Below are 57,671 nucleotides of genomic sequence, written 5' to 3'. Positions count from 1 at the left end.
CGAGGGAGCGGAGCGATGCGGATCGACGCGCGGCGGGCCCGCTGGGCCGACGAGCAGCCCCGAACCCGGTGGGTCGACCAGTCGGCCTTCCACAGCCGCCGCCCCGACCTGCGCCTCGGCACCCGAACCCACCGGCTCGACCGGGCCGGCTCCGGCGCCGCCGACCGGATCAGCGTCCAGCACACCGTGCGGACCTCCACCGCCGAGTACACCCTGCTGCTCAACGCCCCCGACTGGCTCGGCCGCCGGGTCGTCGGGGCGGCACTGCGCGACGCGGTCGCCGAACTGCGGGCCATCGACCTGACGTACGGGCCGAACCGCCCCGACAGCCTGGTCTCGATGCTGCGCCGGGGCGAGATCAGCCCCGAGTCGTACCCCCCGCTGGCCGACCTGGTGGACCGCTGCGCCGCCATGCGGGCGGCGACCGACGGGTGGTTCGACGCCTGGGCGGTGCCCGGCGGTTTCGACCCGGGCGGCCTGCTCGGCGGCTGGGCCGTGGAGCGGGCGGCGGACCGGCTGCGCGCCGCCGGAGTGCACGACTACGCCGTGCTCAGCGGCGCCGACCTGACCGTACGCGGGCACGCCGCGCACGGCGGACCGTGGCGGGTCGCCGTGCACCACCCGACGGACTCGCAGCGCACCCCGCTGGTGCTGGAGATGACGGCCGGCGCGGTGGGCACCTCCGGAGTGAGCGGGCGCCGGGGACATGTGGTGGACCCGCACACCGGCGAACCGGCCGACCAACTCGTCGCCGCCACCGTGGTGGGACCGGACCTCGCGGTGGCCGACGCCTACGCCACCGCCCTGTTCGCGGCCGGGCCGGCAGGGCTGGCCTGGTTCCGCAACGGCTCGGACTACCGGGCGCTCTTCGCGCACCGCCGGCGCTGACCGTCGCCTCTGGACACTCCCCCTGCGTCGCGGGCGTCGTCCGCCATATCGGCAACGGCTGCCGGGACAGCGGCCCGCGATCGGCCCCCACGGTCTCGGCAACGACCGTGGGGGCCGGTCAGCGACGAGTGCGCGTGGCTCGCGCAATCGAGGGGTGCGGGCCGGTGGGCCGGGACTGCGACCGCGTCACCCGAAGACGGGCCGGAGTTTCGACTCAGCCAGTGACCGCACCGGTACGCTAGCGAATCGACGCAACTCGACGCAAGAGTCTCCACAGCGGACCGTCCCCGCACCCGGGCCGGTCAACGCCCGGTCGAACCGGGGCGGGGCAGGGGTGACGGCGGCGGAGCGGGATGGCACGCTGTCCGCCGTGAGTTTCGATCTGAGCGTGTGGGCCCTGCCGTCCGGGGCCACGCCCGACGACGTACGGGCAGCGGTGCGGCGGTGCCGCGAAGGGCGGCACGTCGACCACCACCCCGACCCCAGGGTGGTCGGCTTCTACCGGGCGATCACCGCGGCGTACCCGGACCGGCCGGCCGGCCCCGGCACCCCGTGGGAGGTCGCCCCGCTGCACGCGGCCGCCGACCACGTGGCCATGAGCCTCTTCCCCACCTGCGAGGACCAGGTGCTGCTCGACATCGAGCGGCTGGCCGGCGAGCACGACCTGATGCTCTTCGACGTCCAGGACGGCTCGGTGTACCCGCCGCCGGCCCGCGTCCGCAGCTGAGCAGCGCGGACGACGAGGGGCCCGGCCGTCCGGCCGGGCCCCCGATCCGTGCTGCCCGCGACCACTCGTCACGCAGGTCGCCGCCGCGGCCCACGACCACACGCCGCGCAGGTCGGCGGCGCTGCCCGCGACCACTCGTCGCGCAGGTCGGCGGCGCCGGCCGCGACTACTCGTCGCGCAGGTCGGCGGCGCTGGCCGCGACGGCGCCGATCGAGTCGGCGGCCGAGCTGAGCAGGTCCGCGCCGAGCGCCTGGTCGACGGTGAGGGTCATCAGCGTCTCGCCACCGGCCTCCCGGCGGGCGACCTGCATGGCGGCGATGTTCACGCCGGCCGCGCCGAGCAGGGTGCCGACCGTGCCGACCACGCCCGGCCGGTCCGCGTAACGCAGGAAGACCAGGATGCCCTCAGCGCCGATCTCCACGTCGAAGCCGTCCACCTCGGTCAGCTTGATGACGTCCCGGCTGCCGGTGTGCGCCACCGTGCCGGAGACGCTGACCGTCCGGCCGTCCGGCAGCGCGCCGCGTACGGTCACCAGGTTGGGGTGGTCGACGGTCTCGGCCTGGGTGGCCAGCGTGACCTCGACGCCACGCTCGGCGGCCAGGTGCGGGGCGTTGACGTAGGTGACCTGCTCCTCCACCACCGAGCTGAACAGCCCCTTGGTGGCCGCGAGCTTGAGCACCGAGACGTCGTGGGCGACGACCTCGCCGCGTACCTCGACGTTGACGCTGGCGGCGATCCCGCCGGCCACCGCGGTGAAGGCCCGGCCGAGCTTCTCGGCCAGCGGCAGCAACGGCCGCACGTCCTCGGCGACCACGCCACCGGCCTGCACGTTCACCGCGTCCGGGACGAACTCGCCCTGCAACGCCAGCTTGACGCTCTTCGCCACGGCCAGGCCCGCCTTGTCCTGCGCCTCGTGGGTGGAGGCGCCCAGGTGCGGGGTGGCCACCACGTTGTCGAAGGCGAACAGCGGTGAGGAGGTGCAGGGCTCCTTGGCGTACACGTCGACGCCGGCACCGGCGACCCGGCCCTCGGCGATCGCGTCCGCGAGGGCCTGCTCGTCGACCAGGCCACCCCGGGCGGCGTTGACGATCCGGACGCCGGGCTTGACGATCGCCAGCTCCTTCTCGCCGATCAGGCCCACCGTCTCCGGCGTCTTCGGCAGGTGGATCGAGATGAAGTCGCTCTCCCGCAGCAGCTCCTCCAGCCCCACCAGGCGGACGCCGAGCTGGGCGGCCCGAGCCGGCTGGATGTAGGGGTCGTACGCGATCAGCCGGGTGCCGAACGCCGCGATCCGCTGGGCGAAGAGCACGCCGATGCGACCGAGACCGACCACGCCCACCGTCTTGCCCTGCAACTCCACGCCGGTGTACTTGGACCGCTTCCACTCCCCCGCCTTGAGCGCGGCGCTGGCGCTGGCGGTGTTGCGGGCCACGGCCAGCAGCAGCGCGACCGCCTGCTCGGCCGCCGAGACGATGTTCGAGGTGGGCGCGTTGACGACCATGACACCGCGCGCCGTGGCGGCCGGCACCTCGACGTTGTCCAGGCCCACACCGGCCCGGGCGACCACCTTGAGCCGCGGCGCGGCGGCGATGGCCTCGGCGTCGATCTGGGTGGCGCTGCGTACGATCACCGCGTCGGCCTCGGAGAGCGCGGAGAGCAGGGCCGGGCGGTCGGTGCCGTCGACGTGCCGCACGTCGAAGTCGTGCGCGAGCACCTCGATGGCGGCAGGAGCGAGTTCTTCGGCGATCAGTACGACAGGATTCATCGGTCCTCGTAGACGCTCGGTTTCGGTCGGCCTGGGGCGGCGGGACGCCGCGCTGCGCCCTGCGCCGATCTGTGCCATGGCCGTCAGGTGCCGGCTGACGCACCTAGTAGGGATCGTAGGGGGCGGCTCGCCGGCCGTGTCCCGTACCTCGGGGTGAGCGCCCTCACACAGCCCCTTCGCACGCTCGACATCCGCCGTTCACGCACGCCAGCCCGCCCGAGGCGTCCATCACCCCCTCCCACCAGGCGGACCCACCCCCGCCCCGCCGACGGCGGACGCACCCAGGACAGGCCGCCGCGCACGCCGGCCCAGCCCACCCCGGGCCGACCCACAGCGGGCCGACCCACGCCGGGCCAGCCCACGCCGGGGCGGCCCACGCCGGGGCGGCCCACAGCGGGCCGACCCACGGAATGCGGAATATCGGTGCCTCCTTCGCTAGGGAAGGCCCGACCTGCCGCAATCGGGTGCCGGCGCGCAATGCGGGCAGGGCACCGAACCGGGGCCCGGCACGTCGGGGTCGGTGGGGGCGGGGCCACCGGGGACGGGGCGGGTGCGGAATGACCGCGGCCCGCGATCTGACGCCGGGGAGAGCGTCGGGTCGCGGGCCGCGGGGCCCCCGTGCGGGGAAGGCTGTCAGGCGGTCTCGGTGATGGGCCGGTCGACCCAGCTCATCATGGCCCGCAGCTTCTGCCCGGTCTCCTCGATCGGGTGCGCGGCGCCCTCGGCCCGCCACTTGGCGAAGTTCGGCCGGCCGGCCTCGTCCTCGGCGACCCACTCGCGGGCGAACTCGCCGGACTGGATCTCACCGAGGATCTTGCGCATCTCCTCCTTGACCCGGGCGTCGATGACGCGGGGGCCGCGGGAGAGGTCGCCGTACTCGGCGGTGTCGGAGATGCTGTAGCGCATCCGGGCGATGCCGCCCTCGTACATGAGGTCGACGATGAGCTTCAGCTCGTGCAGGCACTCGAAGTAGGCCACCTCGGGGGCGTATCCGGCCTCGGTGAGCACCTCGAAGCCGGTCTGCACCAGCGCGGCCGCGCCGCCGCAGAGCACCGCCTGCTCGCCGAAGAGGTCGGTCTCGGTCTCCTCGGTGAAGGTGGTCCGGATCGCCCCGGCCCGGGTGCCGCCGATCGCCTTGGCGTACGCCAGGGCCAGGCCGAACGCGTTGCCGCTGGCGTCCTGCTCGACGGCGACCAGGCAGGGCACACCCTTGCCGTCGACGTACTGGCGGCGGACCAGGTGACCGGGGCCCTTCGGGGCGACCATCGCCACGTCCACCTCGGCCGGGGGCTTGATCAGCCCGTACCGGATGTTGAAGCCGTGGCCGAAGAAGATCGCCTTGCCGGGGGCGAGGTTGGGAGCGATCGCCTCGGCGTAGAGGCCCCGCTGGGCGGTGTCCGGCGCCAGGATCATGATCACGTCGGCCTCGGCGGCCGCCTCGGCCGGCGTCAGCACCCGCAGGCCCTGCTCCTCGGCCTTCGGCCGGCTCTTCGAGCCGGCGGGCAGGCCGATCACCACGTCGACGCCGGAGTCGCGCAGCGACAACGCGTGGGCGTGGCCCTGGCTGCCGTAGCCGATCACGGCGACCTTGCGGCCCTGGATCAGGCCCAGGTCGGCGTCGTCGTCGTAGAACACCTCAACGCTCATTGACTTCCCTTTCCTACGGCGGTGCCCGTCGGCCCGTCGAAAATCTGGTGGGTGCGAATCAGGCGGCGCGCAGCGCCGGGCCGGCGGTGATCGAGCGGGAACCGCGTCCGATCGCCACCGTGCCGGACTGGACCATCTCCTTGATGCCGAACGGCTCCAGGTCACGCAGCAGCGCGTCGAGCTTGTCGGGGGTGCCGGTGGCCTCGATGGTCAGCGTGTCCGGCGCGACGTCGACCACCCGGGCGCGGAACAGGGCGACCGTCTCGAGCACCTGGCCCCGGGCGCTGCGGTCCGCCCGGACCTTGACCAGCAGCAGCTCCCGGGCCACCGAGACCTGCGGGTCCAGCTCCACGATCTTGAGTACGTTGACCAGCTTGTTGAGCTGCTTGGTGACCTGCTCCAAGGGGGACGACTCGGCGTTGACCACGATGGTGATCCGGGAGACGTCCGGGTTCTCGGTCTCGCCCACGGCGAGGCTGTCGATGTTGAACCCGCGCCGGGAGAACAGCCCGGAGACCCGGGCCAGGACACCCGGCTTGTTCTCCACCAGCACGGACAGCGTGTGCATCGTCATTAGAGTTCGTCCTCGTCGAACGCGGGGCGGACGCCCCGGGCGAACATGATCTCGTCGTTGCTGGTGCCGGCGGCCACCATCGGCCAGACCATCGCGTCCTTGCCGACCACGAAGTCGATGACCACGGGCGCGTCGTTGATCGCCATGGCCGCCTCGATGGTCTTGTCGACGTCGGCGGCGTTCTCGCAGCGCAGCCCGACGCAGCCGAGCGCCTCGGCGAGCTTCACGAAGTCCGGGATGCGGTGCTTGTGGGTGCCCAGCTCGGTGTTGGAGTAGCGCTCCCCGTAGAACAGGGTCTGCCACTGCCGGACCATCCCCAGGTTGCCGTTGTTGATCACGGCGACCTTGATCGGGATGCCTTCCAGGGCGCAGGTGGCCAGCTCCTGGTTGGTCATCTGGAAGCAGCCGTCGCCGTCCACCGCCCAGACCGTGGTCTCCGGCTTGCCGACCTTGGCGCCCATCGCCGCCGGGACGGCGTAGCCCATGGTGCCGAGGCCACCGGAGTTCAACCAGGTGTAGGGCTTCTCGTACGAGATGAACTGGCTGGCCCACATCTGGTGCTGGCCGACGCCCGCCACGTAGATGGTGTCCGGGCCGGCGATCTCGCCCAGCCGCTTGATCACGTACTGCGGGGAGAGGGTGCCGTCGGCCGGCTCCTCGTACCCGAGCGGGTACCGCTGGCGCAGGTCGTCGAGCTGGTGCCACCAGTCGCCGAGGTCGGTGGCCGGCCGGGCCGAGCGCTCGGCCGTGACGGCGGCGATCAGCTCGTCGATCACGTGCCGGGCGTCGCCAACGATCGGCACGTCGGCGTGCCGGTTCTTCCCGATCTCGGCGGGATCGATGTCGGCGTGCACGACCGCGGCGTCCGGGGCGAACGAGTCGAGCCGGCCGGTGACCCGGTCGTCGAAGCGGGCGCCCAGCGCCACGATCAGGTCGGCCTTCTGCAGGCCGTAGACGGCGGCGACGGTGCCGTGCATGCCGGGCATGCCCAGGTGCTGGCGGTGCGAGTCGGGGAACGCGCCGAGCGCCATCAGGGTGGTCACCACCGGGATGCCGGTCAGCTCGGCGAGCTTGCGCAGCCCGTCGGTGGCGCCGGCCTTGAGCACGCCACCGCCGACGTAGAGCACCGGGCGGCGGGCCGTGCTCATCAGCCGGGCCGCCTCCCGGATCTGCTTGCCGTGCGGGTGCAGGGTCGGCCGGTAGCCGGGCAGGTCCAGGGTGGGCGGCCAGGAGAAGGTGGTCGGCGCCTGGAGCACGTCCTTGGGGATGTCCACCAGGACCGGGCCGGGCCGGCCGGTGGCCGCCAGGTGGAACGCCTCGGCGAGCACCTGCGGGATCTCCTCGGCGGTCTGCACCAGGAAGTTGTGCTTGGTGATCGGCAGGGTGATGCCCTGGATGTCCGCCTCCTGGAAGGCGTCCGTGCCGATCGACGGGCGGGCCACCTGGCCGGTGATCGCGACCAGCGGCACCGAGTCCATGTACGCGTCGGCGATCGGGGTGACCAGGTTGGTCGCGCCCGGCCCGGAGGTGGCCATGCAGACGCCGACCTTGCCGGTCGCCTGGGCGTAGCCGGTGGCGGCGTGCCCGGCGCCCTGCTCGTGGCGGACCAGGATGTGCCGGACGGTGGAGTCGTAGAGCGGGTCGTACGCCGGCAGGATCGCCCCGCCGGGAATGCCGAAGACGACGTCGACACCGAGGGCCTCGAGCGAGCGGACCAGCGAGCCGGCGCCGGAGACCTGTGCCGGCGTGGACTGCCGTTCGGTCGCGGTGCGGGCGTCCGTGCCCCGGGGCGGTACGGCCGGGGCGGCCGGCGTGGCGCCGGGGCGGGGGGCGGGGGCGTGCTCGGGGTCACCGGCCGGCTCGGTGGCCGGGCGGGCTCGCCGGACGGAGTGGGCGAGGGTCTCTGGCGTGGGTCTCGTCATGGCGGTTCAGGCCTTCGGCTGGAGTGGGTGATGCGCTTCTCAGGAGGGACGCGGGCGTCCCGGCGATGGTCTGACGGCAACAAAAAAGCCCTCGTGCAGGATGCACGGGGCCAGCGCACTCTCGGTCAGGGAGAGTGCGCTCAGGTAAGTACTCGCAGCGACCGGATCGACGACATGTGGCTAAGCCTGACGCATCTCACGCGATGAGTCAACTGATCCCACATTTTGGTTCACGGACGTGGGCGTGTCGGCTCCCGGCACGCTCTCGCCACCCCTCGTCACCTGGGCTGATCCCTCGATCGGGGGACGCGGCGCGGGGGGATTCGACCGGAGCCGGGGCAGCAGCGGAGACGGCCCGGGGCGGACCGGCGGGGGCGGCGGGACCGGCGGCAGCGTGGCGGGCCGGGCGCCGGGCGAGGTGGCCGCCTCCAGCATCGCCTCCAGGTGCTCGGCCGGCACGCCCCACCCGAAGAGGGCGCCCTGCCCGAACCGGCAGCCGGCGGCGACCACCGCGGCCAGTTCGGTGGGGTTGGTGACGCCCTCGGCGATCACCTCCAGCCCGAAGTGGTGCCCGAGCCGCATCACGATGTCCACCATCGGGGCGAACGCCGGGCCGTCCCGGCCGACCGGCCGGACCGGCTCGTGCTCGGCCACCAGACCGTGGTCGATCTTGAGAATGTCGATCGGCAGCCGGCGCAGCTGCCCGAGCGAGGAGTAGCCGGCGCCGAAGTCGTCCAGCGCGATCCGTACCCCGGTCAGCCGCAGCGCGCTGAGCCGCCGGATCAGCTCGTCCAGGTCGGTGGCGACGGCGTGCTCGGTGACCTCCAGCACCAGCCGCTGCGGCGGCACGTGGTGCGCGCGCAGCGCGTCGGCGACCTGGACGACGTACTCGGGCGCGTGCAGCTCGCGCGGGGAGACGTTCACCGACACCCAGACGTCGTGGCCGTCGGCGAGCCAGCGGGAGAGCTGGTAGCAGGCCTGGTGCAGCACCCAGGCGCCCAGCTTGGAGATCATCCCGCACTCCTCGGCGAGCGGGATGAACTCGTCCGGGCGGACGTTGCCCAGCTCCGGGTGGTGCCAGCGGAGCAGCGCCTCCGCGCCCACCGGGCGCACCGACGGCAGCGAGGCCACCGGCTGGAAGGCCAGCCGCAGCTCGTCGCGTTCGATCGCGCCGCGCAGCTCGTGCTCGAGCCTGGTGCGCCGGCGCAGCAGCTGGTCGTACGTGGCGTCGTAGCGCTCGATCCGGTTCTTGCCGCGCTGCTTGGCGTAGCGCAGTGCCAGGTCGGCGTTGCGCAGCAGCAGCTCGACCTCGGTCTCCCCGCAGGTGCCGGCCACCCCGATGCTGACCGACAGGAAGATCGGCCCGTCGCCCTCGTGGTACGGGCGGCCGAGCACCCCGAGCAGCCGTTCGGCGACCGGGCCGGGGTCGTCGACACCGTGCATGAGCACCGCGAACTCGTCCCCGCCGAGCCGGGCGGCCAGGTCACCGGGGCGCAGGTTGCCGCGCAGCCGCCGGCCCACCTCGGCCAGCACCGCGTCGCCGACGTCGTGCCCGCGCATGTCGTTGACGTTCTTGAAGCCGTCCAGGTCCAGCCCGACCAGCACGCAGGGCACGCCCGCCTCGGCGCAGCGGTGCAGCGCCCGCAGCAGCCCGCGCCGGTTGGCCAGCCCGGTGAGCGGGTCGGTGTGCGCCAGCTCGCGGAAGTGGGCCTCCCGCTCGGCCAGCCGGCCGGCGTAGCCGCGGACGTCGTTGAGGGCGAGGTACTGCCGGGCGACCAGGGCGAAGCCCTCGACGCTGCCGGCGACGATGCCGAAGGCGTCGAACCGGCCGCCCTGGGCCAGGTGGTACATCGCCGAGGCGGCCATCGCGAACATCGGCACGAAGGCGTACTCGCCGTCGCGGCGGATCAGGTCGACGTCGAACTGCCCCGGCAGGTCCACCCGGTGCACCGCCAGCGCGACGGCCAGCAGGCCCCCGGCCAGCACCACGGCGCCGGTCAGCGCCATGCCCGGCCCGCCCTGGCAGAGCCCGGCGCTGACGCCCAGGCCGCCGACGCTCACCCCGGTCACCCCGGTGCCGAGCAGCAGCAGCCGGCCGCCGGGCGGGGCGGCCCGCAGCACCATGATCAGGGTCAGCCCGGCGGTGATCGCCGCGCTCACCGTGGCCAGCACGATCGGCCGGCAGGCCATCGGGGTGGCCGCGCCGAGCAGCCGGGTCGGCGCGCTGAACAGCACCCAGCCGACGAACCAGAGCGCGCTGCCCATGATCACGCCGTCGAGCAGCAGCCGGGCGGTGGCCGCCCGGGTGGCCGCCGCGCCGGGCAGGCGCAGCAGGGCGGCGCCCAGGGCCAGCGCGCTGACCGCGCTGCCGATCGAGACCATGGTCGCCCAGTGCGTGCGGTGCCCCTGCTCGTGCGCCCAGTGCGGCACGGCGAGCAGGACGACGGTGACCCCGACGAGCAGGCTGAGCAGCGCCGTCCCGGCGGCCACGGCGAGCAGCAGGTGGGCCTGCCGGTGCGGCCCCACCCGGCGGTGGGCCGACCCGGCCAGCAGCGCGACGGCGCCGGCGGCGGCCAGCCCGCTCAGCGCCGCGACGGCGACCAGACCCGGGGAGGGATGCACGACCTCAACTGTGCCGGATGGGCGCACCCCGTGGGGCATCGGGTGCGCAACTGTTGGGACACGGACCCCGCGCCGCTGGGTGGGCACGCCGGGCGGTGCAAGACTGGTAGCCATGCCTGAGCTGCGGTCGAGGACCTCCACCCACGGTCGGACGATGGCCGGCGCCCGGGCCCTGTGGCGGGCCACCGGGATGACCGACGACGACTTCGGCAAGCCGATCGTCGCCATCGCCAACAGTTTCACCCAGTTCGTCCCCGGCCACGCACACCTCAAGGACCTTGGCGGCCTGGTCGCCGACGCGGTCGCGGAGGCCGGCGGGGTGGGCCGGGAGTTCAACACCATCGCGGTCGACGACGGCATCGCGATGGGCCACGGCGGCATGCTCTACTCGCTGCCCAGCCGGGAGTTGATCGCCGACGCGGTGGAGTACATGGTCAACGCGCACTGCGCGGACGCCCTGGTCTGCATCTCCAACTGCGACAAGATCACCCCGGGCATGCTGCTGGCCGCGCTGCGGCTCAACATCCCGACCGTCTTCGTCTCCGGCGGCCCGATGGAGGCCGGCAAGACGGTGGCGATCGAGGGCGTCGTCCACTCCAAGATCGACCTGATCGACGCGATGATCGCCTCGTCGAACGAGGCGGTCACCGAGGACCAGCTCGGCGAGATCGAGCGCTCGGCGTGCCCGACCTGCGGCTCCTGCTCGGGCATGTTCACCGCCAACTCGATGAACTGCCTGACCGAGGCGATCGGCCTGGCGCTGCCCGGCAACGGGTCGACGCTCGCCACCCACGCCGCGCGCCGGTCGCTCTTCGTCGAGGCCGGCCGCACCGTCGTCGAGATCGCCAAGCGCTGGTACGAGAAGGACGACGCCTCGGTGCTGCCCCGCGCGATCGCCGGCCGGGCGGCGTTCGAGAACGCGGTCGCCCTCGACGTGGCCATGGGCGGCTCGACCAACACGGTGCTGCACCTGCTGGCCGCCGCCCGCGAGGCGGAGCTGGACTTCTCGGTGGCGGACATCGACGCGATCTCCCGCCAGGTGCCCTGCCTGGCCAAGGTCGCGCCGAACTCGCCGCAGTACCACATGGAGGACGTGCACCGGGCCGGCGGCATCCCGGCCATCCTCGGCGAGCTGGACCGCGCCGGGCTGCTGCACCGCGACGTGCGCGCGGTGCACTCGCCCAGCCTCGACCGCTGGCTGGCCGACTGGGACGTGCGGGGCGGCTCGGCCACGCCGGCGGCGGTCGAGCTGTTCCACGCCGCCCCGGGCGGGGTACGCACCACCGAGCCGTTCTCCACCGCCAACCGCTGGTCGTCGCTGGACACCGACGCGGCCGGCGGCTGCATCCGGGACCGCGAGCACGCGTACAGCGCGGACGGCGGGCTGGCCATCCTGCACGGCAACCTGGCGCCGGCCGGCTGCGTGGTGAAGACCGCCGGCGTGCCCGAGGAGTGCCTGACGTTCCGCGGCCCGGCCAAGGTCTACGAGTCGCAGGACGACGCGGTGACCGCGATCCTCGCCAAGGAGATCGTCGCCGGGGACGTGGTGGTGATCCGGTACGAGGGCCCGAAGGGCGGCCCCGGCATGCAGGAGATGCTCTACCCGACCTCGTTCCTCAAGGGCCGTGGGCTGGGCCGTTCCTGCGCGCTGCTCACCGACGGCCGGTTCTCCGGCGGCACCTCGGGGCTGTCCATCGGGCACGTCTCCCCGGAGGCGGCCTCCGGCGGGCTGATCGCGCTGGTGCGCGAGGGCGACGAGATCGTCATCGACATCCCGGGCCGGTCGATCGAGCTCAACGTGCCCGCCGACGAGTTGGAGGCGCGCCGGGTGGCCGAGGAGAAGCGGGATCGCCCGTACACCCCGGTCGACCGGCAGCGCCCGGTGTCGGCGGCGCTGCGGGCGTACGCGTCGATGGCCACCTCGGCCAGCGACGGCGCCTACCGGCGCGTGCCGGAGTAAGCGGAACGGAAGGGGCCCCGACGCCGCCGGCGGGCTGGTCAGGGCCCCCTTCCCGCGCCGATTCCCGGTAGGGTCCGCCGTCGTGGAAACGACGGTGAGTTACGCGCGACTGATCCGACCGGTCATCGACCGGGTCTACGTGGGCGCCCGCTGGGCGGCCCGGGCCCGGATGGAGGCGTTCTACGCCGAGCGCGGCTGCGCCCTCGGCGCCGAGAACAGCTTCTTCTCCGGCGTGCTGGCCCGGCCGATACCCGCCGAGGCGCTGGCCGACGGCCTGATCTACACCTCGGGGAGCATGGACGAGGAGTTGGAGCAGGGCATCGTCGTCCGGGACGCCGAGGGCGCGTGGCACCTCACCGACCTGGGCCGCGAGCTGGCGCTGTTCGCGCAGCGGGCCAGCGGGGAGGCCGCCGAGGAACTGTGGGGCAGGCTGCCCGGGATGCTGCCCGGCCTGAGCATCGTGCCTCGCCTCGTCGACCTGGTCGGCCGGGTGCTGACGCACGCGCAGGCCACCGGCGGGCCGGCCTTCCGGGCCATGTCCCCGCCGTACGAGCCGGAGGGCGCCTCCCCGGCGGTGCTGCTGATCACCCGGCTCGGCTCGCTGCGCCACCACCGCGCCGACGCGCACCGGGCGGCGTGGCGGGCCGCCGGGTTGACCGCCGACGAGATCCGGGCGCTGCCGGACGGGCCGGACCGCGCGGCGATCGAGGCGGACACCGACCGCCGCGACGAGCCGGCGTACGCGGCGCTCACCGAGGCCGAGCGATGGGAGCTGCTGGCCGGCCTCGCCGCCCTGCCCAACTAGCCGCTCGGTGGAACGGCATGGCTGTCTCCGGCCCCGGTTGACAGCCATGGCGTTCCACTCACCACGGGCCACGGGCGGGACCCGCTCGACGCGTCCGCGTTGGTGCGGGCCTGCCCGCGCCGGCCGGCGCCAGCCCGCTCGACGCGGTGGCGGCCGGTCTCGAGCGGGCGTCCAGCGCGATGGGTTCGATGAACCGCGACCTCGCACCCCGCCTGAAGGCGGCGATCGCCGCCAGCGAGGAGCTTCAGCAGCGGGACGCCCTGAAAGGCGTCAGCCTGGCGACCGCGATGACCGCCGCCCTGGTCGCCCGGGGCGTGCCCGACCCGATCGCGGCCCTCGCCGGCGAACTGGGCGTGCTGGCGTTCAAGCGCGGCTACGCCGACTGGTCCGAGAGCGAGGACACCGGGGACGAGCTGGCGCCCTACGCCCTGGCCGCCCTGGACGAACTGCGGGCGGCCACGACGTCACTGAGCTGACGCCGCCGGCCCACGCCGGCCGGTGCGGTTCAGGCGCGCGGCCGGTGCCGCTCGGGGCCGACGAAGAGGGGAGCGGGCGCTCGGGGTGGCGGGAGCTAGGCCGCTCTCGCGGCGAGGACGACGCCCCGGGCGTACCGGATGGCGGCCGGGGTGTCCGGGAAGACCAGGCCGTCGCGGCGCAGCTCGGCGGCGACGCCGAGGGTGCTGAGCACCTGGTCGTGGCCGGGGGTGATGCCGGAGAGCAGCACGGTGATCCCCCGGCCGCGCAGCCGGTCGATGGCGTCGCCGAGGACCTGCGCGCCGGTGGCGTCGACGGTGGACACCCGGGACATCCGCAGGATCACCACCCGCACGTCGGCGACCTCGGTCAACTCCAGCAGGAAGGTGTGCGCGGCGGCGAAGAAGAGCGGCCCGTCCAGCCGGTACGCGACGATGTGCTCGGCGAGCAGCGCGTGCTCCTCGGCGCTGTGCTCGCCCTGGTCGAGCGGCACCTGCTCCAGCCGCGCGCTGCGGGCCACCGCGCGCAGGGCCAGCACCACCGCCACGGCGAGCCCGACCGCCACCGCGGTGACCAGGTCCCACATCACCGTGACCGCGAAGGTGAGCACCAGCACCAGCGCGTCGGCCCGGGTGGCGCGCAGCAGCGCCCGGAGGGAGGCTGCCTCCACCATCCGGACGGTGGTGGCGAGCAGCACCCCGGCCAGGGCGGCGAGCGGGATCCGGCCGACCAGCGGCGCGGCGGCGAGCACGATGGCGGCCAGCGCGACGGCGTGGGTGAGCGCGGCGAGCTTCGAGGAGGCCCCGGCGCGCACGTTCACGGCGGTACGGGCGATGGCGGCGGTGGCCGGGATGCCGCCGAAGAGCGGTGCCGCCAGGTTCGCCAGGCCCTGGCCGAAGAGTTCCCGGTCCGGGTCGTGCCGCTGCCCGACGGTCATCCCGTCCGCCACGGTCGCGGAGAGCAGGCTCTCCAGCGCGGCGAGCGCGGCGACCGCGACCGCGCTGGGCAGCAGCGTGCCGAGCGCGCCGAGGTCGAGGAAGGCCAGCGACGGCGCGGGCAGCGCCTGCGGCAGGTGGCCGATCCGGACCAGGTCGACCGGGGCCAGCTCGGCGAGGACCGTGGCGGCGGCCACCCCGAGCAGGGAGAACGGCAGGCCGGGTCGCCACCGGGCGCCGAGCAGCATCAGCGCGGCCACCCCGAGCGCCACGGCGACCGGCACCGGCCGCGGCTGGGCGGCGAACCGGGCGGCCGCGTCGGCGGCCACCGCCCAGACCTTCTCGCCGTGTGCGCCGGTGACGCCGAGCGCCGCCGGCACCTGTTGCAGGGCGATGACCACGGCGATGCCGGCGGTGAAGCCCTCGATCACCGGGGCCGGCAGGTAGCGGACGTACCGGCCGAGGCGGGCCAGGGCGAGGCCGATCAGCAGCAGCCCCGCCAGCGCGCCGACCATCAGCACGCCGCCGGCCCCGAAGCGCTGCACCACCGGTACCAGCACCACGGTCATCGCCCCGGTGGGGCCGGACACCTGCAGGTTGGAGCCGCCGAAGATCGCGGCGACGGCACCGGCGACCACGGCGGTGACCAGGCCGGCCTCGGCGCCGAGGCCGGAGGTGACGCCGAAGGCGAGGGCGAGGGGCAGCGCCACCACGGCGACGGTGAGACCGGCGAGCAGGTCCCGTCGGGGCGAGCGGCGTGCGGCCAGCAGGTCGGCCCGGCCGGGCAGCAGGCCGCCGACGCGCTCCCCGATCAGGCGTCCGGCCTGTCGCAGGCCGGCCCCGGCGCCGCCCCGGCGGCCCGGCCGGGGAACGCCGCCGTCGGGGCCGTGGCTGTCGGCGGCGTCGGCCGGGGTCGCCGGGCCGGCGGGTGCGGTGGTGTTCACCGGTCCGTCCCGGAGGCGCGCAGCTCGTCCAGGAGCGCGTCCCGGTCGGTGAGCACCGCGCCGAGGATCCGCCGGCCGGCGGCGAGCAGGTCGGCCACGTCGGGGGTGCTGAGCGCGTACATGACCAGCGGGCCCTCCCGGTAGGAGGTGACCATGCCGGCCCGGCGCAGCACGGCGAGCTGCTGGGAGAGGTTGGACGGCTCGACGTCGATGGCGGCCAGCAGGTCGCGGACCGGCTTCGGCCCGTCCTGGAGCAGTTCGAGCGCCCGGATCCGGACCGGGTGCCCGAGGGTGCGGAACAGCTCCGCCTTCGCCTGGTACAGCGGTACCGACATGAAACATCCCTCCCCGAGACCCTGAAGACTTTAGCACTTGCAAAATTCTTCAACTCGGGTGCGGGGCCGGGCCCCGCCGGTCACCTGTCGTTGACGCAGCGCAGCACCGGGCGGCGGGTCAGCGCCACCGGATCGAGCGGGGCGTCCGCGCGTACCGTGAACGTCGCCGACTCTCCCGGCAGCAGGGTGACCAGGGCCTGGTCCACCTGCGCCGACGGGTCGAGCCGGTCCGGGTACACGGTCAGGTCGCGCAGCACCGTCCGGGCGGTGACCCGGACCCGCTGGCCGTCGCCGGCCGGCTCGACCGTGGCGTCCAACCCCGCCGCCGGCCACTGGACCTCCCGGTCCTCGGCGAAGAACCACAGCGCCCGCTCCGCGGTGTCGCCGGCCTCCGCGACCAGCAGCTCGCGCCGGGCCTCGTCCGGCCGCGTCAGCTCCGCCGGCAGCGCCAGCACCACCGAGGAGTACGCCGGCACGTCCAGCTCCACCGAGGTCTTCGCCCGCGGCTCCCCGTCCAGCACCAGCCGGGTGACCGTGGCCGGCGCGCGCCACACCCCGGCGGTCTCGTTCACCGCGACCAGCGCCAGCCCGCCGCCGCGCGGCTGCACGGTCAACAGCCGGTCGGCGTACGCGCGGCGCAGCGCGTACCAGAGTGGTTTGCGCCGGCCGTCGCCGTCCACCGCCGACCAGGAGGTGACCGGCCAGCAGTCGTTGAGCTGCCAGACGATGGTGCCCATACAGACCGGCCGGAGCGACCGGAAGTGCTCGACGCCGACCTGGATGGCGCGGGCCTGGTTGAGCTGGGTGTAGTAGTGCCAGTCGTCGAAGTCGGCCGGGGCCGGCAGGTGCGCGTCCAGCCCGCGCTGGAGCTTCCGGTCGCCGTCGATCGCCTTCTGGTGGTGGGCCATCCCCGGCGAGTCGGCCGCCAGCGGCCGGTCGGAGATCGACCGGCGCAGGGTCGCGTACGCCGGCGGTGCCTGGTAGCCGAACTCGGCGACGAATCGCGGCCGGTACTCCCGGTACTTCAGGTAGTCGTCGGTGTTCCAGACGTCCCAGATGTGCATGGTGCCGTGCGCCGGGTCGTTGGGGTGGATCTCCTCGCGGCCCGACCAGGGGCTGCCCGGCCAGTACGGCCGGGTCGGGTCCAGCTCACCGACGATCCGGGGCAGCAGGTCCAGGTAGTAGCCCCGCCCCCAGGTGCGGCCGGCGAGCGGCTCCTGCCAGTCCCAGTCGTGCCAGCCCCAGATGTTCTCGTTGTTGCCCGTCCAGAGCACCAGCGAGGGGTGCGCGGCGAGTTGGGTGACCTGTTCCCGGGCCTCCGCCTCGACCTCGGTGCGGAACGGCTCCTCCTCCGGGTACGCGGCGCAGGCGAAGAGGAAGTCCTGCTGCACCAGCAGGCCCAGCTCGTCGGCCAACCGGTAGAAGTCCGCCGACTCGTACCGGCCGCCGCCCCAGACCCGGAGCAGGTTCACGTTCGCCCCGAGCGCCTGGCCGAACCGCTCGGCCAGCCGGGACCGGGTGACCCGGTTCGGGAACGCGTCGTCCGGGATCCAGTTGACGCCCCGGACGAACACCGGCACCTCGTTGACGTGCAGGGTGAACGCCGAGCCGTGCGCGTCCGGGGCGGTGTCCAGGCGTACCGAGCGGAAACCGATCCGGCGGGACCAGGCGTCCAGCGTCCGGCCGTCCGCCGCGCGCAGGGCCACCTCAAGGTCGTACAGCGGCTGCTCGCCGTACCCCGCGGGCCACCACAGCTCGGGGTCCGCGACGGTGAGTGTCGCCACGGCCGCGCGCTCCCCCGCCGGCACGGTGACCTCGACGGCCACGCCGGCCACCGCGGCGTGCACGGTCAGCGGCCCCTCGGCCGCCCGCTCGACCTCGACGTGCACCGCCACCCGGCCGGTGCCCCCGGCGACGGTGACCAGCGGGCGGACCGTCGCCAGCCGGGCGGTCGACCAGGAGTGCAGGCCGATCTCCTGCCAGATGCCGGCGGTGACCACGGTGGGTCCCCAGTCCCAGCCGAAGTTGCAGGCCGTCTTGCGGATGAAGGCGAACGGCTCCGGGTAGGCGTTCGGCCGGTCGCCGAGCCGGTCCCGGTGCGCCTCGGCGTAGCGGTAGGCCGAGTCGAAGCGGACGGTCAGCGTGTTCGCGCCGGGGCGCAGCAGCGCACCGACCGGGAACCGGTAGCCGCGGTGCTGGTTCTCGGTGCGGCCGACCTCGACGCCGTTCACAGCGACCGTGGCGACCGTGTCCAGCCCGGCGCAGACCAGGTCGACCCGGTCGTGGTCGCCCGGCTGCCAGGCGAAGGTGGTCTCGTAGCGCCAGTCGGTCCGGCCGATCCAGCCGAGCCGGTTCTCGTTGTCGTCCAGGTACGGGTCGGCGATGAGGCCGGCGGCCAGCAGGTCGGTGTGCACACAGCCGGGCACGGTGGCCGGTACCGCCTGCCCGGCGACCTCCGGCGGCACCTGCGGACCCGGTACGGCCCGCAGCACCCAACCCTCGGTCAACTCCTGCCACGTCACGACTTCACCGCGCCTTCCATGATTCCGCGGACGATCTGACGTCCACCGATGAACAGCATGACCAGCAGGGGGGCGGTGGCGATGAGCGCGCCGGCCAGCACCCGCCGGTAGATCACATAATTGCCGCTGGCCAGGTCGGAGACCGCCACCATCGAGGTCGGGAAGTCGGTGCCGCCCAACGTGATCAGCGGCCACTGGAAGTCGTTCCAGGTGGCCACGAAGGTGAGCAGGCCGAGCACCGCGAGGGCCGGGCGGATCGCGGGCAGCACGATGGTGCCGTACACCCGCATGGTGGTGGCGCCGTCCACCCGGGCCGACTCGACCAGCTCGTCCGGGACGGTGTTCAGGATGAACTGCCGCATGTAGAACACGCCGAACGCGGTGACCAGGCCGGGGGCGATGACCGCGAGCAGCGTGCCGTTCCAGCCGAGCTTGCCCATCACGATGTAGAGCGCCACGATGCCGAGCTGGTTCGGCACGGTCAGGGTCAGCACCACGAAGAGCATGAGCGCACGGCTGCCCCGGAACCGCAGCTTGGCGAAGGCGAACCCGGCCAGCGAACAGAAGAAGAGCACCGAGGCGGTCACCACGGTCGAGACGATGACGCTGTTGACCAGCGAGGCGGCGAAGTAGACGTCCTGGAGGGAGAAGACCTCCTCGACGTTGGTCAGGAACCGGTCGCCCGGGACGATCGCCGGCGGCAGCTTGGCGAGCGCCTCGTCGTCGCTGGTGGCGATGACGAACATCCAGTACAGCGGGAACGCCGCGAACAGCATCGTCACGGCGAGGAACAGGTAGCTCCAGAACCCGGCCGCGGTGTCCTGCGGGGCCCGGCCCATCAGCCGGGGCCGGCGGCGGGCCGGTGCGGCGGTACGCGGGGGTGCCACGGCGGTCATCAGAGCCTCCTTTCGTTCGCGACTGCGGTACTCCGCTGCGCTGCGTTCCTCGCGCTCACCGGTTGCCTCCTCCGGACAGGCGGTTCGTCAGCAGATAGTTGATGCCGGCGACGATCAGGATGATCAGGAAGAGCGCCCAGGACATCGCCGCGGCGTAGCCGAGGTTGAGGTCCTTCCAGCCGACCTTGTAGATGAGCTGGGCGATGGTCTGCCACTCGCCGTTCGGCCCACCGGTGGCGGCCTGCGCGTTCGGGTCGAAGAGCATCGGCTCGGTGAAGAGCTGGAGCCCGCCGATCGTGGAGAGGATCACGGTGAAGAGCACGACCGGCTGGATCATCGGCACGGTGATCCGCCAGAGCTGCTTCCAGGGCCCGGCGCCGTCGATCGCGGCCGCCTCGTAGACGTCCCGCGGGATGGACTGCATGGCCGCCAGGTAGAGCAGGGCGTTGTAGCCGATCCACTTCCAGTTGACCATCGTGGCGACGGCGATCCAGGCGTGCAGCTTGTCGGCCCGCCAGTCGATCGGGTCGTCCGGGCCGCCGAGGCCGACCAGGCCGAGCACCCAGTTGGCCATGCCGAAGTCGCGGGAGAAGAAGACGCTGAACACCATCGTGGAGGCGACGATCGGCGTCACGTACGGCAGCAGCACCCCGACCCGCCACCAGGTCTGCGCCCGCAGCCGACGGTTGAGCAGCGCGGCGACCACCAGCGCGAGCAGCAGTTGCGGCACCGAGGAGAGCAGGAAGATGCCGAAGGTGTTGTAGAGGGCGTTCCAGAAGTCCTCGTCACCGACGAGCTTGCCGAAGTTCTCGAACCCGGCCCAGTACGGCAGCGTCGGGTCGTCGAGCCGGTAGTTGCGCAGCGAGACCACGCCGTTGTAGAGCAGCGGGAAGAGCCCGAACACGATGAACAGCAGGAAGAACGGCGCGACCATCAGGTACGGCAGGTAGCGCAGGTCGAAGCGGTACAGCCGGTCGCGCCAGGTCAGCCGCCGGTGGTCGGCGCCGGAGCGGCCGCGCCTCGGCGCGGAACCAGGGCTCGACGGCGCGGGCGCGGCACGGGTGGTGGACATCGGAACACTCCAGGGCCGGGATCGGGTGACGGGTGAGGCGGTGGCGGAGCGGGCCACCGCCCGCCCCGCCACCGGTGCTGCGTCAGGAGTTGGCGGCCTTCTCGGCCTGCTTGACCGCCTCGCCCCAGGCGGCGTCCGGCTTCAGGCTCTTGTTCTGCACCCGGGTGATGACGTTCTCCACGGCGACCCGGGTCGGGCCGTTCTTCTTGCCGAGGTACTGCGGGGTCAGGCCCTGGGCCATCTTCGGGAAGATCTGCCCGACCGGCGCGTTGTTGAAGAACGGGTTCTTGAAGTCGGCGATCGCCGGGTCGGCGTAGAGCGCCGGCTGCGAGGGCAGGTTGCCGACCTTCTTGAAGATCTCGATCTGCTGCTCGGGCGCGACCAGCCACTTCAGTAGCTGGTACGCCTCGTCGACGTGCTTGCCCTGCTTGGGAATGGTCAGGAACGAGCCGCCCCAGTTGCCGCCGCCGCCAGGGACCGCGGCGATGTCCCACTTGCCCTCGGTGCCGGGGGCGGTGTCCTTGATGTGGCCGAGCATCCACGCCGGGCAGGCGAGCACCGCGAAGGAGCCGCTGGTGAAGCCCTTGTCCCAGTCGGCCTGGAAGCTGGCCAGGTTGGCCGACAGACCGGCCTGGACCGCCTTGACGGTGTAGTCGAAGGCGACCTTCGGGCCGCCGTCCATCTGGAGCTGGTCCTGCTCGTTGAAGAAACCGACCGGCTGCTGGCCGAGGATCGGGTTGAACAGGTTGGTGCCGGAGTCGATGAACTTCTTCTTGGTCTTGCCGGTGTACTCCTGGCCGACCTCGATGAACTTGTCCCAGGTGGGCCAGAGCGCGGAGACCTGGTCGCGCTCTGTGGGCAGGCCGGCGGCCTTGAACAGGTCGGTCCGGTAGCACATCGCCAGGCCGCCGACGTCGGTGCCGAGGCCGATCTGGGTCTTGCCGTCGGCCGACAGGGACTGCTTCCACTTCCAGGGCAGGTACTTGCTCTCGTACTCCCCGGCGCCCTTGTCCAGCAGGTTGACGAACTTGTCGGACTGGCTGCGGAACTGGACCATGAAGCCCTCGTCGATGGCCGCGATGTCCGGTGCGCCGTTGCCGGCGACCAGCTTCTTCTGCAGGTCCTCGTGCTGGGCGTTGTACTCGCCGGAGTTCAGCTGGATCTTGATGTTCGGGTGGTCGGCCTCGTACCGGGTCTTCAGGTCCTGGAGCCCGAAGTCGCCCCAGAAGTTGATTTTCAAGGTGACCTGGCCACCCGCCGAGTCACCGCCGCCGGTGGTGCTCTTGCCGCTGCACGCCGCGACCATGACCAGGCTTACTGCACCCACGGCGGCCACCCGGGCCCAGTGCGTCCAGGACCGTCTCATGTCATCCTCCGCGCCAAATGGGAACGCTCCCGAGATAGAGGAACGTTGACTGAACCGGATAAGTGAGCACACCGTACGGTCCGCCCTCTGGGCTGTCAACGGGCGGTTAACGGCGCGGTCCGTCGATGACCTTCTCGGCGCTCTGAGAGCGCAATGTTGACTGGTGGAGCGCTTTCTGGCGCACGATCGGGAGCGGAGGGGTGGCGACGCTCCCCCGGTCGACCCGTACGCTTAACCGCGCAAGTGACCGGCCCTCCGGTCCGGTTCCGAAGCTCCGCCAGGGCGACGGGCCGGTCGGCCCGGTGCAGTAGCGTGGCAGCCGCCGGTCGAACCGGCGGCGGACGGACCGCCCCGACGGGGCCCGAGAAGTGGAGGAGCGCGCCGGTGAAGCGGCCGACCATCGCCGATGTCGCCCGGCGCGCCGGGGTCTCCAAGGGCGCGGTCTCCTACGCGCTGAACGGGCAGCCCGGCGTCTCCGAGGCGACCCGCCAGCGCATCCTGGCGATCGCCGCCGAGATCGGCTTCAGCCCGAGCAGCGCGGCCCGGGCGCTCTCCGGCGCCACCGCCAAGGCGGTCGGTCTGGCCCTGTGCCGGCCGGCCCGGATACTGGGCATCGAGCCCTTCTTCATGGAGCTGATCAGCGGCGTCGAGGCCGAACTCTCCGCCCGCTCGTACGCGCTGACCCTCCAGGTGGTCGCCGACCACGAGGCGGAGATCGCGGTCTACCGGCGGTGGTGGGCCGAGCGCCGGGTGGACGGCGTCTTCGTCTGCGACCTGCGCACCGACGACCGGCGGGTGCCGGCGCTGGAGGAACTGCAACTGCCCGCCGTGGTGATCGGCGGCCCCGGCCACACCGGCAGCCTGGCCAGCGTCTGGTCCGACGACGCGGCGGCGCTGGTGGAGACCGTGGAATACCTGGTCGCGCTCGGGCACCGGCGGATCGCCCGGGTCGGCGGGCTGCCCTCACTGCTGCACACCGAGATCCGCACCGAGGCGTTCGCCGAGGTGTGCCGGCGGCTGGGGCTCGCCGACGCCGCCACGGTCTGGTCCGACTACACCGGCGAGGAGGGGGCGCGGGCCACCCGCCGGCTGCTCAGCTCCGCCCAGCGGCCGACCGCGGTGATCTACGACAACGACGTGATGGCCATCGCCGGGCTCTCGGTCGCCCAGGAGATGGGGCTCGCCGTGCCCGGCGACCTGTCCATCGTGGCCTGGGACGACTCCCCACTCTGTCAGCTCGTGCACCCGCCGCTGACCGCGCTCGGCCGGGACATCCCGGCGTACGGCGCGCACGCCGCCCGGCAACTGCTCGCCGTGATCGCCGGCGAGCCGGTCAGCGGGCTGCAGGACGAGACGGCGCACCTCACCCCGCGCGGCAGCACCGCCCCGCCGCAGAGTCGGTGAACCGGTCCAGTCCGGCCCGGAACGGTGCCTGCCCCCGGCGAGCGGCCCGGCCCGGTCGTCGGCAGCTCAGCGGGTCGAGGGGAACTCCTCGAACCACGCCTCGACCCGCTCCGCGGTCGCCGGCCGGGCGAGCGCGAAACCCTGCCCGTACCGGCAGCCGGCACGGCGCGCCCCGGCCACCTGGGCGTCCGACTCCAACCCCTCCACCACCACCTCCACGCCCAGCCGGTCGCCCAGGGCGGCCACCACGTCGATCAGCGGGCGCTGCCCGTCCGGCACCGGCCCGACCAGGTGCGGGCCGACCTTGAGCAGGTCGATCGGCAGCCGCCGGAGCTGGGCCAGGGAGGCGTGCTCGGCCCGGAAGTCGTCCAGCGCGGTACGCACCCCGAGGGAGCGGAGACCGGCGAACCGGGCCACCACGGTGGGCAGCTCGGCGGCCACCACCGGCTCGGCCACCTCCACCACCAGCCGCTCGGGCGGCACGTCGTACGCGGCCAGCGCGGTCGCGGTGCGGGCCACGAAGTCGGGCGCGGACAGCTCGCGGGGCGTCACGTTGACCGCCATCCACAGCTCCCGGCCCCCGTCCGACCAGTTGGCGAGCTGCCGGCAGGCCCGGTCCAGCACCCAGCGCCCCACCTCCCCGGCGAGGTCCAGATCCGCCGCCACCGGCAGCACCTCGTCCGGCAGCACCGTGCCCAGCACCGGGCTGCGCCAGCGCAGCAGCGCCTCGGTGCCCACCGGCAGCCGGTCGGCCAGCGCCAGCACCGGCTGGTAGACCAGGTCCAGCTCGCCCCGGGCGACCGCGCCGGGCAGCTCCCGCTCCAGGTCCAGCCGGCGGACGAGCTGCTCCTCCAGGTACGCGTCGTACCACTCGACCCGGTCCCGGCCGAGCTGCACCGCGCGCCGCCGGGCGAGTTCCGCCTGCCGCAGCACGTCCTCCGGGTCGCCGCCGGTGGTCTCGGCCAGCCCGACGCTGACCCGCAGCCGGGCCGCCCCGGCGGGCTGCGGGAACGGCTCGGTCAGCGCCGCCAGCAGCCGGTCGCCCAGGCCGTAGGCGAGCACCGGCCCGACGTCGGTGAGCACCGCGAACTCGGTGCCGGAGAGGCGGGCCACCAGGTCACCCGGACCGCGACCGGCCTGTAGCCGGCGGGCCACCTGGGCGAGCAGCGGGGCGACCGGCGCGTCGTCCGCCGCGTGCAGGTCCACCACGAGCAGCGCGCCGCCCTCCCGCCCGGCGAGCCGGCGCAGCAGCTCGCGCCGGTCGGCCAGGGTCGCGAGCGGGTCGGCGGCCGGCCCATCCAGGGCCGGCCGGCCGGCGCCGGCCAGCACGCCCAGCCGGGCCTCCCGGGCGGCCAGCCGTTCGGCGCGCCGCCGCTGGTCCGCCGCGGCGAGCACCTCCCGCAGCACCATGGGCGGGATGACGGTCAGCCCGAGCACCATCTCCGCGCCGGAGAACTCCCCCACCAGCCACAGGTGGGCGCCGGCGGCGAGCGCGGCGATGCCGGCCGGCCCGGTCAACGCCGGCCAGGCCGCCGGCGGCCCACCCGGCGCGGGCCGCTCGCCGGCCGCCACGCGCCGGGCGCCCGCAGCGGTGAGCAGGGCCCCGAGCAGCAGCGGCGGCGCGACCAGGAGCACCGCCCGCTCCGGCGCCTCGTAGGCGAGCAGCACCACGAGCACGGTGAGCCCGCCCAGGGTGGCCGCCGCGCCGCCGAAGCAGCGGGCCGCGCCCGGCCGGCGCCGCCGCTCGGCCAGCGCCGCGGCGAGCAGCACCGCCAGCCCGAACGCGCCGGCGGCGGTGACCGGACGCGCGACCGGCGGCCCGGCCCCCGGCGGCAGCAGCACACAGCCGGCGAAGGCCAGGCTGACCCCGAGGCCGACGACATCGACGGTGCGGCGCATCCGCGCCGCCCGGGAGAGCCGGGACCGGCCGGGCAGCCGGAGCAGGGCCACCGCGTACAGGGGCAGGCTGACGGCCAGGCCGATCAGGGCGACCACCAGCCGGTGTGGCGCCCCGGTCAGCGGCAGCACGGCCACACTGAGCCCGGCGACCAGCACCGCGGCGTCCAGGAGCGCCGCGACGCGCCGCGACAGCGCGATCCGGCGGGCCTGCCGGCCGGTCGGCGTCCCGCCGGGCGTCGGCGCGTTCCCGGCGCCCCGGGACGCTTCGGAACCCGGCAGCGTCCCGGGAGCGGGCGGGGCGGCGGGAGGGGGCGGGCCGGGTGCGCGGGTGGCGGCCGGGCTGCCGGCCAGCCAGGCGAGCCGGACGCAGGCCAGGGCGCAGCCGGCGGCGACGGCGAGCGCCACGGCCGAGTGGGCCGGGACCAGGCCGACGGCCCCGGCCAGGACGAGCAGGGTGCCGGCCAGCGACACGTGGAGGTCGGCCAGCGGTGGACGGCGACGGGGTGGGCGGCGACGGGGTGGGGTGGCGGGGTGAGTGACGAGCACGGCGATCGCCTTCGTGAGGGGGCACGGGGCGGTGCGGTTGCGGTGCGGCGTGCGGGGTGGTGCGGTCGGGGGTGACGGTCGCGGACGACGCCGGGTGGGCCGGCGCGGCCACGCCTAGAAACGATCCTCGATACGAGACGTTACGCGGTTACACAGTGACCTTCGTCACAGCGCTTTCGAAGGTGCCGGTAGTCCCGCCCGCCGGGATCCCCGCCAGCCCGGGGTGCGATCATCGGAGGGTGAGCCGCGCCGAGACCGTCCACTTCCGCCGCAACCAGGCGATCCTGGTCGCCGCGATCGTCGCGCTCATCGGCGCGCTGCCGCTGGCCAGCGCCCGCTGGTGGCTGTCCTGGGTACTGCTCCTGCCCCTCGCCGTGGCGATCTGGGCCTGGCGCTCCGGCACCGACGCCGACGCCCGCGAGCTGCGGTTGCGCGCGCTCCTCGGGCAACGGCGGATCCCCTGGCAGCGGGTGGCCGAGCTGACCGCCGACGATCGCGGGCGGGCCCTCGTCCGGCTCGACGACGGCGAGGTGCTGGTGCTCCCGGCGGTACGCGCCGGCGACCTGCCCCGGCTGGTCGCCGCCACCGGGCAGGAGCTCACCGAGGGCGCCGGCTGAGCGACGGGCGCTCAGTACCCGTCCACCACCCGGTGCACCAGCGGCTCCCCCGCCACGAAGCGGCGCAGTTGCGCCCCCACCAGCCGGTACGCCCGCGGCAGCAGGCCGCGTACCGAGCCGGCCACGTGCGGGGTGAGCAGCACGTTCGGCAGCTCCCACAGGGGATGGTCGGCGGGTAGCGGCTCTGGATCGGTGACGTCCAGCGCGGCCCGCAGCCGGCCGGAGGCCAGCTCGGCGACCAGCGCCGACGTCCGGGCCACCGGGCCCCGGGCGGCGTTGACCAGCAGCGCCCCGTCCGGCATGGCGGCCAGGAACTTCTCGTCGACCAGCCCTCGGGTCTGCTCGGTGAGCGGCACCAGCAGCACCACCACGTCCGCCTCGGGCAGCAGCCCGGGCAGCTCGTCCACCCCGTACACCCGCTCGGCGGGGCGCGGCGTGCGGGCGACCAGGGTGAAGTCGACCTCGAACGGGGCCAGCCGGGCCTGGACCGCGGCGCCGATCGAGCCCGCGCCGACGATCAGCACCCGCTTGCCGGCCAGCTCGTCGGTCGGCGCCACCTCGTCGTACGCCCACTCCCGGCGGGCCTGCGCCCGGGCCAGTGGCCCGAAGCCGCGCAGCGCGGACAGGATCGCCGCGACCACCCACTCGGCGGTCGCCGAGTCGTGCACGCCCCGGGCGTCGCAGAGCGTCACCCCGGAGGGGACCCGGCCCACCCAGGCGTCCGCGCCGGCGGAGAGCAGTTGCACCACCTCGACGTCAGGCAGTTCGGCGAGGAGCGCCCCGGCGGCCGGGCCGGAGAGGAAGGGCGGCACCCAGAACCGCACCCCGGACGGGGACGACGGGAGCCGGGCCGGGTCCTCCAGCAGCTCCACCGTGACACCGGGCGGCAGCTCGCCGAGCAGCTCCCGGCCGGACCGATGCGGGATCCATACCTTCACGACCGCCGACGATAGCCGGGCGACCCCCTGCCGCCGCAGCCGGACGGGTGGACCGAACGGCGGACCCGACCGGCGACGACGGGCAGGTCGAGCTGGTCGGGCGGCACCGACCGCCCGGACGCCGGCGGGCCCGGATTCACGCTCATCCGGCTAGGCTGGGCCGGGTGAGCGCGCGTCCCCCGTACCACCGCCCCCGCCGCCTCCGGGCGGCGCTCGCGGCGTCCTGCGCGGCGCTGCTGCTGGGCACCGCCGGCTGCGCTTTCGGCGAGCCCGAACCGGACCCGGCCGGCGAGCCGCCGAACCTGCCGACCCCCTCCGCGTCGGCGAGCCCGGGCGGCGCCGGCCAGCAGGTGGTCGCCACCGTGCTGGCCAAGGGGCTCACCGTGCCGTGGGCGATCGCCTTCCTGCCGGACGGCGCCGCGCTGGTCACCGAGCGCAACAGCGGCCGGATCCTCCGGGTCGGTCCGGGATCCGGGCCGGAGGGCCTGACCGTCACCGTGGCGCAGACCGTGCCCGACGTGGCGGCCGGCGGCGAGGCCGGGCTGCTCGGCATCGCGGTCTCCCCGGCCTATGCGCGGGACCGCACGGTCTTCATCTACTACACCGCCGAGCAGGACAACCGGATCGCCAAGCTGGAGCTGGGCAAGCCACCCACCCCGATCCTCACCGGCATTCCCAAGGCCGGCAACCACGACGGTGGCGGCCTGGGCTTCGGCCCCGACGGCTTCCTCTACGCCAGTACCGGCGACGCCGGCCGGTCCGCCGCCGCGCAGGACCCGAAGAGCCTCGGCGGCAAGATCCTGCGGATCACCCGGGACGGCAAGGCCGCCCCCGGCAATCCCACCCCCGGCTCCCCGGTCTGGTCGCTCGGGCACCGGAACGTGCAGGGCTTCGCCTGGACGCCGGAGAAGCGGATGTACGCCGTCGAGTTCGGCCAGAACACCTGGGACGAGATCAACCAGATCGACAAGGGCCGCAACTACGGCTGGCCGCAGGTGGAGGGGCGCGCCGACGACAAGCGCTACGTCAACCCGATCACCCAGTGGCGGACCGCCGACGCGTCCTGCTCGGGGCTGGCCGCCGTGCAGCGGCTGCTGGTCACCGCCTGCCTGCGCGGCGAGCGGCTCTGGCTGGTCGAACTGACCGGCAACGGCACCGTGCTCGGGCAGCCACGGGCCCTGCTCACCGGCAAGTACGGCCGGCTGCGGGCCGCCGCGGCGGCCCCGGACGGCTCGATCTGGGTGACCACCTCCAACCGGGACGGGCGGGGCAAGCCGGCGCCGGAGGACGACCGGATCCTGCGGCTGGTCTTCGCGGACGGCGGCGCCGGCCGAAGTTGACCGCCCCGCCCCTCGGTCGCCGCGCGGCGCCAGACGCGCCGAACTGGAGTTGTCGGACGTGAGAAGCTCGACGCTTCCCGCGGTTTCCCAAGATCCGTCGACGGGCAGGACAGAATCTCAGCATGGACGGCCAGGAGAACGAGCAGCGCAGCACCGGGGACGAGGCGGCCCCGGCCACCGGGCGCGCCCGCCGCTGGGCGTCGCGACCGCGGCGGAACGGACGGCCGCCGGGCTGGCTGCGCCGGCTCGGCACGGTGCTGGCCCTGCTCGTGGTCACGCTGGCCGGAGTCGTCGGCGGCACGTACGCCGGCGGGCATGTCAGCACCGACATCGGGCCGTTCCGGGCGCAGCTCAACCTCAGCCCCTCGCTGAGCGGCGGGACGACCGTGGACGTACCGCCGCTGGGCGCACTGCTGCTCGACAGCCACGACGGGCCGGCCTACCTGACCGTCGAGCTGGGTGCGCTCGACCAGCGGCGTACCGAGGCGCTGATCGACGACCCGGCGAGCATCAGCCGGGCCAGCCAGTCCGCCGTCGAGGACGTCCGCTCCGGGGTGATGCGCCTCGGGCTGCGGACGCTCGCCTCAGTGGTGCTGGCCACCGTGCTGCTGGCCGGGCTGGTCTTCCGGGACGTCCGCCGGATGGCCTGGGCCGGCGGGCTCGCGCTCGTGGTCGGTGCCGGCAGCCTCGGGCTGGCCGCCGCCACCGTCCGCCCGCAGGCCATCGAGGAGCCCCGTTACGAAGGGCTGCTGGTCAACGCCCCGGCCATCGTGGGTGACGCGCGGCGCATCGCCAACGACTACACCCGCTACGCCGAGCAGCTCCAGCGGCTGGTGGGCAACGTCAGCAAGCTCTACACCACGGTCTCTTCCCTGCCGCTGGTCCAGCCGTCGCCGGGGACCACCCGGGTGCTGCACGTCTCCGACATGCACCTCAACCCGACGGGCTGGCAGCTGATCCGCACGGTGGTGGAGCAGTTCAACATCGACGTGGTGATCGACACCGGGGACATCACCGACTGGGGCAGCGAGCCGGAGGCGTCCTTCGTCGGCTCGATCGGCCTGCTGAAGAAGCCGTACGTCTACATCCGGGGCAACCACGACTCGGCGAAGACGGCGGCGGCGGTCGACCAGCAGCCCAACGCCATTGTGCTGGACAACTCCACCGTCACCGTGTCCGGGCTGACCATCGCCGGCATCGGCGACCCCCGGTTCACCCCGGACAAGGAGACCTCCCCGGCCGGCAGCGGGCTCACCAAGCAGGTCGCCGAGCAGGTGATCGGGGTCGGCGAGCAGCTCGCCACCACGGTCAACAAATCGCCCCGGAAGGTGGACATCGCCCTGGTGCACGATCCGGCCTCGGCCGGGCCGCTCTCCGGCACCTGCCCGCTCGTCCTCGCCGGGCACGCCCATGCCCGCCAGGTGTCGAAGCTGCCGCAGGTGCCGGGCAAGCAACCGACCACACTGATGGTGGAGGGCTCCACGGGCGGTGCCGGGCTGCGCGGCCTGGAGGGCGAGAAGCCCACCCCGCTGACCATGTCGGTGCTCTACTTCGACCAGCAGAAACTGCTCCAGGCGTACGACGACATCACCGTCGGCGGCACCGGTCAGTCGCAGGTCAACCTGGAACGGCACGTGATCCAGGACCCGAAGAAGGGCGACCAGGTGCCGGTCACCCCCACCCCGACCCGGGGCGGTTCGGAGTCCCCGGTCCCGCCCTCCTCCTCCCCCAGCCCCACCACCACGGGTTGAGGCAGCCCGGCTCGCCGCTGGCGTCGCCGCACGCTCAATCACTGGGGGTAATCTCCCCGGCCCCGGACGGCCGGCCAGTTTTCTGCCTTTGCTCTGCAGCCATCGGCGCAGCGGTACACGGACCGTCACCGCTGCGCCGATGGCTGCAGAGCGGCATCAGAGGGAAATAGCAGCTCAGGTGGGTGCTGCGTATACGGCTGCAGAGCAAAGCGGCGACGGGCATTCCCTGCCGCCCCGGAATGGCCACCACTCAGAGTCATCAGGACCGCCGTTACGGAGCGCAATCGTCAGCGCCCGGCGGGCCAGCGGTGCCGGCCCTGCCGCCGGCTGCCACCGCTGGCCGACCGACCGGGCCACCCCAAGCCCTCCCCCGCGGGCTCTCGCGGCCCCGCCGTCGGCGAAGGGGCCGCGAAGAGGCCGCCGAAGAGGCCGGCGAAGGGGCCGCGAGGAGGCTGGCGCAGAGCGGAGACGGAAGGGCGCCGGCGGCGCCGGGTCAGCGCAGTGAGAGCGCGGCCAGCGCGGCGTTGACGATGCTGCCGGGGAGCAGGTCGTGCAGCTCGTACAGCTCCGCGACGCTGCCGGACTGGCCGAACTCGTCGACCCCGAGCGGGACCGCCGGGGCGCCGAGCGCGGAACCGAGCCAGGCCATCGCGTGCGAGGCCGCGTCGTGCACGGTCACCACCGGGACCCGGTCGGCGAACGTCGAGCGCAGCGCGCCGGGCACGCTCGGCACGGTCGCCGTCCGCACCCCCTGGCGCAGGGTCCGCTGCCAGGCCCCGTAGAGCCGGTCCAGGCTGGTCACGTCGACCACGTGCGCCGCGACCCCCTCCTCCGCCAGCTCCGCGGCGGCCGCCAGCACCTCGGGCAGCACCGCGCCGGAGGCGGCGAGCTGCACGACCGGGGCGTCCGCCAGCTGCGGGTACGCCTCGTGCGCGTCCACCAGCCGGTACGCGCCGGCCACCACCTGCCGGCGCAGCACGGCGTCACCGACCCGGGCCCGGGCCGCCTCGAAGGGCGCCTGGTCGATCGGGCGGGTGCTGAGCCGGAAGTAGTACGCCCCGTCCTCGGCCGGCGCGGCCGTGGCCGCCGGCGCCGCCCCCTGGGCGATCTGGCCGAGCGCGTCGCAGAGCAGCCAGTCGAGGCTGCCGGCGTACGCCGGCTCCAGGAAGGTGACCCCGGGCAGCTCCAGGCCGACGGAGGCGGTGATGGTGGACTGGTGCGCGCCGCCCTCCGGGGCCAGCGTGATGCCGGACGGGGTGCCGGCCACCACGAACCGGGAACCGGAGTACGTGCCGTAGAGGAAGGCGTCCAGCCCGCGCAGCACGAACGGGTCGTAGACGGTGCCCACCGGCAGCAGGGGCTGACCGGACAGGTCCCACGACAGCCCGAGCTGGCCGAGCAGCAGGAACAGGTTCATCTCCGAGATGCCCAGCTCGATGTGCTGGCCGGCGGGGCTCTCCGTCCAGCGCAGCATCCGGTCCTCGGTCCAGGACCGCTGCTCGGTGGGAGCGAACACGCCGGTCTTGTTGATGAACCCGGCCAGGTTGGTCGAGGTGGCCACGTCCGGGGCGGTGGTGACCAGGTACGGCGCCACCTGCGGGTCGCGGGCCAGGTCGACCAGCACCCGGCCGAAGACCTCCTGGGTGGAGACCGGCTTGTTCGCGCGTACCCGGGTGGTCTCCGGCACGGTGACGCCCAGCGCCCGCTCGCGCGGCGCGCGGGACAGCGCCTCCCGGCGCTCGCCGGCCCGGATGCCGGCCTCCGACGCCGGGTCGAGGCGGTCCCACTCGGTCTCGGCGGTCAGGCCGTGCGCCGCCCGCAGCGCGTCGACCTGCTCGGTGCTGAGCAGGGCCGAGTGGTTGCGCGGGTTGCCGGCGATCGGCAGCCCCCACCCCTTCACCGTGTACGCGAAGACGACGCTGGGCCGGTCGGTGACCGCGTCGCACTGGGCGTACGCGTCGAGCATGGCTTCCAGGTCGTGCCCGCCCAGGTCGGTGACGAGCGGGCCCAGTTCGTCGTCGGGGATGTCGGCCACGAAGGCCGCCACCTCGGCCGGCGCGCCGTCCAGGAACTGCTTGCGCAGGGCCGGCCCGGCCAGCCCGAACAGCGACTGGTACTGCTCGTTCGGCATCAGGTCGATCCAGTCGCGCAGCGCCGCGCCGCCCGGCCGGGCGTACGCCTCAGCCAGCTTGCGGCCGTACTTGACCTCGACGACGTGCCAGCCGGCGGCCTCGAACTGGCCCCGCCACTGGTTGATCCGCACCCCGGGGACGACCCGGTCCAGCGACTGGCGGTTGAAGTCGACCAGCCACATCACGTTGCCCAGGCCGGTGGTGGCCGGGTCGGCGACCGCCTCCCAGATGTTCCCCTCGTCCAGCTCCGCGTCACCGATCAGCGCGACGAACCGGGAGTGCGGTCGGGCGCCGAAGTGCGCGTCCACGTAGCGGCGGGTCACCGCGGCGAACAGCGGGGCGGCGGCACCCAGACCGACCGAGCCGGTGGAGAAGTCCACCCCGTCCGGGTCCTTGGTCCGCGACGGGTACGACTGGAGTCCGCCGCGCGCCCGCAGCTTCGGCAGGTACGACCGGTCGAGGTTGCCGAGCAGGTACTGGATGGCGTGGAAGACCGGCGAGGCGTGCGGCTTCACCGCGACCCGGTCCTCGCCGTCCAGGTGGTGGAACCAGAGCGCGGTCATCGCGGTGACCAGCGAGGCGCTGGACGCCTGGTGACCGCCCACCTTCACCCCGTCGCCAGTGTCCCGGTCGTGGTTGGCGGCATCCACGATGCGGGTGGCGAGCCAGAGCACCCGGCGCTGGATCTCGTCGAGGACGTCGAGGTCGTGCTGGTTCACGGTGACTCCATCCGGGCGTCGCCGTTGACGCCCTCGCGAGGGGGTGGCGCGGATCGCGCGCGTACTCCGGGGAGGTCGAAAGGCCGCCACCGGGTCACGGCGGCGGCCCTCCGGGTGGGGCTCAGCCCTGGGCGCCGAGGCGCTCCAGGATCAGCTCGCGGACGGTCTTGGCGTCCGCTTGGCCGCGGGTGGTCTTCATGACCGCGCCGACCAGCGCGCCGGCCGCCGCGACCTTGCCGCTGCGAACCTTGTCGGCGACGTCCGGGTTGGCGGCGATGGCCTCGTCCACGGCGGCGGTGAGCGCCCCGGTGTCCGAGACGACCTCCAGCCCCCGGTTGGTCATGATCTCGGTCGGCGAGCCCTCGCCGGCCACCACACCCTCCAGCACGGCCCGGGCCAGCTTGTCGTTGAGCTTGCCGGCGTCGACCAGGCCCTGCAGCTCGGCGACCTGGGCCGGCGTGGCGCCCACGTCGGCCAGCTCCCCGCCGGTCTCGTTGGCGCGGCGGGACAGCTCGCCCAGCCACCACTTGCGGGCCGCGGCCGGGGTGGCGCCGGCGGCCACGGTCGCCTCGATCAGCTCGACCGCGCCGGCGTTGACCACCGACTGCATGTCCAGGTCGGACAGGCCCCAGTCCTGCTGGATCCGCTTGCGGCGCAGCCGCGGCAGCTCCGGCAGGGCCGCCTTCAGCTCGGCCACCCAGGCGGTGTCCGGCGCCAGCGGCACCAGGTCCGGCTCCGGGAAGTAGCGGTAGTCGGTGGCGGTCTCCTTGGACCGGCCCGACGTGGTGTCGCCGGTGTCCTCGTGGAAGTGCCGGGTCTCCTGGACGATCCGGCCGCCCGCGTCCAGCACCGACGCCTGGCGCAGCATCTCCGAGCGGACCGCCCGCTCGACCGAGCGCAGCGAGTTGACGTTCTTGGTCTCGGTGCGGGTGCCCCACTCCGCGCCCGGCAGGTTCAGCGAGGTGTTCACGTCGCAGCGCAGCGAGCCCTCCTCCATCCGGACGTCGGAGACGCCCAGCGAGCGGATCACGTCGCGCAGTTCCGTGACGTACGCCCGGGCCACCTCCGGCGCGAGCGCGCCGGTGCCCGGGATCGGCTTGGTGACGATCTCGACCAGCGGGATGCCGGCCCGGTTGTAGTCGACCAGCGACTCGGTGGCCCCGTGGATACGGCCGGTGGCGCCGCCGACGTGCAGCGTCTTGCCGGTGTCCTCCTCCAGGTGCACCCGCTCGATGCCGATCCGCACGAGTTCCCCGTTGACCTCGACGTCCAGGTAGCCGTCGAAGCAGAGCGGCTCGTCGTACTGGCTGATCTGGAAGTTCTTCGGCATGTCCGGGTAGAAGTAGTTCTTCCGGGCGAACCGGCACCACTCGGCGATCGAGCAGTTCAGCGCCAGCCCGATCCGGATGGTCGCCTCGATGGCCGCCTTGTTGGCCACCGGCAGCGAGCCGGGCAGACCCAGGCAGACCGGGCAGACCCGGGTGTTCGGCTCGCCGCCGAAGTCGGTCGGGCAGCCACACCACATCTTGGTGTTCGTGCCCAGCTCGACGTGGGTCTCCAGACCGATCACCGGTTCGTAGCGCGCCACGACCTCGTCGTACGCGGGCAGTGTCGTCGTCATCGGTGCTCCTGCCTCACAGTGCCGGTGGGGTGAAGGTGCCGACCGTGGACTCCAGCGCGGCGGCGACCCGGTACATCCGGTCGTCGGCCATGGTCGGGGCCATGATCTGGAAGCCGACCGGCAGCCCGTCGGCCAGGCCGCACGGCACCGAGATCGCCGGCCCGCCGTACAGGTTGGTCGGGATGGTGAACAGGTCGGCCAGGTACATCTGGTACGGGTCCGACGTGCGGGCCCCGATCGGGAAGGCCACGAACGGGGTGGTCGGCGAGATCAGCGCGTCCACCTGCTCGAACGCCGCGGTGAAGTCCCGGGTGATCAGGGTACGGACCTTCTGCGCCTGCCCGTAGTAGGCGTCGTAGTAGCCCGAGGAGAGCGCGTACGTGCCGAGCATGATGCGCCGCTTCACCTCGGGGCCGAAGCCGGCCTCGCGGGTCAGCGACATGACCTCCTCCAGCGACCGGTTGCCGTCGTCGCCGACCCGCAGGCCGAACCGGACGCCGTCGAACCGGGCCAGGTTGGAGGAGCACTCGCTCGGCGCGATCAGGTAGTAGGCCGGCAGCGCGTACCTGAAGTGCGGGCAGGAGACCTCGACGATCTCGGCGCCCAGCTTCGCGAGGGCCTCCACCGACTCGCGGAACGCGGCCATCACGCCCGGCTCGGCGCCCTCGCCGGTGAACTCGGTGACCACGCCGAGCTTCACGCCGGTCAGGTCGCCGTTCGCGCCGAGCTTCGCGGCGGCCACCACGTCCGGCACCGGGGCCGGGATCGAGGTGGAGTCGCGCGGGTCGTGACCGCCGATCACCTGGTGCAGCAGCGCGGCGTCCAGCACGGTACGCGCGCACGGGCCGGGCGTGTCCAGCGACGAGGAGAACGCGACCAGCCCGTACCGGGAGGTGCCGCCGTAGGTGGGCTTCGCGCCGACCGTGCCGGTGACCGCGCCCGGCTGGCGGATCGAGCCGCCGGTGTCCGAGCCGATCGAGAGCGGCGCCTCGTACGCGGCCAGCGCCGCGGCGCTGCCGCCACCCGACCCGCCCGGGATGCGCTCCAGGTCCCACGGGTTACGGGTCGGCCCGTACGCGGAGTATTCGGTGGAGGAGCCCATGGCGAACTCGTCCATGTTGGTCTTGCCGAGCATCACCGTGCCGGCCTCGCGCAGCCGCTGCACGATCGTGGCGTCGTACGGCGGGCGCCAGCCCTCCAGGATCTTCGAGCCGACGGTGGTCGGCACGCCCTTCGTGGCCAGCACGTCCTTCACGGCGACCGGCACGCCCGCGAGCGGGCCCAGCTCGGCGCCGGCGGCCCGGCGCTCGTCCACCTCGCGGGCGGCCGCGAGGGCGCCCTCGGTGTCGACGTGCAGGAAGGCGTGGACCCGGTCCTCGACGGCGGCGATCCGGTCCAGGTGGGCCCGGGTCACCTCGACGGCCGAGGTCTCCCCGGTGGCCACCAGCCCGGCGATCTCCGCGGCGGTCAGCTTGGTCAGGTCGCTCATGAGGCCACATCCTCGTCCAGGATCCGCGGGACGCGGAACCGCTGCTCCTCGGCGTCGGGCGCGCCCGAGAGCACCTCCTGCGGGGTCAGGCAGGGCGTCACCACGTCCTCGCGGAGCACGTTGGTCAGCGGCACCGAGTGGGAGGTCGGCGGGATGTTCGCCGCGGCGACCTCGCCGACCTGGGCGACCGACTGGAGGATCACGTCCAGCTGACCGGCGAAGGTGTCCAACTCCTCCTCGGTGACGGCGAGCCGCGACAGTCGCGCGAGGTGCGCGACCTCCTCGCGGGAGATGGCGGCCATCGGCTGCCCCCTTCAGTGGCTTGTCCTGCTGCGTCTGCGGTGTGCCGGCCGCGCGTGCCACGGTTGACGATGACGCGCGGTGACCGGAGCGAGTCTATTGTCCCGCCGTCGCCCCGACGCCCCCGACTCCCCCGCGGCCCCGTTCAGCGGGACGGGCGGCGGGGGCCGTCGCCGTCGGCCGGGCCCGCCGGCCGGACCGGGCGGTACCGGGACAGCCAGGCGACCAGGTCGGCGGCGGGCATGGGCCGGGCGTGGAACCAGCCCTGGGCCACGTCGCAGCCGGCCGCGTGGAGCAGCCGCCAGGTGCGCTCGTCCTCCACGCCCTCGGCGACCACCCGCAGGCCGAGCGCGCCGGCCAGCTCGATCATCGACCGGACGATCGCCGCGTCGTCCGGATCGTCGGCCATGCCGAGGACGAACGACCGGTCGACCTTCACCTCGGACAGCGGCAGCCGGCGCAGGTGCTGCAGGGACGAGTACCCGGTGCCGAAGTCGTCCAGCGCGATGCCGACGCCGATCCGGTGCAGCTGGGTGATGCTGGCCAGCACCCGCCGCGGATCGGCCATCAGGGCACCCTCGGTGATCTCCACCTGGAGCCGGTCCGGGCTGACGCCGTACCGGGTGAGCCGGTCGGCGATCTGGTCGGCGATCTCGCCGGTGTGCAGGTCACGCACGCTGACGTTGAGCGCCGCGCGGAGCGTGATGCCGGCCGCCGACCACTTCGCCACCTGCTCCACCACGTCGTCGACCACCCGGCGGGTGAGCAGCCGCATCACCGCGCTCTGCTCGGCGACCTGGATCAGCTCCCCCGGGTCGACCATGCCGCGGCGCGGATGCCGCCAGCGCAGCAGCGCCTCCACCCCGACGACCTCGCCGGTCGCGATGGCGATCTGCGGCTGGTAGTACATGGTGATCTCGCCCGGGTCGCCCGCCGGACCGTTCCCGGGGCCGCCGCCGGCCACCCCGCCCGGACCCGCCGCACCGGGCACGCCCGCCCGGGGGTCGGCCGGCCGCCGGCCGTTCCCGCCCGGCCGGGGCGGGGCGGGGTCGGTCACGGCGCCCGGTCCCGGACCGGTGGCCGCCGCCTGCTCGCCGGCCTCGCCGGCACCGCCTCGCGGCCGGCCGGTGAGGTCGTCGGTCGTCCCGCCGTCCCGGTCCAGCGGCGGGGCGGACGTGGGGGCGAGGCGGGCGGCGGCGGTGGACGCCTCCGGGAGCCGGGCGGCGTCACCGGCGACCCCCACCGGCTCCTCGGCGGCGAGCGCGCGGGACCGCCGGCGGATCGGGTCGGCGCTCGTGACGATCCGGTTGATCAGCTCGTCGTCGGCCCGCCCCTCCACCCGGGCCGGCCGGCGGCGCAGCCAGCGCCGCCGCGACCCGTCGCCGGGGCGGGCCGGCCGACCCCGGCCGCCGTTGCGGGCGACCGCGTCGCCGCGGGCGGTCCGGCCCGGGTTGGCCAGGCCCGGCGCGGGCGCCAGGGCCGCGCCGTCGCCGCCGCGTACGCCGGGGGTTGGCTCCTCGACCCGGCGCGGCGTGGCCTCCAGGACCCGGCGCGGCGTGGCCTCCAGCACCCGGCGCAGGTCGGCCAGGAGGCTGAGCCGCTCCGCCGAGTTGTGGTCGGACTCGGCCGCGTAGACGGCGACCGTGTCGTTGCGGTGCTTGGCGTCGTACATGGCCACGTCGGCGTGGCGCATCAGGGTGGCGAAGTCCTCGCCGTGGTCGGGGTAGATCGCCACGCCGATGGAACCGCCGACGTCCAACGGCAGCCCGTCCAGCGGCACCGGCTCGGCGAGCGCGGCGACCACCCGGCCGGCCCGCTCGCGCGCCTGCTCGGCGCCGGTGATCCCGGGTACGACGATGGCGAACTCGTCGCCGCCGAGCCGGGCCAGCAGCTCGCCCTCGCCGACCACCGCGGCCAGCCGGGCGCTCACCTCGACCAGCAGCCGGTCGCCGACCGCGTGCCCGAGCGCGTCGTTGACGTGCTTGAACCGGTCCAGGTCGAGCAGCAGCAGGGCCAGGTGGCCGTCCGACTCACCCCGGGCGGCCCGCTCGGCGTGCAGGTGCACCTGCTCGGCCACCTCGCTGAGCAGGGCCTTGCGGTTGGGCAGGCCGGTGAGCGGGTCGAGCGCGGCCAACTGCTCCCGCTCAGCGGAGAGCCGGGCCATCCGGTAGACCGCGAAGAGCGGCACCAGCACCAGCGGGATCAGCGCGGCGCTGGCCCGGGCGGCGGCCACCAGCACCGGGGCGAGCAGCAGCAGCGACCCGGTGGAGAGCAGCTCGTACGCGAGGCCGAGCCGGACGGTGGGCCACCAGCGGTCCCCGAAGCGCAGCCGGATCGCGGAGCTGACCAGCGCGTAGTTGACCGCGAACCAGGCCGCGGTGGCGGCGCCGACCACGGCCACGTCGGTCCAGTACAGCCGCCCCCCGTCGAAGAGGCCACCGGGCCCCAGCCGGGTCACCGCGTACGCACCGGCGAGGGCGCAGGCGTACTGGGCGGCGTTGAAGGCGGTGCGCCAGGGGGCGTGCCCCATCCGCCAGCCGGAGACGGCCACCGCGACGGCCTGCACCGCCACGGCCGGGCCGAGCCCCCAGCCGAGCAGGATGGCGAAGGTGAAGCAGGTCGACGGGAAGACCGCCGAGCCGGCCCGGCGGCCGGGCGGCAGGAACGGTCGGGCGTCGCAGGCGACGGCGAGCGCCGCCATGGTCCAGAAGGCCGCCGGCATCGCGGACAGCCGCCCGGGGAGCCCGGCCAGCGGCCCGGCCGAGACGAGCACGGCCAGGACACCGACCGCGACCACGAAGCCGAAGAACGGCCCGCTCCGCCCGGGTGGCACGGAGTTTCGCGGATCGGCGGTCTCCATCGCACCTCCCGGGGACAGCCGGGGCGTGCCCCTTCACACGCCGTACGCCAATGAAACGCCCTCGGTGCCGATTTCCCCGACACGACAGTCACGAATCGGTCGTAGTCGTAATTAAGTTGGTATACGCGGCAAGGTCGCGTCAAGATCCAAAATGGCCCGGTGCTCACCCCTCGACGCGGGCCACCTCCCGGGCAGCGTCCGGGCCGGACTCCAGCAGCACCCGGAAGCCGTCCTCGTCGAGGATCGGCAGCTTGAGGCTGGCCGCCTTGTCGGCCTTGCTGCCGGGGTTGTCCCCCACCACCACGAAACTGGTCTTCTTGGAGACCGAGCCGGTGACCTTGCCGCCCTGGCTCTGGATCGCCTCGGACGCCTGATCCCGGCTGAACCCGGCGAGGGTGCCGGTGACCACCACGGTCAGCCCGTCCAGCGGACGCGGCCCCTCCTCGCCGCCCGCCTCGGCCATCCGTACCCCGGCCGCGGCCCACTTGGCCACCACCTCGCGGTGCCAGTCGACGGCGAACCACTCCTTGATGCTCGCCGCGATGGTCGGGCCGACACCATCCACCGAGGACAGCTCCTCCTCGCCGGCGGCCTCGATCGCGTCGATCGAGCGGAAGTGCCGGGCGAGGGCCTGCGCCGCGGTCGGGCCGACGTGCCGGATGGAGAGCGCGACGAGCACCCGCCACAGATCCCGCTCCCGGGCCACCGCCAGGTTGTCCAGCAGCTTGGTGGCGTTGCTGCCGAGCGTGCCGTCCTTGTTGACGAAGAACGGCGCGCGGGCCAACTGCTCGGCGTCGAGCTGGAACAGGTCGCCCTCGTTGGTGATGATCTGCCCGTCCAGCAGCGCGGCCGCGCTCTTCTCGCCGAGCGCCTCGATGTCGAGCACCCGGCGGCTGGCCAGGTAGAAGACCCGCTCCCGGATCTGGCCCGGGCAGCCGCGGGCGTTGGGGCAGCGGATGTCGACGTCGCCCTCCTTGGCCGGCGCCAGCGGGGTGCCGCAGGCCGGGCAGGTGGTGGGCATGACGAACGGGCGGGCGTCGGCGGGGCGCAGGTCGACCACCGGGCCGAGCACCTCCGGGATGACGTCACCGGCCTTGCGCAGCACCACCGTGTCGCCGATCAGCACCCCCTTGCGCTCGACCTCCTGGGCGTTGTGCAGGGTCGCCAGGGCGACCGTGGAGCCGGCCACCCGGACCGGCTCCAGGACGGCGAACGGGGTGACCCGGCCGGTACGCCCGACGTTCACGTCGATGTCGAGCAGCTTGGTGGTCACCTCCTCCGGCGGGTACTTGAAGGCGATCGCCCAGCGCGGCGCGCGGCTGGTCGAGCCGAGCCGGCCCTGGATGGAGACCGGGTCGACCTTCACCACCACGCCGTCGATCTCGTGCTCGACGTCGTGCCGGTGCGTGCCGTAGTAGGCGATGAAGTCCGCCACGCCGGCCAGGTCGGGCACCACCCGCCAGCGGTCGCTGGTCGGCAGCCCCCACGCCGCGAGCGCCGCGTACGCCTCGGACTGCGCGGCCGGCTGGAAGCCCTTCCGGGCGCCGATGCCGTGCACCACGAGGCGCAGCGGCCGGGACGCGGTGACCCGTGGGTCCTTCTGGCGCAGGCTGCCGGCGGCCGCGTTGCGCGGATTGGCGAACGGGGCCTTGCCCTGCTCGACGAGGCCGGCGTTGAGGTCGGCGAAGGCCGCGACCGGGAAGTAGATCTCGCCGCGCACCTCGAGGAACCCGGGCACGTCGGGGAAGTCGTCGGAGGGGGTGAGCCGGGCCGGCACGTCGCGGATGCTGCGCACGTTGGCGGTGACGTCCTCGCCGGTGCGCCCGTCGCCCCGGGTCGCGGCCCGGACCAACCGGCCGTTCTCGTACGTCAGGTTGATGGCCAGGCCGTCGACCTTCAGCTCGCAGAGGTAGGGCACCGGGCCCCCGGCGTCGCGCTCGACGCGCTCGGCCCAGGCCGCCAGCTCCTCGTCGGCGAAGGCGTTGTCCAGCGAGAGCATCCGCTCGGCGTGGGTGACCGGGGTGAAGTCGGTGGAGAAGGTGCCACCGACCCGCTGGGTCGGCGAGTCGGGGGTGCGCAGCGCCGGGTACTCCGCCTCCAGCGCCTCCAGCTCGCGCAGCTGCTGGTCGAACTCGGCGTCGGAGACGATCGGCGCGTCCAGCACGTAGTAGCGGTACTGGTGCTCGGTCAGCTCCTGGCTGAGCGTGGCGTGCCGCTCCCGCGCCTCCGGGGTCGGCTCGGCGCCCGCCGCTGCCTCCTGGGCCGGGCTGACCGCCTGGGGAACCGCTTCTTCGGACACGCTGCCGCCTTCGGCCACCGCTGTCGACCTCCCGTGATCGTGCTACCCCCGAACCGTAGCGGTCGGTACCGACAACCGTCCCGTCACCCGCCTGACCAGGCATCCCGGCCGCGCCGCCGGGCGGCGGGCGGCGCGGCCGGCGAGGACCGCCGGGCCGCCGTGAGCGGGTCGCCGCCGACCGGGCCGGCGACGCTGTGGACGCCGGTACGCCGCCCCCGTCACGCGGCCCGTGGTCGCCCCGCCATAGTGGTGCGGTGACCAGTCGTACCCCCGGGGTCGGGGTGGCGGTGCGGACCCGTCGGCTGCTGGCGGTGCTCGCGTCGGTCGTCGGTGGCCCGTTGTTGCTGCTCTACGGCTACCTGCTGGCCTGGTTCAGCCCCGAGGTCAGCGGGGCGGGCCGGGCCGCCGACCGGGGCGCGGCATCGTGGGTGGTGCTCCTGGTGGCCTGCCTGGCGGCGGCCGGTTGCCTGCTGGCCGGCTGGCTCCGGCTGCGCCGGCCGGGACGCTGGTGGCCCTGGCCGGTCGGGGTCGGGGTGGCGCTGGCGGTGGGCTGGCTCGCCGCCGGCGCCCTGGCCTGAGCCCGGCCGTCGCGACCGGTACGTATTTCACTGGATCGATCCGTCCGGATGATCCACACCGCCCCGGGGTCCTGATAGCTTCCCGGCCAATGAGCGCGCCGTGGCGCTCGCCGGGGGGCGCCCGCGCGCCGGGGAATGGGGATGAACCATGGGGGGACGCTGGCGTGCCCGACTGGCGACGGGCCTGGTGGCCGCGGTCGGCTGGGTCGGACTGGTGGTGCCGGCCGCGCCGGCCCGGGCGGCGGAACTGCCGTCGGGCGGGATGACCGGGGCCGCCCTCACGACGCTCTTCAACAACTACGGCAACACCAGCGGACGCTGGAGCGGGGCGGACAGCACCGCCTCGGTGGCGTTGCCCGACGGGCGGATGGCCTGGCTCTTCTCCGACACCATGCTGGGCACCGTCAACGCGGACTTCAGCCGGCCCCGGAGCAGTCCGATGATCAACAACTCGGCGGTGGTGCAGGACGGGACGGCGCTCACCTCGACCGTCCACGGTGGCACCACCACCGCCCCGCAGTCGCTGATCCCGTCCGGGGTGCCCGGCGAGTGGTACTGGATCGCCGACGCGACGGTCGAGGGCAACTCGGTCCGGGCGCTGGTCAACCGCTACAAGCGCACCGGCGAGGGCAGCCTCGACGTGGTGCTGACCGGCACCGCGCTGGCCACCCTGGCGCTGCCTGGCCTCACCACCACCGCGGTCACCGAACTGCCGCTGGGCGACACCGTCGCGTGGGGCGCCGCGGTACTGGAGGACGGCCCCTGGACGTACGTCTACGGCTCCGAGTACGTGGCCGCCGACCAGCAGCGCTTCGCCCACCTGGCCCGGGTGCCCGCCGGCGGGCTCACCGGCGGCTGGCAGTTCTGGACCGGGACCGGCTGGTCCAGCGGGGTCGCCACCTCGGCGCGGCTGCCGCTCTCCGGCGTCGGCACCGCGTTCGGCGCGCAGCGGGTGGGCGACCAGTACGTGGTCGTCACCGTGCAGGGCAACGTCACGTTCGGCACGCAGGTGATCGCCTACACCGCCGCCTCGCCGACCGGCCCGTTCAGCGGCCCGATCGACCTGTTCACCGCGCCCGAACCGGCGGCGCGGCAGGGCGTGATCGTCTACGACGCCCGGCTCCACCCGGAGCTGGCCCCGTCCGGCCGGCTGCTGGTGTCGTACAACGTGCACAGCCTCAACGACGACGACCTGTACAGCGACGCCCGGATCTACCGGCCCCGCTTCGTCGACGTCGCCTGGCCCCGGCCGGTGCCCGACCCGGCGCTGCTGCCCGCCGCCCCGGCCAACCTGACCGCCACCGCCGACCCGACCGGCGCGGTCCACCTGTCCTGGCCGGCGGTCACCGGCACCGGGATCAGCTACGAGGTGCACCAACGCGACGTCACCGTCGGCCAGACCCACTTCGCCCGGGTGGCCCAGCCCACCGGGACCAACGCCGACCTGGGCGGCACGAAGACCGGCCACACCTACGAGTACCGGGTCACCGCGCGCAACGCCACCGGCTCCGGGCAGCCGTCCCCGACCCGCAGCGTCGCGGTGACCATCGCGCCGCCGCCCACCCCGGCCAACCTGACCGCGACCGCCGGCACCGACGGCTCGGTCAAGCTCACCTGGTCGGCCGTCCCCTACGCCTGGCGCTACGACGTGCTGCGGCGGGACGTCACCGCCGGGGAGACCGAGTTCGCGCCGGTCAACGACGACAACCCGATCGACCTGACGGTCACCGCCACCTGGCTCGCCCGGGACCACGAGTACGAGTTCGTGGTCACCGCGAGCCACGGCGGGGGCGAGTCGCCCCGGTCGGCACCGGTCCGCGCCACCGCCCGGTACGCGGTGCCGGCCGCGCCGACCAACCTGACCGCCACGGCCCGCGCCGACGGCCAGATCGACCTGGCCTGGCAGGGCCCGTCCGAGGGAGTGCACTTCCTGGTACGCCAGCGGGACGTGACCGCGGGTGAGACCGAGTTCACCCAGCTGCCGCTGCCGATCACCACCTGCTGCGCGATGACCGCCGGTTACCTGCTCCACGGCCACCAGTACGAGTTCACGGTCAGCGCGAGCAACCTGGGTGGCGAGTCGGCGGTGTCGAACACCGCCCAGGCCACCTCCACGTACCCGAGGCCGGCGGCGCCGGGCACCCTGACCGCCACGGCCGGTGACGGCCAGGTCCAGCTGACCTGGGGCGCGAGCACCACTCCGAACGCGTGGTACTGGGTCTACCGGCGGGACGTCACCGAGGGCGAGACCGCGTTCACCCAGCTGCCGCTGCCGGTCGCCACCTGCTGCACGGTGAACATCGGTTACCTGGCGAACGGGCACACCTACGAGTTCAAGGTGACCACCACGGCGCAGGGCGGCGAGTCCCTGCCGTCGAACGTGGTGCAGGCGACGCCGCGCCGCCCGCTGCCCGGCCAGGTGACCGGGCTCACGGCGACCCCGCAGAGCGACGGGAAGATCAAGCTGACCTGGACCAAGCCGGGGGACGACCTCTACTACTGGGTCTACCAGCGCGACGTCACCGCCGGCCAGACGAGCTTCACCAAGCTCTCGATCCCGGTGACCACCTGCTGCACCTTCAGCCCCGGGCTGCTCGCCCACAACCACGTGTACGAGTTCAAGCTGGCGGCGAACAACGAGACCGGCGACGGGCCGACCTCGACGGTGGTCCGGGCCACCGCGTTCTACCAGCCGCCCGCCGCGCCGACCGGGCTCACCGCGCTGGCCGCCGGCGACGGCAGCATCGACCTGGACTGGAACCCGGTGGGGCCGGACGTCTTCTACTGGATCTACTACCGGGACGTGACCGCCGGGCAGACCGCCTTCACCCGGTCGGTGTACCCCACCGACCGCACCTCGGCCACCTGGGGCTCGCTCGTGCACGGGCACGTCTACGAGTTCAAGGTGACCGCCGACAACGCGGGTGGTGAGGGGCCCGCCTCGAGCACCGTACGGGAGACCTCGGTCGGCGGACTGCCCCAGGCGCCGTCCGGGCTGACCGCGAGCGCGGGCGACGGCAAGGTGACGCTGCGCTGGACCGCCAGCGCCACCGCCAACGTCTACTACTGGATCGAGATGCGCCCCGCCGGGGGCACCTGGAAGCGCCTCCAGTACCCGGTCAACACCTGCTGCTCGTTCACCGTCGACCTGCTCACCAACGGCACCACGTACGACTTCCGGGTCCGGGCCAACAACGTCTCGGGTAACTCGCCGGCCTCCAACGTGGCCAGCGCCCGGCCGCTGCCGCCGCTGCCCCAGGCACCGTCCGGGCTCACCGCGAGCGCGGGCGACGGCAAGGTGACGCTGCGCTGGAGCGCCAGCCCCACCGGGAGCGTCTACTACTGGATCGAGATGCGCCCCGCCGGCGGCACCTGGAAGCGCCTCCCGTACCCGGTCGGCACCTGCTGCTCGTTCACGGCCGGCCTGCTCGACAACGGCACCACGTACGAGTTCCGGGTCCGGGCCACCAACCTCGCCGGTGACTCGGGAGCGACCAACACGGCCAGCGCCCGGCCCATGCCGCCGCTGCCTCAGCCACCGAGCAGCCTGACCGCCACCGCCTCCGGGGACACCGCCGCCAAGCTCTCCTGGCGGGCCAGCAGCACCGGCAACGTCTACTACTGGATCTACTACCGGCTCGCCGGGACGTCGGGCTGGACCAAGGCGCAGTATCCGCTGAGCACCTGCTGCACGTTCACGATGAGCATGCTCACCCCGGGCAGGACGTACGAGTTCCAGCTCAAGGCGGAGAACCTGACCGGCTACAGCTCGGCGTCGAACACGGCGAGCGTGACGTTGACCATCACCGCCCCGGGCACCCCGCAGGACGTGCGGGCGGTGCCGCAGACCACCTCCTCGGACGTCCGGGTGTCGTGGAACGCGGTGAGCACGGCGACCGGCTACTCGGTCGAGGTGAAGGCCTGCCGGGGCGACTCGTGGCGACTGATCGGCTTCATGATCACCACCACGTACACCACCGTCCGGTACGCCGCCGGCTGCTACCAGTACCGGGTCATCGCCGACCGGTACGGCAAGCAGGGGTACGCCTCGTCCGGCAAGTTCGCCTTCGGCACGGTCGACGACTACCCGTGGGGGTCCGGCTTCCCCTGGATCGACCGGTACGGCTTCGTGCTCCAGCAGTGCACGTCGTTCGTGGCGTCCCGGGTCTACAAGTACATCGCCCACGACCCGCCGGGCTTCACCTCGCTCAACTACTGGCACGCGAAGAACTGGGACGACGCCGCCCCGAAGCACGGCGGCATGGTCTCGCAGACCCCCGCGGTGGGGGCCATCGCCCAGTGGAACGGCGGCGACTACGGCCACGTCGCCTGGGTGTCCGGCATCGACGGGTCGTACATCATCATCGAGGAGTACAACTACACGAACCCGAGCGCCTACTCCCGGCGCCGGATCCCGGCCTCCAGCGTGGACAACTACCTCTCGGTGATGTGACCGGCGCGGGGCCGGGCGGCACGCCGCCCGGCCCCGCGCACCGCGTTCAGTCCGTGGCGGCGCCGAAGGCGGCGAGCTGGTCGGCGTACTCGATCCGGGTGGCCCAGTCCGTCGGCCAGGCGGCCATGCCGTGCGCGGCACCCGCGAAGGCGCCCGCGAGCGCCGCGATGGAGTCGGAGTCGCCGGCCGTGGTCGCACCGCGGGCCAGCGCGCCGACCGGGTCGTCGGCGTGCCACAACGCGCAGAGCAGGGCCGTGGCCAGCGCCTCCTCGGCGATCCAGCCCTCGCCGGTGAGCCGGCACGGGTCGCCGCCGTCGTCCGGGCCGGCCAGCGCGGCATCGAGCCGGCCGAGCACCTCCAGGCACTCGTCCCAGCCCTGGACGATGAACTCCCGCGGTGTCCCGGCGTCGCCCGGCCGCTGCCACAGGTCGCCGAGCCAGTCGCCCCGGTAGACGGTGCGCTGCTCGTGCGCCCGCTCGGTGAGCAGGCCCGGCAGGTCGGCGAGCGCCGCGCCGTCGCGCAGCAGCCGGACCGCGTACGCGGTCAGCTCGCTGGCCGCCAGGCCGGTCGGGTGGCCGTGGGTCAGACCGGCCTGGAGTTGGGCCAGCCCGGCGAGGGTGTCCAGGTCGACGTCGAGCAGCCCGACCGGGGTGACCCGCATGTTGGCCCCGCACCCCTTCGAGCCGGCCACGGTGGCCTCCTGCCAGCGCAGCCCTCGGCCCAGTTCGCCGCAGGCCCGCAGGCAGGTCATGCCGGGGGCCCGGTTGTTGTCGGGGCTGACCGCCCAGTCGAGGAAGCGCTGCCGCAGCAGCGGCTCCACCACCTCCGGCGAGTAGCCGGACGCGTCACGCAGCGCCCCGGCGACGGCCAACGCCATCTGGGTGTCGTCGGTGACCAGCGCCGGGTCACCGACAAGCTCCCGGGGGCCGGTCGGCCCGTACCGCCGGACGATCTCGGCGACGGTGAGGAACTCGGTCGGCTTACCCAGCGCGTCGCCGAAGGCGAGGCCGAAGAGCGAACCCGAGGCGCGGCGCGGCGGGGAGTCGGTCACGGCGTGATCATGCCGGACCGACGCAACCCGCGCCGGCCGCGCCCGGGCCGGCTCGGCCAGCCGATCAGTCCCAGCAGAGGCAGAACGGGTGCCCGACGGGGTCGGCGTAGACCCGGAAGCCGTCGCCCTCGCCCGGGAGCCGCCGGGCGCCCAGGGCCAGCGCCGCCTTCTCGGCCACCTCGATGTCGTCCACCGTCACGTCGAGGTGGAACTGCTGCGGCCGCTCCGGGTCGGGCCAGGCGGGGGCGCGCAGGTTGCGCGCCTGCTGGAAGGCGATGCGGGGCTGGTGCCCCGGCGGGCCGCCGAGCACGACCCACTCGTCGCCCTCGGAGCTCTCCTCGACCAGCGGGAGGCCGAGCAGCTCGGCGTAGAAGCCGGCCAGCGCGCGCGGATCAGGGCAGTCGATCACCACGGAACGGAGCTGTCCAATCATGCCCGTCATCCTGCCCAGCGGGTACGACAGGAAACCTCACTCCTCCTCGGACAGCCGCCGCCCGGCGTCCCGGCAGGCGGCCAGCACGGTCCGGGCGTATCCCGGGGTGGCGCCGGCCAGGCCGCAGGCGGGGGTGACCACCACCTGCTCGGCGAGCCGGCGGCGGGGGAAGCCGAGCTGGTCCCAGAGCCGGCGTACCCGCTCGGCGACCTGGGCCGAGGTCGGCGCGCGACCGGCGGACGGCGGCACCGCGGGCGCGGCCCCGGCCAGCAGTCCCAGCCCCGCGTCGATCGCCTCACCGAGCGGGTCCAGCTCGGTGACCAGGCCCAGGTCGAGCGCGACGGCCACGGCACCGGCGTCGCGGATCAGCGCCACCGGCACGTCCGGCGCGCAGCAGTGCACCACCGTCGGCACCCCGACCGCCTCGAGCACGCCGCGCAGCAGCGCCGCGGCGTCCCCGGACACCACCGCCCGGTAGGTGCCGAGGCCACTCTCGGTGGGTATCCGCCCGGCCAGCACCGCCGGCAGGTACGGCTCGTCGAGCTGGAGCAGCACCGACGCCCGGGGCAGCCGGCGGGCCACCGCCGCGACGTGCCCGCGCAACCCCTCGGCCAGCGAACCGGCCAGGTCGCGGACCGCGCCGGGATCGCGCAGCACCCGGCCGCCGAGCGGCAGCTCCAGCGACGCGGCCAGGGTGAACGGCCCGGCGGCCTGGATCTTGACCGGGCCGGCGTACTCCTCGGCCTGCTCGGCGAGCTGGTCGAGGTCGCGCTCCAGCAGGTCGCGGGCGCGGCGCAGGTCCTTGCCGGGCCGCGGGGCGATCCGCCAGCGGGCCGCGTACAGCTCGACCGGCAACTCGGCGAGCAGCCCGCCGGTGCGCCCGATCAGGTCCGCGCCGGGCCCCCGAGCGGGCAGTTCCGGCAGGTGCGGCAGGGCGGGCAGCTCCCCGAGCACGATCCGCTGCGCCTCGGCGATGTCGGTGCCGGGCAGCGAACCGATCCCGGTCGCCGCCCCCGCGGGCCAGGGCCATGTCTGATCACTCACCGCCGAAGACTAGCCGCTGCCCGCGCCGCGCCGGCGCCGGCGCGGCGGGTGGTCCCCTCGGCCCCGCGTGCCGCCGCAGGCGATTCGCCCGCCCTCCCGGGACCGAGCCGGCGGGCCGGACCAACCCGGAGCGGCCGGCGGTCAGCCGGTGATGGTGGCCGAGCCGAGCACCACGTCGCCGGCCGGGTCGGGGCGGTACGCCACGATCGCCTGGCCGGCGGCCACGCCCCGGACCGGGCGGCGCAGGTCGGCGTGCAGGGCGTCGCCGTCCAGCGACACCGTGGCCGGCACCACGTCGCCGTGCGCGCGCAACTGCACCTCGCACTCGATCGGGCCGGTCGGCCGCGCCGCGCCGGTCCAGACCGGGCGGGCGGCCCGGACCTGGTCGACCTCCAGCGCCTCGGCCGGGCCGACGGTCACCGTGTTGGTCGTCGGCGTGATGGAGAGCACGTAGCGGGGGCGGCCGTCCGGGGCGGGCCGGTCCAGGTGCAGGCCGCGCCGCTGCCCGACGGTGTACTGGTAGGCGCCGGAGTGGCTGCCGACCACCGCGCCGGTGAGCGCGTCGACCACCTCGCCGGGGGCCTCGCCGAGCCGCTGGGCCAGGAACCCCCGGGTGTCGCCGTCGGCGATGAAGCAGATGTCGTGCGAGTCGGGCTTGTCGGCCACCGCGAGGCCCCGCTGGGCGGCCTCGGTCCGGACCTCCGCCTTCGTCGAGTCGCCGAGCGGAAAGATCGACCGGTCCAGCTGCGCGCGGGTCAGCACCGCGAGCACGTACGACTGGTCCTTGGCCACGTCGACGCTGCGCCGCAGCAGGCCGTCGGCGCCGAGCCGGGCGTGGTGGCCGGTCACCACGGCGTCGAAGCCCAGGGCGACGGCCCGGTCCAGCACCGCGGCGAACTTGATCTTCTCGTTGCAGCGCAGGCACGGATTCGGGGTACGACCGGCCGCGTACTCGGCGACGAAGTCGTCCACCACGTCGGCGTGGAACCGGTCGGCCATGTCCCACACGTAGAAGGGGATCCCCAGCACATCGGCGGCGCGCCGGGCGTCCCGGGAGTCCTCCAGGGTGCAGCAGCCCCGGGCGCCGGTCCGGTAGGTCTGCGGGTTACGGGCCAGCGCCAGGTGCACGCCGGTCACGTCGTACCCGGCCTCCACCGCGCGGGCCGCCGCCACCGCGGAGTCCACCCCGCCCGACATCGCCGCCAGAACCCTCACCAGCCCACTCCCCTCGTCCTCACCGAGGGTATCCGGGTCAGCGGGGGGTACGGAGGGCGGCCGCGCGCCGGGCCCGATCGACGGCCGCCGGCAGCGCGGCGATCAGCGCGTCGACGTCCTCCCGGGTGCTGGTGTGGCCGAGGGTGAAGCGCAGCGAGGAACGGGCCCGGTCGTCGTCGGCGCCCATCGCCAGCAGCACGTGCGAGGGCTGGGCCACCCCGGCGGAGCAGGCCGACCCGGTCGAGCAGGCGATGCCCTGGGCGTCGAGGAGGAGCAGCAGGGCGTCCCCCTCACAGCCGGGGAAGGAGAAGTGCGCGTTGCCGGGGAGCCGGTCCACCGGGTCGCCGTTGAAGATCACCTCGGGCACCGCCCGGCGGACCCGCTCCACCAGCTCGTCGCGGAGCGCGGCGACGTGGGCCGCGTACTCCTGCTGGCCCTTGACGGCGGACTCGACGGCGACCGCGAAGGCCACGATGCCGGCGGTGTCCAGGGTGCCGGAGCGGACGTCCCGCTCCTGGCCGCCGCCGTGCAGCAGCGGGGTGGCGGCGACGTCCCGGGCGAGCAGCAGCGCGCCGACCCCGGTCGGGCCGCCGAGCTTGTGGCCGGTGACGGTGAGCGCGGAGACGCCGCTGGCGGCGAAGTCGACCGGCACCTGGCCGACCGCCTGGATCGCGTCGGTGTGGAACGGCACCCCGTGCTCGGCGGCGACGGCGGCCAGTTCGGCCACCGGCTGCACGGTGCCCACCTCGTTGTTGGCCCACATGGCGGTGACCACCGCGATCCGGTCGCCGTGCGCGGCCAGCTCGGCGCGGAGCTGCTCCGGGTCGAGCCGGCCGGCGGCGTCGACCGGCAGCCAGCCGACGTCGGCGCCCTCGTGCCCGGCCAGCCAGTCGACCGCGTCCAGCACGGCGTGGTGCTCGACGGCGCTGGAGACGACCCGGCTGCGCTCGGCGTGGGCGGCGCGGCGGGCCCAGAAGACCCCCTTGACTGCGAGATTGTCGCTCTCCGTGCCGCCCCCGGTGAAGATCACCTCGGAGGGGCGGGCGCCGAGCACCGCGGCCACCCGCTCCCGGGACTCCTCCACCCGGCGTCGGGCACGCCGGCCCGCCGCGTGCAGCGACGACGCGTTGCCCACCTCGCGGGCGGTGGCGACGTACGCCTCGAGTGCCTCGTCGAGCATCGGGGTCGTCGCCGCGTGATCCAGGTATGCCATCACCGTTCAGCCTAACGGCCGACGGGCGCGCCGCCGGATGCCGGACCGCCCGTCCCGTACGGGGTGGCGGTCCGGCCGCTCCGGCGACGCGCCCGCGCGCCGACCCGGTGCCGTCACGCGGGTACGGCGGTGACCACGATGTTGTCCCGGTAGTGCCGGGTCTTCGGGTCGAACGGGCCGCCGCAGGTGATCAGGGTCAGCCGGGGGCGGCCGTCGCGGGCGAAGTACCGGTCCAGCGGGATCCTGGTCTTGGCGTACTCCTCCCGGGCCACCACCCGGTAGCGGCGTTCCCGGCCGTCGGCGCCGGTGACCGTGAGGAGATCGCTCCGGTCCAGGTCCCGCAGCCGGAAGAAGGCGCCCTTGCCCTGCTCGGCGCTGTCCACGTGGCCGGCGATCACCACCGAGCCGGTGCTGGCCTCCAGCCCGGGGCCGTAGCGGTACCAGCCGACCTGGTCGACGCTCGGCGGCACGTCGAACTCGCCGGTGCGGGCGCTGACCCCGACCGGGTTGACCGTGGCGGTGACGCCGATCGCCGGGACGCGCAGCTTCGTCGGCGGGACCGTGCCGTCCGCCGGCAGGGTGCCGGTGTTGACCGGCACCCGGCCGGTCGGGCCGGCGGTGGCCGTGGCTGCCGGCGTGGGGGTGGCGCTGGCCAGCGCCGACGCCTCCGCCGCGCCGACGGTCCTGGCCGGGCGGGAGCCGCACGCGACGAGGCCGGCGACGGTGAGCGCGGCAGCGCCGGCGGCCATGGCCGCCAGCGCCCCGCGGTTCCGCACCGTCATCGGCGCCCGGTCCGGGCGGTGGCGACCCGCGCCCCGCCGCCGACCAGGAGCAGCACGCCGACGCCGGCGAGCAGGTACCACCAGGTCTGCACACCGGTGCCGGCCTGACCGCCGGTGCCGCTGGGCACGCCGCCCGGCGCGGAGTGCAGGCCGCTGATGGTCTGGGCGACCAGCTTGAGGTTCTTGTCCTCGGCGGAGCCGATGGCGTAGACGATCGTCGCGGTGCCCTCCTTGAGGGTGAGGTCGGCCGGGCCGATCGCCACGGTGTCGGTGCCGGCGAGGACCACGTCCGCCTTGACGGTGCCCGCGTCGATGTCGGCCTTGGCCTCCTTCGGGTTGGTGAGGCCCGGGAAGACCGGCTGACCACCGGCCCGCACGTCCACGGCCGGGGCGGCGGCGGTGTGCCGGACGATCAGCCGGGCCTTGCCGGCGCCCACCTTGGACACGTCGTTGACGAACGGGGTGATCTGCGGCTTGCCGTCGGCGCTGAGGTGCGCGGCGAGGCTGATGTTCGCCCCGCCCGGGACCTTGGCGTCGTCGACCTTGAGGATCGCCTGGTCGAGCGCCTCGCCCGGCTTGGTGAGCGCGATGTCGTAGTCGCCCTCCGGCAGGCTCAGCGGGCCGGCCACGTCACCCGGCTTGAAGTTGTCCAGCGTCTTCTTGCCGTTGACGTACACGTCGACGGGGGTGTCCGGGATGCCGTGCACGACCGAGACCTTGCTGCTGGCCGCGTACGCCGGGGTGGCGCCGGCGGCGAGGCCGCCGGCGAGGGCCAGCGCGGCGACCGCGCCGCCGGCGGCGACCCGACGGATGGATACGAGCTGCATTGCGTGCCTCCTGATAGTTCGTGCTGGTTCGTCACGCCTGGTTGCAGAACGGGTTACGCCCGCTCCGCCGCCGCCGGATGCGCCCGGATCGGATTTCTTTTTTCCGCCCCCGGCTGCATCCGGGGCCGCCTTCCGGAGCGAAGAGCAGGTGCGGGCACGAGCAGGAGAGGTCGGCCGGGAGAATGGGGCGAGGGCTGTGGCGGTTACAGTCGGGCATGCCCCAAAGGCGAACCACCCGGTGACGGGGGTGCCGAGACAGCCGGAGCCACCGGGCGACGACGAGCTGGCCGAGCGTTTCCGCGCCGGCGAGGAGGCTGCGCTGCGCGAGGCGTACGACCGCTACGGCCGGGCGGTGCTGCACCTGGCCAGCACCACACTGGCCAACCGCAGCGACGCGGAGGACGTGACCCAGGCGACCTTCGTGGCCGCCTGGCTGGGCCGGGAGACGTTCGACCCGACCAAGGGGTCGCTGGTCGGCTGGCTGCTCGGCATCGGCCGCCGCAAGGTGGTCGACCGGATCCGGGCGGTCGCCCGGGAGACCCGGGTGGTCGAGACGGTCAAGCAGCTGCCCGAGCCGGTGCCCGGCGGGCCCGACCCGGACGCGGTGGTCGACCGGCTGGTGGTCGCCGACGAGCTGGCCCGCCTCCCCGACGACCAGCGACGCATGCTGGAGTTGGCGTTCTACGACGACCTGACCCACCAGCAGATCGCGACCGTGACCGGAGTCCCGCTCGGCACCGTCAAGAGCCACATCCGACGCGGGATGCAGAGCCTCAAGCGCAGATGGGAGGTGGACGGTGCCCCACCTGGAGCACGACCGGCTGGTCTTCCTGGCCCTCGGTGAGAGCGAGGCGGCGGGTGGCGAGTCCGCCCACCTCGACACCTGCGAGCACTGCCGGGCCGAGCTGGCGACGCTGCGCCACCTGGCCGGCCTGGGCGCGGACACCCAGGGGCTGGGCAACCTGCCCGACCCGCCCGAGCACGTCTGGCAGGGCATCGTCGCGGAGATCCGGGCCGCCGAGGAGCTGCCCGCGCTCGCCGAGCGGCGCGCGGCCCGGCCGTCGGCCGAGCCCAACCCGCAGGTCGCCGCGGCACCGGCGGTGGCCCGGGGCGGTGGGCGGTGGCGGCGCTGGGCGGTCACCGCGGTGACCGCGACGGCGGCGGCCGCGGCCGGCGTACTCGGCACGGTGACCGTGCTGCGGTCGGGTGACCCGGACCCGCCGCAGCCGGCGGTGCTGGCGAGCGCGGCGCTGAGCGCGTACGGGCAGACGCCGAAGGACGCGGCCGGGGACGCGCGGGTGCTCGGGGACAACCGGCTCCACCTGCACGTCGCGAATCTTCCGGAGGTCCCGGGGTACTACGAGGTCTGGCTGATCGATCCGGGGACGATGAAAATGTTCTCGGTCGGTACGCTGAGCAAGGGTTCGGGAGACGAGTTGCTGCCGATGCCCGCGAACGTGGACCTGCGTACCTTCTCGGTGGTCGACATCTCCGCCGAGCAGTACGACAACAACACCCGCCACTCCGGCGACAGCCTGTTGAGGGGCACCCTGACGAGCTGATCGGCGGGCCGGCTCAGCTCCCCGGCCCGCCGATCAGCTCCCTTCCGCCGCTCCGGAAGGGCCGCAACGAGCAGAGCCGCCGCCCGGATCACCGGGCGGCGGCGCTGTGCGTGGGTCAGCCGGGCGGGCTCACTTGCGCTTGCGGATCTCCTCGGCGGCCTGCGGGACGACCTTGAACAGGTCGCCGACCACGCCGAAGTCGGCCAGCTCGAAGATCGGCGCCTCGGCGTCCTTGTTCACCGCGACGATGGTCTTCGAGGTCTGCATGCCGGCCCGGTGCTGGATCGCGCCGGAGATGCCCAGCGCCACGTAGAGCTGCGGGGAGACCGTCTTGCCGGTCTGGCCGACCTGGAACTGGTGCGGGTAGAAGCCGGAGTCGACCGCGGCACGGGACGCGCCGACCGCGCCGCCGAGCAGGTCGGCCAGCTCCTCGACCAGCTTGAAGTTGTCGGCGTTGCCGACGCCGCGACCGCCGGAGACGACCACCGACGCCTCGGTCAGCTCCGGGCGCGAGCCCTTCTGCTCGGCCACCCGCTCGACGACCTTGGCCAGCTTGTCCGCGTCGGTGACCGAGACGGTGAGCTGCTCGACCGCCGGGGTGGCGGCGGCCGGGGCCGGGTTGAGCGAGTTCGGCCGGACGGTGACCAGCGGCAGGCCCTTGGTGACCTTGGACTTGACGATGGTGGAGCCGGCGAAGGCGACCTGGGTGGCGGTGCCGTCGGCGTCCAGCGCGACCACGTCGGTCAGGATGCCGTTGTCCAGCTTCACGGCCAGGCGGGCGGCGATCTCCTTGCCCTCCTGCGACGAGGCGAGCAGCACGGCGGCCGGCTGCACCCGGTTGACCAGTTCGGCCAGCACGGTGGCCTTCGGGGCCACCAGGTAGCCGTCGATCTCCTCGCCCTCGGCGGCGTAGATCTTCGCCGCGCCGTACTCGCCCAGCTTGGCGCTGAGCGCCTCGGCGGCGCCGGCGCCGCCGAGCACCACGGCGCTCGGGGTGCCCAGCTCGCGGGCGAGGGTGAGCATTTCCAGGGTGACCTTCTTGACGCCGAATTCCTTGGTGGCTTCGACGACGACGAGAACCTCAGCCATGTCCAGACCTCTCACACGAACTTCTCGGTGGCGAGGAACTCGACCAGCTTGACGCCGCCCTCGCCCTCGTCGGTGATCTTGGCACCGCCGGAGCGCGGCGGGCGCTTGGAGTGCTCGACCACGGCGCTGGTGGCGCCGTCGAAGCCCACCTCCGCGGGCGCGACCCCGAGGTCGGCCAGGGCGAGCGTCTGCACCGGCTTCTTCTTGGCGGCCATGATGCCCTTGAAGGACGGGTAGCGCGGCTCGTTGATGGTGTCCCAGACGGAGACCACGGCCGGGGTCGAGGCGGTGACCACCTCGTAGCCCTCCTCGGTCTGCCGCTCGACGGTCAGGGTGGCGCCGTCGACGGTGAGCTTGCGCGCGCCGGTCAGCGCCGCGACGCCCAGCCGCTCGGCGATCATGTGCGGCATGACCTGGACCCGGCCGTCGGTGGACTCGGCGCCGCAGATCACCAGGTCGGCGCCCAGCTGACCGAGGGCGGCGGCGAGCACCTTCGAGGTGGTCACGGCGCAGGACCCGTGCAGGGCGTCGTCCACCACGTGCACGGCCTTGTCCGGCCCCATGGAGAGCGCCTTGCGGATCGACTCGGTCGCCCGGTCCGGACCCATGGTCAGGATGGTGACCTCGCCGCCGTGCGCCTCCTTGATCTTCAACGCCTCCTCGATGGCGTACTCGTCCATCTCGTTGATGACGTTGTTCGCCGAACCGCGGTCGACGGTGTTGTCGTCAGCACGCAGGTTGCGGTCCGCGCCCGAATCGGGCACCTGCTTGACGAGTACGACGATGTTCATCGCGCTTCGACGACCCTCCTGTTTGGTGTAGCGATCTCTCGCCCGGTCACGGGCGCAGCCTCGCGCGTGACTTAACGTTCGGTCAACCGCGCGCAACTGTGCAGTTGCCCACGGGGGCAATGTTACCCGCAAGTAGCATTGCCTCTCCCGAGCCCCAGAGTGACACAGCTCACCGGCGCCCACGCCGCCGGGTAAGCTGCCGAAAAAGGGAGGTGACGGATATGTCCGACTCTGCTCGCCGCGCCGGACGGCGCGGCCCGGCCGAGGCTGTCGCCGCCTCCCGCCGGGCCTGCCGCCGGATGATCCCGGACACCTACCGGTGCGCCTGCGGCCGGGTGCGCGACCGGTGTGTCCGCGCCAGCGTCCGGGCGCTCTGGTCGGGCGAGCCGGTCAGGCCGGCTCGGCCAACGCCTGCCTGATCTTCTCGATCACCGCCGCCTCGGCCGGCGCCACCCCGCGGTGGGCCTGCGCCACCCGGTCCGCCGCGGCCAGCACCACCGACCGGTAGGCCGCGACATCCCCCGGCGACTTGGCCCGCAGGATCCGCACCGCCCGGCCCAGCGCCGGCAGCACGGTCGCCTCGACCTCCAGCGCGGAATCCCGGGGCAGCTGCGGCAGCGGCCCGGTGGTCAGCGCCGCCCGGACCACCCCGCTGGCGTCGGCGAGCGCCCCGGACGCGGCCATGCTCTCCCGCACCATGGCCAGCATCCCGGGCTCGGCGTTGGAGACCAGGAAGACGGCCCCGAAGGCACCCGTCCGGAGGGTCAGCTGCTCGTCCGCCGTCAACGGTTCCATGATCACGGAGTGTAGACGTACGGGGTGGTGGTGGTGACCGCAACGAGCCCGAGCCGCTCCAGGATCGGCCGGCTCTCCGGCGAGCAGTCCACCTGCACCAGGGTCTTGCCGCGCTGCTCGGCCAGGCGCGCCCGGTACGCCACCAGCGCCCGGTAGATGCCCTTCTTCCGCCACTGCGGCAGCGTCGAGCCGCCCCAGAGGGTGGCGAAGCCGGTGCCCCGCTGGTAGCGCACCCAGCCCGCGCTCACCACGGTGCCGTCCGCCTCGGCCACCACGATCGTGATCGACTGCGGGTCCGCCTCGATCTCCCTGGCCAGCCCGGTCACCAGATGGCTCCGGTCCGCCTGCCAGACCTCCTCCTCCATGGCGGCGATCCGGTCCAGGTCCTCGCGGGCGGTGACCTCGCGCAGGCGTACCCCCTCGGGCAGGACCGGAACGGCGCCGGCCAGGGCCGCGACCGGCCCGACCA

43 protein-coding genes (1 of these 43 running past the window's edge) are annotated in these 57,671 nt (G+C 74.1%); 13 read left to right on the top strand and 30 right to left on the bottom strand.

Going from position 1 to position 57,671, the window contains the following annotated elements; translation table 11 throughout:
* Positions 1–15: 15 nt before the first annotated feature.
* Together AB0I11_RS12050 and AB0I11_RS12045 are read left to right on the top strand one after the other, a co-directional pair.
* Positions 16–888 (top strand): FAD:protein FMN transferase, encoded by an 873-nt coding sequence (locus AB0I11_RS12050; protein WP_357317621.1) that lies wholly within the window; start codon positions 16–18, stop codon positions 886–888.
* Between the two features lie 370 nt (positions 889–1,258).
* A complete protein-coding gene (locus tag AB0I11_RS12045) occupies positions 1,259–1,615 on the top strand; it encodes a hypothetical protein (protein ID WP_357317618.1) in 357 nt (118 codons plus the stop codon).
* Positions 1,616–1,781: 166 nt separating this feature from the next.
* Here the strand turns inward: AB0I11_RS12045 and serA are convergent, their stop codons facing one another.
* The 5 genes from serA to AB0I11_RS12020 all read right to left on the bottom strand — a co-directional run bounded on the left by serA (position 1,782) and on the right by AB0I11_RS12020 (position 10,184).
* The gene (gene serA, locus AB0I11_RS12040; RefSeq protein WP_357317615.1) at positions 1,782–3,380 is read right to left on the bottom strand and encodes a phosphoglycerate dehydrogenase; all 1,599 of its coding nucleotides are present in this window, start codon (positions 3,378–3,380) and stop codon (positions 1,782–1,784) included.
* A 633-nt stretch (positions 3,381–4,013) separates the two neighbouring features.
* Positions 4,014–5,027: a ketol-acid reductoisomerase gene (gene ilvC / locus AB0I11_RS12035; RefSeq protein WP_357317611.1), complete on the bottom strand. Its 1,014-nt coding sequence runs from the start codon at positions 5,025–5,027 to the stop codon at positions 4,014–4,016.
* Positions 5,028–5,085: 58 nt separating this feature from the next.
* Positions 5,086–5,601 carry an acetolactate synthase small subunit gene (gene ilvN, locus AB0I11_RS12030; RefSeq protein WP_357317608.1) on the bottom strand — a complete coding sequence of 172 codons (516 nt, stop codon included), beginning with the start codon at positions 5,599–5,601 and terminating at the stop codon, positions 5,086–5,088.
* Entirely contained in the window at positions 5,601–7,523 is a 1,923-nt protein-coding gene (locus AB0I11_RS12025; RefSeq protein WP_357317604.1) for an acetolactate synthase large subunit, read from the bottom strand. The genes ilvN and AB0I11_RS12025 overlap by 1 nt, the downstream gene beginning before the upstream one ends.
* A 180-nt stretch (positions 7,524–7,703) precedes the next feature.
* Positions 7,704–10,184, bottom strand: a complete 2,481-nt coding sequence (locus AB0I11_RS12020; RefSeq protein ID WP_357317601.1) for a bifunctional diguanylate cyclase/phosphodiesterase — start codon at positions 10,182–10,184, stop codon at positions 7,704–7,706.
* Positions 10,185–10,257: 73 nt separating this feature from the next.
* On the opposite strand from AB0I11_RS12020, the gene ilvD reads away from it, so the two are divergent.
* The 3 genes from ilvD to AB0I11_RS12005 all read left to right on the top strand — a co-directional run bounded on the left by ilvD (position 10,258) and on the right by AB0I11_RS12005 (position 13,386).
* Complete coding sequence (ilvD, locus tag AB0I11_RS12015; RefSeq protein ID WP_357317598.1) at positions 10,258–12,105, top strand: dihydroxy-acid dehydratase; 1,848 nt, start codon at positions 10,258–10,260, stop codon at positions 12,103–12,105.
* 94 nt (positions 12,106–12,199) lie between these two features.
* Positions 12,200–12,910 (top strand): hypothetical protein, encoded by a 711-nt coding sequence (locus AB0I11_RS12010; RefSeq protein ID WP_357317591.1) that lies wholly within the window; start codon positions 12,200–12,202, stop codon positions 12,908–12,910.
* Between the two features lie 188 nt (positions 12,911–13,098).
* Positions 13,099–13,386, top strand: coding sequence for a hypothetical protein (locus AB0I11_RS12005; protein WP_357317587.1), 288 nt, complete (start codon positions 13,099–13,101; stop codon positions 13,384–13,386).
* Between the two features lie 95 nt (positions 13,387–13,481).
* Here AB0I11_RS12005 and AB0I11_RS12000 read toward each other — a convergent pair whose 3' ends face one another.
* From AB0I11_RS12000 to AB0I11_RS11975, 6 genes are all read right to left on the bottom strand, one after another.
* Complete coding sequence (locus AB0I11_RS12000; protein ID WP_357317795.1) at positions 13,482–15,152, bottom strand: SulP family inorganic anion transporter; 1,671 nt, start codon at positions 15,150–15,152, stop codon at positions 13,482–13,484.
* A gap of 107 nt (positions 15,153–15,259) precedes the next feature.
* Positions 15,260–15,598 carry a metalloregulator ArsR/SmtB family transcription factor gene (locus tag AB0I11_RS11995; RefSeq protein ID WP_357317580.1) on the bottom strand — a complete coding sequence of 113 codons (339 nt, stop codon included), beginning with the start codon at positions 15,596–15,598 and terminating at the stop codon, positions 15,260–15,262.
* An 80-nt stretch (positions 15,599–15,678) separates the two neighbouring features.
* Positions 15,679–18,120 (bottom strand): glycoside hydrolase family 2 protein, encoded by a 2,442-nt coding sequence (locus tag AB0I11_RS11990; protein WP_357317575.1) that lies wholly within the window; start codon positions 18,118–18,120, stop codon positions 15,679–15,681.
* Entirely contained in the window at positions 18,117–19,016 is a 900-nt protein-coding gene (locus AB0I11_RS11985) for a carbohydrate ABC transporter permease (RefSeq protein ID WP_357317572.1), read from the bottom strand. Before AB0I11_RS11985 ends, AB0I11_RS11990 begins: the two co-directional genes overlap by 4 nt.
* 55 nt (positions 19,017–19,071) lie before the next feature.
* A complete protein-coding gene (locus AB0I11_RS11980; protein ID WP_357317569.1) occupies positions 19,072–20,088 on the bottom strand; it encodes a sugar ABC transporter permease in 1,017 nt (338 codons plus the stop codon).
* 82 nt (positions 20,089–20,170) lie between these two features.
* Entirely contained in the window at positions 20,171–21,454 is a 1,284-nt protein-coding gene (locus AB0I11_RS11975) for an extracellular solute-binding protein (protein WP_357317565.1), read from the bottom strand.
* Between the two features lie 384 nt (positions 21,455–21,838).
* On the opposite strand from AB0I11_RS11975, the gene AB0I11_RS11970 reads away from it, so the two are divergent.
* Positions 21,839–22,858 (top strand): LacI family DNA-binding transcriptional regulator, encoded by a 1,020-nt coding sequence (locus AB0I11_RS11970; RefSeq protein WP_357317561.1) that lies wholly within the window; start codon positions 21,839–21,841, stop codon positions 22,856–22,858.
* 66 nt (positions 22,859–22,924) lie between these two features.
* Here AB0I11_RS11970 and AB0I11_RS11965 read toward each other — a convergent pair whose 3' ends face one another.
* Positions 22,925–25,303 carry a GGDEF and EAL domain-containing protein gene (locus AB0I11_RS11965; RefSeq protein WP_357317558.1) on the bottom strand — a complete coding sequence of 793 codons (2,379 nt, stop codon included), beginning with the start codon at positions 25,301–25,303 and terminating at the stop codon, positions 22,925–22,927.
* Between the two features lie 239 nt (positions 25,304–25,542).
* Between AB0I11_RS11965 and AB0I11_RS11960 the strand changes: the two genes are divergently transcribed.
* Positions 25,543–25,920 carry a PH domain-containing protein gene (locus AB0I11_RS11960; protein ID WP_357317555.1) on the top strand — a complete coding sequence of 126 codons (378 nt, stop codon included), beginning with the start codon at positions 25,543–25,545 and terminating at the stop codon, positions 25,918–25,920.
* An 11-nt stretch (positions 25,921–25,931) separates the two neighbouring features.
* Here AB0I11_RS11960 and AB0I11_RS11955 read toward each other — a convergent pair whose 3' ends face one another.
* On the bottom strand, positions 25,932–26,858 hold the full coding sequence (locus AB0I11_RS11955) for a 2-hydroxyacid dehydrogenase (protein ID WP_357317552.1): 927 nt from the start codon (positions 26,856–26,858) through the stop codon (positions 25,932–25,934).
* A 164-nt stretch (positions 26,859–27,022) separates the two neighbouring features.
* Between AB0I11_RS11955 and AB0I11_RS11950 the strand changes: the two genes are divergently transcribed.
* Complete coding sequence (locus AB0I11_RS11950) at positions 27,023–28,198, top strand: PQQ-dependent sugar dehydrogenase (RefSeq protein WP_357317549.1); 1,176 nt, start codon at positions 27,023–27,025, stop codon at positions 28,196–28,198.
* 122 nt (positions 28,199–28,320) lie between these two features.
* A complete protein-coding gene (locus tag AB0I11_RS11945; protein ID WP_357317546.1) occupies positions 28,321–29,949 on the top strand; it encodes a metallophosphoesterase in 1,629 nt (542 codons plus the stop codon).
* 493 nt (positions 29,950–30,442) lie between these two features.
* Here AB0I11_RS11945 and AB0I11_RS11940 read toward each other — a convergent pair whose 3' ends face one another.
* From AB0I11_RS11940 to ligA, 6 genes are all read right to left on the bottom strand, one after another.
* Entirely contained in the window at positions 30,443–32,800 is a 2,358-nt protein-coding gene (locus AB0I11_RS11940; RefSeq protein ID WP_357317543.1) for a pyruvate dehydrogenase, read from the bottom strand.
* 121 nt (positions 32,801–32,921) lie between these two features.
* Positions 32,922–34,421 (bottom strand): Asp-tRNA(Asn)/Glu-tRNA(Gln) amidotransferase subunit GatB, encoded by a 1,500-nt coding sequence (gene gatB, locus AB0I11_RS11935; protein WP_357317540.1) that lies wholly within the window; start codon positions 34,419–34,421, stop codon positions 32,922–32,924.
* Positions 34,422–34,434: 13 nt separating this feature from the next.
* Positions 34,435–35,910: an Asp-tRNA(Asn)/Glu-tRNA(Gln) amidotransferase subunit GatA gene (gatA, locus tag AB0I11_RS11930; protein WP_357317537.1), complete on the bottom strand. Its 1,476-nt coding sequence runs from the start codon at positions 35,908–35,910 to the stop codon at positions 34,435–34,437.
* The gene (gene gatC / locus AB0I11_RS11925; protein WP_357317534.1) at positions 35,907–36,212 is read right to left on the bottom strand and encodes an Asp-tRNA(Asn)/Glu-tRNA(Gln) amidotransferase subunit GatC; all 306 of its coding nucleotides are present in this window, start codon (positions 36,210–36,212) and stop codon (positions 35,907–35,909) included. The genes gatA and gatC overlap by 4 nt, the downstream gene beginning before the upstream one ends.
* Positions 36,213–36,355: 143 nt before the next feature.
* Positions 36,356–39,070: an EAL domain-containing protein gene (locus AB0I11_RS11920; RefSeq protein ID WP_357317531.1), complete on the bottom strand. Its 2,715-nt coding sequence runs from the start codon at positions 39,068–39,070 to the stop codon at positions 36,356–36,358.
* Positions 39,071–39,233: 163 nt separating this feature from the next.
* Positions 39,234–41,369, bottom strand: a complete 2,136-nt coding sequence (ligA, locus tag AB0I11_RS11915) for an NAD-dependent DNA ligase LigA (protein ID WP_357317528.1) — start codon at positions 41,367–41,369, stop codon at positions 39,234–39,236.
* Positions 41,370–41,623: 254 nt separating this feature from the next.
* On the opposite strand from ligA, the gene AB0I11_RS11910 reads away from it, so the two are divergent.
* Positions 41,624–41,947 (top strand): hypothetical protein, encoded by a 324-nt coding sequence (locus tag AB0I11_RS11910; RefSeq protein WP_357317525.1) that lies wholly within the window; start codon positions 41,624–41,626, stop codon positions 41,945–41,947.
* A gap of 148 nt (positions 41,948–42,095) precedes the next feature.
* Positions 42,096–46,400, top strand: a complete 4,305-nt coding sequence (locus tag AB0I11_RS11905; protein WP_357317521.1) for a fibronectin type III domain-containing protein — start codon at positions 42,096–42,098, stop codon at positions 46,398–46,400.
* A 46-nt stretch (positions 46,401–46,446) separates the two neighbouring features.
* Here the strand turns inward: AB0I11_RS11905 and AB0I11_RS11900 are convergent, their stop codons facing one another.
* The 7 genes from AB0I11_RS11900 to AB0I11_RS11870 all read right to left on the bottom strand — a co-directional run bounded on the left by AB0I11_RS11900 (position 46,447) and on the right by AB0I11_RS11870 (position 52,965).
* Positions 46,447–47,451 (bottom strand): ADP-ribosylglycohydrolase family protein, encoded by a 1,005-nt coding sequence (locus AB0I11_RS11900; protein WP_357317518.1) that lies wholly within the window; start codon positions 47,449–47,451, stop codon positions 46,447–46,449.
* A 64-nt stretch (positions 47,452–47,515) separates the two neighbouring features.
* Positions 47,516–47,884: a VOC family protein gene (locus AB0I11_RS11895; protein WP_357317515.1), complete on the bottom strand. Its 369-nt coding sequence runs from the start codon at positions 47,882–47,884 to the stop codon at positions 47,516–47,518.
* A 36-nt stretch (positions 47,885–47,920) separates the two neighbouring features.
* Complete coding sequence (locus AB0I11_RS11890) at positions 47,921–48,928, bottom strand: methionine synthase (RefSeq protein WP_357317513.1); 1,008 nt, start codon at positions 48,926–48,928, stop codon at positions 47,921–47,923.
* Positions 48,929–49,069: 141 nt separating this feature from the next.
* Complete coding sequence (mnmA, locus tag AB0I11_RS11885) at positions 49,070–50,143, bottom strand: tRNA 2-thiouridine(34) synthase MnmA (protein ID WP_357317509.1); 1,074 nt, start codon at positions 50,141–50,143, stop codon at positions 49,070–49,072.
* 37 nt (positions 50,144–50,180) lie between these two features.
* Positions 50,181–51,356 (bottom strand): cysteine desulfurase family protein, encoded by a 1,176-nt coding sequence (locus AB0I11_RS11880; protein ID WP_357317505.1) that lies wholly within the window; start codon positions 51,354–51,356, stop codon positions 50,181–50,183.
* Between the two features lie 113 nt (positions 51,357–51,469).
* Positions 51,470–52,138: a class F sortase gene (locus tag AB0I11_RS11875; protein WP_357317502.1), complete on the bottom strand. Its 669-nt coding sequence runs from the start codon at positions 52,136–52,138 to the stop codon at positions 51,470–51,472.
* Entirely contained in the window at positions 52,135–52,965 is an 831-nt protein-coding gene (locus AB0I11_RS11870; RefSeq protein ID WP_357317499.1) for a DUF4397 domain-containing protein, read from the bottom strand. The genes AB0I11_RS11875 and AB0I11_RS11870 overlap by 4 nt, the downstream gene beginning before the upstream one ends.
* A 238-nt stretch (positions 52,966–53,203) precedes the next feature.
* Between AB0I11_RS11870 and AB0I11_RS11865 the strand changes: the two genes are divergently transcribed.
* Both AB0I11_RS11865 and AB0I11_RS11860 read left to right on the top strand, forming a co-directional pair.
* Positions 53,204–53,809 (top strand): sigma-70 family RNA polymerase sigma factor, encoded by a 606-nt coding sequence (locus AB0I11_RS11865; RefSeq protein WP_357317495.1) that lies wholly within the window; start codon positions 53,204–53,206, stop codon positions 53,807–53,809.
* Positions 53,763–54,527 carry an anti-sigma factor gene (locus AB0I11_RS11860; RefSeq protein ID WP_357317492.1) on the top strand — a complete coding sequence of 255 codons (765 nt, stop codon included), beginning with the start codon at positions 53,763–53,765 and terminating at the stop codon, positions 54,525–54,527. The genes AB0I11_RS11865 and AB0I11_RS11860 overlap by 47 nt, the downstream gene beginning before the upstream one ends.
* 129 nt (positions 54,528–54,656) lie before the next feature.
* On the opposite strand, the gene AB0I11_RS11855 is transcribed toward AB0I11_RS11860, so the two are convergent.
* The 4 genes from AB0I11_RS11855 to AB0I11_RS11840 all read right to left on the bottom strand — a co-directional run.
* Positions 54,657–55,616: an electron transfer flavoprotein subunit alpha/FixB family protein gene (locus tag AB0I11_RS11855; RefSeq protein WP_357317490.1), complete on the bottom strand. Its 960-nt coding sequence runs from the start codon at positions 55,614–55,616 to the stop codon at positions 54,657–54,659.
* Positions 55,617–55,627: 11 nt separating this feature from the next.
* The gene (locus AB0I11_RS11850; RefSeq protein WP_357317487.1) at positions 55,628–56,407 is read right to left on the bottom strand and encodes an electron transfer flavoprotein subunit beta/FixA family protein; all 780 of its coding nucleotides are present in this window, start codon (positions 56,405–56,407) and stop codon (positions 55,628–55,630) included.
* Positions 56,408–56,797: 390 nt separating this feature from the next.
* Positions 56,798–57,202 (bottom strand): hypothetical protein, encoded by a 405-nt coding sequence (locus tag AB0I11_RS11845; protein ID WP_357317484.1) that lies wholly within the window; start codon positions 57,200–57,202, stop codon positions 56,798–56,800.
* 2 nt (positions 57,203–57,204) lie between these two features.
* Positions 57,205–57,671 carry the 3' portion of a GNAT family N-acetyltransferase gene (locus tag AB0I11_RS11840; RefSeq protein WP_357317482.1) on the bottom strand. 331 nt of this gene lie beyond the right edge of the window, so the window shows 467 of its 798 coding nt (coding positions 332–798); its start codon lies off the right edge, out of view; it ends in the stop codon at positions 57,205–57,207.

Source organism: Micromonospora sp. NPDC050495 (assembly GCF_040655175.1).
Taxonomy (GTDB): Bacteria; Actinomycetota; Actinomycetes; order Mycobacteriales; family Micromonosporaceae; genus Micromonospora.
The sequence above is the reverse complement of the archived record's forward strand: the minus strand, read 5'-3'. Positions and strand labels throughout refer to the sequence as shown.

Bases quoted from the DNA above. Each gene is read 5' to 3' on its own strand.
- AB0I11_RS12050 (WP_357317621.1), top strand. From the start codon at position 16: ATGCGGATCGACGCGCGGCGGGCCCGCTGGGCCGACGAGCAGCCCCGA.
- serA (WP_357317615.1), bottom strand. From the start codon at position 3,380: ATGAATCCTGTCGTACTGATCGCCGAAGAACTCGCTCCTGCCGCCATC.
- ilvC (WP_357317611.1), bottom strand. From the start codon at position 5,027: ATGAGCGTTGAGGTGTTCTACGACGACGACGCCGACCTGGGCCTGATC.
- ilvN (WP_357317608.1), bottom strand. From the start codon at position 5,601: ATGACGATGCACACGCTGTCCGTGCTGGTGGAGAACAAGCCGGGTGTC.
- AB0I11_RS12025 (WP_357317604.1), bottom strand. From the start codon at position 7,523: ATGACGAGACCCACGCCAGAGACCCTCGCCCACTCCGTCCGGCGAGCC.
- AB0I11_RS12020 (WP_357317601.1), bottom strand. From the start codon at position 10,184: ATGCCCCACGGGGTGCGCCCATCCGGCACAGTTGAGGTCGTGCATCCC.
- ilvD (WP_357317598.1), top strand. From the start codon at position 10,258: ATGCCTGAGCTGCGGTCGAGGACCTCCACCCACGGTCGGACGATGGCC.
- AB0I11_RS12005 (WP_357317587.1), top strand. From the start codon at position 13,099: ATGAACCGCGACCTCGCACCCCGCCTGAAGGCGGCGATCGCCGCCAGC.
- AB0I11_RS11995 (WP_357317580.1), bottom strand. From the start codon at position 15,598: ATGTCGGTACCGCTGTACCAGGCGAAGGCGGAGCTGTTCCGCACCCTC.
- AB0I11_RS11985 (WP_357317572.1), bottom strand. From the start codon at position 19,016: ATGACCGCCGTGGCACCCCCGCGTACCGCCGCACCGGCCCGCCGCCGG.
- AB0I11_RS11980 (WP_357317569.1), bottom strand. From the start codon at position 20,088: ATGTCCACCACCCGTGCCGCGCCCGCGCCGTCGAGCCCTGGTTCCGCG.
- AB0I11_RS11975 (WP_357317565.1), bottom strand. From the start codon at position 21,454: ATGAGACGGTCCTGGACGCACTGGGCCCGGGTGGCCGCCGTGGGTGCA.
- AB0I11_RS11945 (WP_357317546.1), top strand. From the start codon at position 28,321: ATGGACGGCCAGGAGAACGAGCAGCGCAGCACCGGGGACGAGGCGGCC.
- gatB (WP_357317540.1), bottom strand. From the start codon at position 34,421: ATGACGACGACACTGCCCGCGTACGACGAGGTCGTGGCGCGCTACGAA.
- gatA (WP_357317537.1), bottom strand. From the start codon at position 35,910: ATGAGCGACCTGACCAAGCTGACCGCCGCGGAGATCGCCGGGCTGGTG.
- gatC (WP_357317534.1), bottom strand. From the start codon at position 36,212: ATGGCCGCCATCTCCCGCGAGGAGGTCGCGCACCTCGCGCGACTGTCG.
- AB0I11_RS11920 (WP_357317531.1), bottom strand. From the start codon at position 39,070: ATGGAGACCGCCGATCCGCGAAACTCCGTGCCACCCGGGCGGAGCGGG.
- AB0I11_RS11905 (WP_357317521.1), top strand. From the start codon at position 42,096: ATGGGGGGACGCTGGCGTGCCCGACTGGCGACGGGCCTGGTGGCCGCG.
- AB0I11_RS11895 (WP_357317515.1), bottom strand. From the start codon at position 47,884: ATGATTGGACAGCTCCGTTCCGTGGTGATCGACTGCCCTGATCCGCGC.
- AB0I11_RS11880 (WP_357317505.1), bottom strand. From the start codon at position 51,356: ATGGCATACCTGGATCACGCGGCGACGACCCCGATGCTCGACGAGGCA.
- AB0I11_RS11875 (WP_357317502.1), bottom strand. From the start codon at position 52,138: ATGACGGTGCGGAACCGCGGGGCGCTGGCGGCCATGGCCGCCGGCGCT.
- AB0I11_RS11870 (WP_357317499.1), bottom strand. From the start codon at position 52,965: ATGCAGCTCGTATCCATCCGTCGGGTCGCCGCCGGCGGCGCGGTCGCC.
- AB0I11_RS11855 (WP_357317490.1), bottom strand. From the start codon at position 55,616: ATGGCTGAGGTTCTCGTCGTCGTCGAAGCCACCAAGGAATTCGGCGTC.
- AB0I11_RS11850 (WP_357317487.1), bottom strand. From the start codon at position 56,407: ATGAACATCGTCGTACTCGTCAAGCAGGTGCCCGATTCGGGCGCGGAC.
- AB0I11_RS11845 (WP_357317484.1), bottom strand. From the start codon at position 57,202: ATGGAACCGTTGACGGCGGACGAGCAGCTGACCCTCCGGACGGGTGCC.